At 41.4% G+C, this 57,671-nt stretch carries 57 protein-coding genes, 1 pseudogene and 1 riboswitch (2 of these 59 only partly in view); of the genes and pseudogenes, 45 read left to right on the top strand and 13 right to left on the bottom strand.

Annotated features, from left to right (window positions below):
• The 10 genes from paaC to paaX form a co-directional block, all read left to right on the top strand.
• Nucleotides 1-486 carry the 3' portion of a 1,2-phenylacetyl-CoA epoxidase subunit PaaC gene (paaC, locus tag ACFW35_RS15960; RefSeq protein ID WP_379847137.1) on the top strand. 321 nt of this gene lie to the left of the window's left edge, so the window shows 486 of its 807 coding nt (coding positions 322-807); its start codon lies off the left edge, out of view; it ends in the stop codon at nt 484-486.
• Nucleotides 487-512: 26 nt separating this feature from the next.
• Nucleotides 513-1,013, top strand: a complete 501-nt coding sequence (gene paaD / locus ACFW35_RS15955; RefSeq protein WP_379847135.1) for a 1,2-phenylacetyl-CoA epoxidase subunit PaaD — start codon at nt 513-515, stop codon at nt 1,011-1,013.
• Between the two features lie 41 nt (nt 1,014-1,054).
• A complete protein-coding gene (locus ACFW35_RS15950) occupies nt 1,055-1,360 on the top strand; it encodes an EthD family reductase (RefSeq protein WP_077363372.1) in 306 nt (101 codons plus the stop codon).
• Complete coding sequence (locus tag ACFW35_RS15945) at nt 1,353-2,129, top strand: enoyl-CoA hydratase/isomerase family protein (RefSeq protein ID WP_379847133.1); 777 nt, start codon at nt 1,353-1,355, stop codon at nt 2,127-2,129. The genes ACFW35_RS15950 and ACFW35_RS15945 overlap by 8 nt, the downstream gene beginning before the upstream one ends.
• A 10-nt stretch (nt 2,130-2,139) precedes the next feature.
• Nucleotides 2,140-2,910, top strand: coding sequence for an enoyl-CoA hydratase-related protein (locus tag ACFW35_RS15940; protein ID WP_379847132.1), 771 nt, complete (start codon nt 2,140-2,142; stop codon nt 2,908-2,910).
• Nucleotides 2,911-2,936: 26 nt separating this feature from the next.
• Nucleotides 2,937-4,445 carry an aldehyde dehydrogenase family protein gene (locus ACFW35_RS15935; protein WP_379847130.1) on the top strand — a complete coding sequence of 503 codons (1,509 nt, stop codon included), beginning with the start codon at nt 2,937-2,939 and terminating at the stop codon, nt 4,443-4,445.
• Between the two features lie 394 nt (nt 4,446-4,839).
• On the top strand, nt 4,840-5,712 hold the full coding sequence (locus tag ACFW35_RS15930; RefSeq protein WP_066286680.1) for a 3-hydroxyacyl-CoA dehydrogenase: 873 nt from the start codon (nt 4,840-4,842) through the stop codon (nt 5,710-5,712).
• Nucleotides 5,712-6,917, top strand: coding sequence for a thiolase family protein (locus ACFW35_RS15925; RefSeq protein WP_379847128.1), 1,206 nt, complete (start codon nt 5,712-5,714; stop codon nt 6,915-6,917). Before ACFW35_RS15930 ends, ACFW35_RS15925 begins: the two co-directional genes overlap by 1 nt.
• A gap of 12 nt (nt 6,918-6,929) precedes the next feature.
• Nucleotides 6,930-7,706, top strand: coding sequence for an enoyl-CoA hydratase-related protein (locus tag ACFW35_RS15920; protein WP_379847126.1), 777 nt, complete (start codon nt 6,930-6,932; stop codon nt 7,704-7,706).
• 68 nt (nt 7,707-7,774) lie between these two features.
• Nucleotides 7,775-8,668, top strand: a complete 894-nt coding sequence (gene paaX / locus ACFW35_RS15915) for a phenylacetic acid degradation operon negative regulatory protein PaaX (RefSeq protein ID WP_379847124.1) — start codon at nt 7,775-7,777, stop codon at nt 8,666-8,668.
• 257 nt (nt 8,669-8,925) lie between these two features.
• Here the strand turns inward: paaX and ACFW35_RS15910 are convergent, their stop codons facing one another.
• Nucleotides 8,926-9,441 carry a gamma carbonic anhydrase family protein gene (locus tag ACFW35_RS15910; protein WP_379847122.1) on the bottom strand — a complete coding sequence of 172 codons (516 nt, stop codon included), beginning with the start codon at nt 9,439-9,441 and terminating at the stop codon, nt 8,926-8,928.
• Nucleotides 9,442-9,508: 67 nt separating this feature from the next.
• Between ACFW35_RS15910 and ACFW35_RS15905 the strand changes: the two genes are divergently transcribed.
• From ACFW35_RS15905 to ACFW35_RS15890, 4 genes and pseudogenes are all read left to right on the top strand, one after another.
• Nucleotides 9,509-10,459 carry an NAD(P)H-dependent flavin oxidoreductase gene (locus tag ACFW35_RS15905; protein WP_379847120.1) on the top strand — a complete coding sequence of 317 codons (951 nt, stop codon included), beginning with the start codon at nt 9,509-9,511 and terminating at the stop codon, nt 10,457-10,459.
• A 37-nt stretch (nt 10,460-10,496) separates the two neighbouring features.
• Nucleotides 10,497-11,846 (top strand): sodium-dependent transporter, encoded by a 1,350-nt coding sequence (locus tag ACFW35_RS15900; RefSeq protein WP_379847118.1) that lies wholly within the window; start codon nt 10,497-10,499, stop codon nt 11,844-11,846.
• An 87-nt stretch (nt 11,847-11,933) separates the two neighbouring features.
• Nucleotides 11,934-12,653 carry an SDR family oxidoreductase gene (locus tag ACFW35_RS15895; protein ID WP_379832701.1) on the top strand — a complete coding sequence of 240 codons (720 nt, stop codon included), beginning with the start codon at nt 11,934-11,936 and terminating at the stop codon, nt 12,651-12,653.
• A gap of 139 nt (nt 12,654-12,792) precedes the next feature.
• Nucleotides 12,793-13,233 (top strand): annotated as a pseudogene (locus ACFW35_RS15890) (AhpC/TSA family protein); the annotation flags it as partial.
• A gap of 178 nt (nt 13,234-13,411) precedes the next feature.
• Here the strand turns inward: ACFW35_RS15890 and ACFW35_RS15885 are convergent.
• A complete protein-coding gene (locus ACFW35_RS15885) occupies nt 13,412-13,828 on the bottom strand; it encodes an HIT family protein (RefSeq protein ID WP_379847117.1) in 417 nt (138 codons plus the stop codon).
• A gap of 156 nt (nt 13,829-13,984) precedes the next feature.
• On the opposite strand from ACFW35_RS15885, the gene ACFW35_RS15880 reads away from it, so the two are divergent.
• The 12 genes from ACFW35_RS15880 (at nt 13,985) to ACFW35_RS15825 (ending at nt 25,319) form a co-directional block, all read left to right on the top strand.
• The gene (locus ACFW35_RS15880; RefSeq protein WP_379847115.1) at nt 13,985-14,380 is read left to right on the top strand and encodes a thioesterase family protein; all 396 of its coding nucleotides are present in this window, start codon (nt 13,985-13,987) and stop codon (nt 14,378-14,380) included.
• Nucleotides 14,381-14,474: 94 nt separating this feature from the next.
• Nucleotides 14,475-15,575, top strand: a complete 1,101-nt coding sequence (locus tag ACFW35_RS15875; protein WP_379847114.1) for a Leu/Phe/Val dehydrogenase — start codon at nt 14,475-14,477, stop codon at nt 15,573-15,575.
• Nucleotides 15,576-15,589: 14 nt separating this feature from the next.
• On the top strand, nt 15,590-16,654 hold the full coding sequence (gene pdhA / locus ACFW35_RS15870; protein ID WP_379847112.1) for a pyruvate dehydrogenase (acetyl-transferring) E1 component subunit alpha: 1,065 nt from the start codon (nt 15,590-15,592) through the stop codon (nt 16,652-16,654).
• Nucleotides 16,654-17,649 carry an alpha-ketoacid dehydrogenase subunit beta gene (locus ACFW35_RS15865; RefSeq protein ID WP_379832706.1) on the top strand — a complete coding sequence of 332 codons (996 nt, stop codon included), beginning with the start codon at nt 16,654-16,656 and terminating at the stop codon, nt 17,647-17,649. Before pdhA ends, ACFW35_RS15865 begins: the two co-directional genes overlap by 1 nt.
• A gap of 12 nt (nt 17,650-17,661) precedes the next feature.
• Nucleotides 17,662-18,939 carry a dihydrolipoamide acetyltransferase family protein gene (locus ACFW35_RS15860; protein WP_379847111.1) on the top strand — a complete coding sequence of 426 codons (1,278 nt, stop codon included), beginning with the start codon at nt 17,662-17,664 and terminating at the stop codon, nt 18,937-18,939.
• Entirely contained in the window at nt 18,940-20,373 is a 1,434-nt protein-coding gene (gene lpdA / locus ACFW35_RS15855) for a dihydrolipoyl dehydrogenase (protein WP_379847109.1), read from the top strand.
• 175 nt (nt 20,374-20,548) lie between these two features.
• The gene (locus ACFW35_RS15850; RefSeq protein ID WP_379847108.1) at nt 20,549-21,613 is read left to right on the top strand and encodes an undecaprenyldiphospho-muramoylpentapeptide beta-N-acetylglucosaminyltransferase; all 1,065 of its coding nucleotides are present in this window, start codon (nt 20,549-20,551) and stop codon (nt 21,611-21,613) included.
• A 99-nt stretch (nt 21,614-21,712) separates the two neighbouring features.
• Nucleotides 21,713-22,438, top strand: coding sequence for an AzlC family ABC transporter permease (locus tag ACFW35_RS15845; RefSeq protein ID WP_379847106.1), 726 nt, complete (start codon nt 21,713-21,715; stop codon nt 22,436-22,438).
• Nucleotides 22,431-22,736 carry an AzlD domain-containing protein gene (locus tag ACFW35_RS15840; protein WP_077363327.1) on the top strand — a complete coding sequence of 102 codons (306 nt, stop codon included), beginning with the start codon at nt 22,431-22,433 and terminating at the stop codon, nt 22,734-22,736. Before ACFW35_RS15845 ends, ACFW35_RS15840 begins: the two co-directional genes overlap by 8 nt.
• Nucleotides 22,737-22,831: 95 nt before the next feature.
• A complete protein-coding gene (locus ACFW35_RS15835; protein ID WP_379847105.1) occupies nt 22,832-22,966 on the top strand; it encodes a hypothetical protein in 135 nt (44 codons plus the stop codon).
• 417 nt (nt 22,967-23,383) lie between these two features.
• Nucleotides 23,384-24,244, top strand: coding sequence for a Cof-type HAD-IIB family hydrolase (locus ACFW35_RS15830; RefSeq protein ID WP_379847103.1), 861 nt, complete (start codon nt 23,384-23,386; stop codon nt 24,242-24,244).
• A gap of 229 nt (nt 24,245-24,473) precedes the next feature.
• Nucleotides 24,474-25,319, top strand: a complete 846-nt coding sequence (locus ACFW35_RS15825; protein ID WP_379847102.1) for a glycerophosphodiester phosphodiesterase — start codon at nt 24,474-24,476, stop codon at nt 25,317-25,319.
• A gap of 75 nt (nt 25,320-25,394) precedes the next feature.
• On the opposite strand, the gene ACFW35_RS15820 is transcribed toward ACFW35_RS15825, so the two are convergent.
• The 3 genes from ACFW35_RS15820 to ACFW35_RS15810 are packed head-to-tail and all read right to left on the bottom strand — an operon-like array spanning nt 25,395 to nt 27,715.
• The gene (locus ACFW35_RS15820; protein ID WP_379847100.1) at nt 25,395-26,453 is read right to left on the bottom strand and encodes an ABC-2 transporter permease; all 1,059 of its coding nucleotides are present in this window, start codon (nt 26,451-26,453) and stop codon (nt 25,395-25,397) included.
• Nucleotides 26,443-27,327 (bottom strand): ABC transporter ATP-binding protein, encoded by an 885-nt coding sequence (locus tag ACFW35_RS15815; RefSeq protein ID WP_379847099.1) that lies wholly within the window; start codon nt 27,325-27,327, stop codon nt 26,443-26,445. The genes ACFW35_RS15820 and ACFW35_RS15815 overlap by 11 nt, the downstream gene beginning before the upstream one ends.
• Entirely contained in the window at nt 27,311-27,715 is a 405-nt protein-coding gene (locus ACFW35_RS15810) for a GntR family transcriptional regulator (RefSeq protein ID WP_379832715.1), read from the bottom strand. Before ACFW35_RS15810 ends, ACFW35_RS15815 begins: the two co-directional genes overlap by 17 nt.
• A gap of 141 nt (nt 27,716-27,856) precedes the next feature.
• On the opposite strand from ACFW35_RS15810, the gene ACFW35_RS15805 reads away from it, so the two are divergent.
• A complete protein-coding gene (locus ACFW35_RS15805; protein WP_379847097.1) occupies nt 27,857-28,684 on the top strand; it encodes an HAD family hydrolase in 828 nt (275 codons plus the stop codon).
• A 77-nt stretch (nt 28,685-28,761) separates the two neighbouring features.
• Nucleotides 28,762-30,045: a M48 family metallopeptidase gene (locus ACFW35_RS15800; protein WP_379847096.1), complete on the top strand. Its 1,284-nt coding sequence runs from the start codon at nt 28,762-28,764 to the stop codon at nt 30,043-30,045.
• A gap of 140 nt (nt 30,046-30,185) precedes the next feature.
• Here the strand turns inward: ACFW35_RS15800 and motB are convergent, their stop codons facing one another.
• On the bottom strand, nt 30,186-30,959 hold the full coding sequence (gene motB, locus ACFW35_RS15795) for a flagellar motor protein MotB (protein WP_379847094.1): 774 nt from the start codon (nt 30,957-30,959) through the stop codon (nt 30,186-30,188).
• Complete coding sequence (gene motA, locus ACFW35_RS15790) at nt 30,952-31,737, bottom strand: flagellar motor stator protein MotA (protein WP_066286740.1); 786 nt, start codon at nt 31,735-31,737, stop codon at nt 30,952-30,954. The genes motB and motA overlap by 8 nt, the downstream gene beginning before the upstream one ends.
• A 228-nt stretch (nt 31,738-31,965) precedes the next feature.
• Between motA and ACFW35_RS15785 the strand changes: the two genes are divergently transcribed.
• Together ACFW35_RS15785 and ACFW35_RS15780 are read left to right on the top strand one after the other, a co-directional pair.
• On the top strand, nt 31,966-32,514 hold the full coding sequence (locus tag ACFW35_RS15785; protein ID WP_379847093.1) for a TlpA disulfide reductase family protein: 549 nt from the start codon (nt 31,966-31,968) through the stop codon (nt 32,512-32,514).
• A 243-nt stretch (nt 32,515-32,757) separates the two neighbouring features.
• Entirely contained in the window at nt 32,758-34,170 is a 1,413-nt protein-coding gene (locus ACFW35_RS15780; RefSeq protein WP_379847091.1) for an ATP-binding protein, read from the top strand.
• Nucleotides 34,171-34,212: 42 nt separating this feature from the next.
• On the opposite strand, the gene ACFW35_RS15775 is transcribed toward ACFW35_RS15780, so the two are convergent.
• Nucleotides 34,213-34,830 (bottom strand): CAP domain-containing protein, encoded by a 618-nt coding sequence (locus tag ACFW35_RS15775; protein ID WP_379847090.1) that lies wholly within the window; start codon nt 34,828-34,830, stop codon nt 34,213-34,215.
• A gap of 89 nt (nt 34,831-34,919) precedes the next feature.
• Nucleotides 34,920-35,459, bottom strand: a complete 540-nt coding sequence (locus tag ACFW35_RS15770; protein ID WP_379847088.1) for a histidine phosphatase family protein — start codon at nt 35,457-35,459, stop codon at nt 34,920-34,922.
• Nucleotides 35,460-35,873: 414 nt separating this feature from the next.
• On the opposite strand from ACFW35_RS15770, the gene ACFW35_RS15765 reads away from it, so the two are divergent.
• Nucleotides 35,874-36,512, top strand: coding sequence for a hypothetical protein (locus tag ACFW35_RS15765; RefSeq protein ID WP_379847087.1), 639 nt, complete (start codon nt 35,874-35,876; stop codon nt 36,510-36,512).
• A 230-nt stretch (nt 36,513-36,742) separates the two neighbouring features.
• Here the strand turns inward: ACFW35_RS15765 and ACFW35_RS15760 are convergent, their stop codons facing one another.
• The 3 genes from ACFW35_RS15760 to ACFW35_RS15750 are packed head-to-tail and all read right to left on the bottom strand — an operon-like array spanning nt 36,743 to nt 39,586.
• Nucleotides 36,743-37,732 (bottom strand): NAD-dependent epimerase/dehydratase family protein, encoded by a 990-nt coding sequence (locus tag ACFW35_RS15760; RefSeq protein WP_379847085.1) that lies wholly within the window; start codon nt 37,730-37,732, stop codon nt 36,743-36,745.
• 11 nt (nt 37,733-37,743) lie between these two features.
• Nucleotides 37,744-38,988, bottom strand: a complete 1,245-nt coding sequence (locus ACFW35_RS15755) for an MFS transporter (RefSeq protein WP_379847083.1) — start codon at nt 38,986-38,988, stop codon at nt 37,744-37,746.
• Nucleotide 38,989: 1 nt separating this feature from the next.
• Entirely contained in the window at nt 38,990-39,586 is a 597-nt protein-coding gene (locus ACFW35_RS15750) for an ArsR/SmtB family transcription factor (RefSeq protein ID WP_379847081.1), read from the bottom strand.
• A 172-nt stretch (nt 39,587-39,758) separates the two neighbouring features.
• Here ACFW35_RS15750 and ACFW35_RS15745 point away from each other — a divergent pair, with 172 nt between their 5' ends.
• From ACFW35_RS15745 to ACFW35_RS15715, 7 genes are all read left to right on the top strand, one after another.
• On the top strand, nt 39,759-40,226 hold the full coding sequence (locus ACFW35_RS15745; protein WP_379847079.1) for a MarR family winged helix-turn-helix transcriptional regulator: 468 nt from the start codon (nt 39,759-39,761) through the stop codon (nt 40,224-40,226).
• A 273-nt stretch (nt 40,227-40,499) separates the two neighbouring features.
• Nucleotides 40,500-41,654 carry a stage II sporulation protein P gene (gene spoIIP, locus ACFW35_RS15740; RefSeq protein WP_379847077.1) on the top strand — a complete coding sequence of 385 codons (1,155 nt, stop codon included), beginning with the start codon at nt 40,500-40,502 and terminating at the stop codon, nt 41,652-41,654.
• A gap of 428 nt (nt 41,655-42,082) precedes the next feature.
• Nucleotides 42,083-43,594: a cardiolipin synthase gene (gene cls / locus ACFW35_RS15735; protein ID WP_379832728.1), complete on the top strand. Its 1,512-nt coding sequence runs from the start codon at nt 42,083-42,085 to the stop codon at nt 43,592-43,594.
• 467 nt (nt 43,595-44,061) lie between these two features.
• On the top strand, nt 44,062-44,844 hold the full coding sequence (locus ACFW35_RS15730) for an undecaprenyl-diphosphate phosphatase (RefSeq protein WP_379832729.1): 783 nt from the start codon (nt 44,062-44,064) through the stop codon (nt 44,842-44,844).
• Between the two features lie 78 nt (nt 44,845-44,922).
• Nucleotides 44,923-45,080, top strand: a riboswitch (cyclic di-AMP (ydaO/yuaA leader).
• Between the two features lie 136 nt (nt 45,081-45,216).
• Nucleotides 45,217-45,873 carry a potassium channel family protein gene (locus tag ACFW35_RS15725; protein WP_379847075.1) on the top strand — a complete coding sequence of 219 codons (657 nt, stop codon included), beginning with the start codon at nt 45,217-45,219 and terminating at the stop codon, nt 45,871-45,873.
• Between the two features lie 3 nt (nt 45,874-45,876).
• Nucleotides 45,877-47,223: a TrkH family potassium uptake protein gene (locus ACFW35_RS15720; protein WP_379847073.1), complete on the top strand. Its 1,347-nt coding sequence runs from the start codon at nt 45,877-45,879 to the stop codon at nt 47,221-47,223.
• 133 nt (nt 47,224-47,356) lie between these two features.
• Nucleotides 47,357-48,475, top strand: a complete 1,119-nt coding sequence (locus ACFW35_RS15715; protein WP_379847071.1) for a GerAB/ArcD/ProY family transporter — start codon at nt 47,357-47,359, stop codon at nt 48,473-48,475.
• Nucleotides 48,476-48,483: 8 nt separating this feature from the next.
• Here the strand turns inward: ACFW35_RS15715 and ACFW35_RS15710 are convergent, their stop codons facing one another.
• On the bottom strand, nt 48,484-48,942 hold the full coding sequence (locus tag ACFW35_RS15710) for a hypothetical protein (RefSeq protein WP_379847069.1): 459 nt from the start codon (nt 48,940-48,942) through the stop codon (nt 48,484-48,486).
• A 424-nt stretch (nt 48,943-49,366) separates the two neighbouring features.
• Here ACFW35_RS15710 and hutP point away from each other — a divergent pair, with 424 nt between their 5' ends.
• The 7 genes from hutP to ACFW35_RS15675 form a co-directional block, all read left to right on the top strand.
• Entirely contained in the window at nt 49,367-49,801 is a 435-nt protein-coding gene (gene hutP, locus ACFW35_RS15705; protein WP_077363280.1) for a hut operon transcriptional regulator HutP, read from the top strand.
• 336 nt (nt 49,802-50,137) lie between these two features.
• Nucleotides 50,138-51,664, top strand: coding sequence for a histidine ammonia-lyase (gene hutH / locus ACFW35_RS15700; RefSeq protein WP_379847067.1), 1,527 nt, complete (start codon nt 50,138-50,140; stop codon nt 51,662-51,664).
• A 15-nt stretch (nt 51,665-51,679) separates the two neighbouring features.
• Nucleotides 51,680-53,341, top strand: a complete 1,662-nt coding sequence (gene hutU / locus ACFW35_RS15695) for a urocanate hydratase (protein ID WP_379847065.1) — start codon at nt 51,680-51,682, stop codon at nt 53,339-53,341.
• 159 nt (nt 53,342-53,500) lie between these two features.
• Complete coding sequence (hutI, locus tag ACFW35_RS15690) at nt 53,501-54,772, top strand: imidazolonepropionase (RefSeq protein ID WP_379847063.1); 1,272 nt, start codon at nt 53,501-53,503, stop codon at nt 54,770-54,772.
• Entirely contained in the window at nt 54,747-55,712 is a 966-nt protein-coding gene (hutG, locus tag ACFW35_RS15685) for a formimidoylglutamase (RefSeq protein ID WP_379847061.1), read from the top strand. Before hutI ends, hutG begins: the two co-directional genes overlap by 26 nt.
• 1 nt (nt 55,713) lies before the next feature.
• Entirely contained in the window at nt 55,714-55,974 is a 261-nt protein-coding gene (locus tag ACFW35_RS15680) for a helix-turn-helix domain-containing protein (protein ID WP_379847059.1), read from the top strand.
• A gap of 505 nt (nt 55,975-56,479) precedes the next feature.
• Nucleotides 56,480-57,671, top strand: partial view of a S8 family serine peptidase gene (locus ACFW35_RS15675; RefSeq protein ID WP_379847057.1) — the 5' portion only. It continues 497 nt past the right edge of the window; only the first 1,192 of its 1,689 coding nucleotides appear in the window; its start codon is at nt 56,480-56,482; its stop codon lies off the right edge, out of view.

Genomic DNA, 57,671 nt, shown 5'->3' with positions numbered 1-57,671 from the left:
GACTGGGCATTTGCTGTAGTCCGCAATTACTTTTATGCGGTGCATAAGCAGATTCGTTTAGATTCGCTTCGCCATTCTTCCTATGAGCCGCTGGCAGAGGCGGCAAGAAAAATTATGACGGAACAATATTATCACCTCATGCACTGGGAAGTTTGGTTTAAGCAGCTGATGACGAGCACGGACGAAGCAATCAAGCGCATGAACGAAGCGATCGAGAAGGTGTGGAAAGACTTTGGAGGGGTTCTGACACTTGGTCCTTCATACGCAGATATCGTCAAGGCGAACTTTATTGATGATGAAGCAGTCATGAAAAAGCGCTGGACAAACAAGATGGAAGCAGTGTTTAAAGAAGTGGGAGCAGTATATCCTGGCGAGCCTCGAATGGAAAGAGGCAACGGGAGAAACGGTGTTCACACAGATGATTTAAAACAAGCATTATCTACACTTTCAGAAGTGTATGCTACAAATCCTGCAACTGGCTGGTAAGACGATATTGAAAGGAGATGAACCACGTGTCCGAATTAAAAAACAGCATGACCGATATCGTTATGGACGCGCTTGGGGATGTTAAAGATCCTGAAATCGCCTCCGTCAGCATATTAGACCTTGGTATGATACACGAAGTAGAAGTGACAGATGGAAATGTGAAAGTTTCCGTACTGCCTACCTTTTCCGGGTGTCCTGCCTTGCACATCATCGAAAGAGATATCAAAAAAGCTTTAGAATCAGTAGAAGGAATTGAATCGGCAGAAGTGAATTTTGTATTTACACCCTCATGGACAACAGACCGAATCACACCAGAGGGACGTGAGAGATTAAAAGAATTCGGAATCTCTCCGCCGCCGGCAAACCATGTAATGGGTGAGCCATGGGAGATCGACTGTCCATATTGCGGGTCAACATATGTGACGATGGAAAATATTTTTGGTCCGACAGCATGCCGAAGCATCTTGTATTGCAAGTCTTGCAAAAACCCGTTTGAAGCAATGAAACCAGTTGCTGATATGGGATAGTCACAAAAAAATATGAGGTTAAAAATAGGGAGGAAACACACATGGTAAAATTAATCGCACTTTACAAAACACCGGAAAACATCGAACAATTCGACGAGCACTATTTTGGACATCATACAGAGATTACAAAAAAGATTCCTGGACTTCGCAAAATGGAAGTAACGAAGATTGTTGGTTCTCCAATGGGGAAAAGCGAGTACCATATTCTTTGTGAAATGTATTACGATGATCATGACGCACTAAAAGCAGCGATGAAGTCTGACGAAGGTAAAGCTTCTGGTAAAGACTTGATGAGCTTTGCAGCAGAACTTGTAACGCTCATGATCGGTGAGGAAATCAATGAGTAATTACGAAACAATTCTAACCTCAGTTGAAGATGGGATTGCCTTAATTCAATTAAACAGGCCGCGCGTTTTAAACGCGATCAACCGGCCGATGGTTACGGAGCTTTTAGATGCTTTTGAAGGATTTGACCGTAATGATGAGGTGAAAGCAATTGTTTTAACAGGTAACCAGCGTGCATTTGCTGCTGGTGCAGACATTGATGAAATGAAAGATGACGACAGCGTTTCTCTTGAACTATTAAATCAGTTCAAAGAATGGGACCGTCTTGCAACGATAAAGAAGCCGATTATCGGTGCTGTTAACGGCTATTGTTTCGGCGGGGGCTTCGAGCTTGCTCTATGTGCAGATATTCTTTTTGCAGCTGAAAACGCGCAGTTTGGATTCCCGGAGATCAAGCTTGGCGTAATGCCGGGTGCTGGAGGAACAGTTAAGCTTACTAAGCTGATGGGGCAGAAAAAAGCATTGGAATGGCTATGGCTTGGTGATCCGATGACAGCGGGCGAAGCTTTGCAATATGGTGTCATCAACCGTGTTATCGCACCAGAACTTGTTCTAGATGAAGCGAAAAAGTATGCGAGACTTGTAGCATCGAGAGCGCCATTATCGGTTCGTTTGATAAAAGAGACCGTCTATAAATCTATCGACTATTCGACATACGAAGGCATGCAGTTTGAACGAAAAAACTTTTACCTATTATTCTCATCACAGGATCAAAAAGAAGGCATGAAAGCTTTTGTTGAAAAACGTCCTGCAGAGTTTAAAGGGAAGTAGGGGGAAAACCATGTTTGAAACGATTAGCTACGAAACTAGAGGAAAGACGGCTTGGATTACACTGAACCGTCCGGATAAACTTAATGCTTTTACATCACTTATGCATAAGGAAATGGTCGCAGCGATCAAAGAGGCTAACAAAGACGGCGGTGTAAGAGCAGTTGTAATAACAGGTGCAGGCCGTGCTTTCTGTTCAGGTCAGGATCTTTCTGGTTCAACAGATACGGATTATGGTGAAGTGTTGCGTAAAGGATACAATCCTATGGTGCAGGCACTTGTATCGATGGAAAAGCCTGTGATCGCAGCGGTTAACGGTGTGGCGGCAGGTGCAGGTATGAGCCTGGCGTTGGCTTGTGACTTCCGCATCGCGAGCGAGAAAGCGAGTTTTATAGAAGCTTTCATTCACGTTGGCCTAGTTCCAGACTCAGGAAACCTTTATTTCTTGCCAAGACTTGTTGGACACGCTAAGGCGATGGAGTTGGCAGTGCTGGGGGAAAAAATCACAGCACAACAAGCAAAAGAATTTGGTCTTGTGACGAAAACGGTAAGCGAAGAGGAGTTTATGCTTGAAGTGGAAACGTTCGCGGAAAAATTAGCGAACATGCCGACAAAAGCAATCGGACTCATCAAACGCTATATGAATAAAAGCTGGGAAAGCGACCTTAATGAAGTTCTTGAGTATGAAGCCCAGGCACAGAAGATTGCTGGAGAGTCTGAAGATCATCAAGAAGGTCTTGCAGCATTTTTAGATAAGAGAAAACCGGCATTCACAGGAAAATAGACATCTTAGAAAAGGGAGTGGAGAGTATGAGTGCAGCAAAAACAGAAGTTAAAGCAGTAAAGCGTGATCAATACGATATGATCATTGGAGGTCAAAGTACGGCCGGATCGGAAGGGGAGTATTTTATTACGTACAACCCTGCGACTGGCGAACCGTTAGCTAAGGTGGCAAAAGCAACGAAAGCTGATGTAGACCGTGCTGTCATCGCTGCGAGAACCGCATTTGAAACAGGGAAATGGAAGCGCTCTCCTGTCAATAAGCGCTCTCGCACAATGAACAAAATCGCGAGCATCATGCGTTCCCGCTACAACGAACTTGTTGAGCTTGAAATTCTGAACAGCGGAAAATCGTTAAGCGCTGCACAAGGACAAGTGATGCAGGCAATCGAAGACTTCGAATTCTATGCAGGTGCAATCGTAAGCCATCGCGGTGCAGTGAACCCGATGCCAGGGCCGTTCATGAACTACACGTTAAAAGAGCCTCTTGGTGTTTGTGCACAGATCATTCCTTGGAACTATCCGATGATGATGGCTGCATGGAAGATTGCTCCGGCAATCGCAACAGGATGCTCTGTGATCTTAAAGCCTGCGAGCTTAACACCATTAACAGCAATCGTTATGACAGAGATCTGCCACGAAGCTGGAGTTCCTGAAGGTGTTGTAAACATCATCACTGGCGACGGTTCAACAGTTGGCGCTTATTTAGCTGAACATGATGATGTTGATAAAGTAGCCTTTACAGGTGAGACAGGAACGGGTAAAGATATCATGGCAAAAGCATCACAGACGCTTAAACGTGTGACGCTTGAGCTTGGCGGAAAATCCCCTAACCTCGTTTTTGAAGATACAGATATCGATGCTGCTGTAGATGGTTCATTGTTCGGTATTTTCTATAACACGGGTCAATCATGTGAAGCACGTTCTCGTCTTTACATTCAGGAAAGTGTTTATGAGGCATTTATGGAAAAGTTCGTTGAAAAAGCGAAAAGACTTGTTCTTGGAAATCCGCTTGATCAAGGAACGCATGTTGGTGCGATCATCTCTGAGCGCCAGCTTGAAGTAATCGACGGCTATGTGAAATCTGCTGAAGAAGAAGGAGCAACGATTGCTTTAGGTGGCGGACGTGCTAAAGTGGATGGTTTTGAAAATGGCCACTGGTACTTGCCGACGATCATTACGGATGTAAACGAAGACATGAAAGTGGTTAAGGAAGAAATCTTTGGACCTGTTGTCGTTGTATCCACATTTAAGGATGAAAAAGAAGCAGTTCGTTTAGCGAATAATACAGATTTCGGTCTGGCTGCTGCGATCTGGACTAAGGATCATGCAAAAGCAACACGTGTAGCTGGCATGATTCAGGCTGGAACGATCATGATCAACTCTCCGTTCTCAGCATTCCCAGGTACGCCGTTCGGGGGCTACAAGCAATCTGGATTCGGCCGCGAGCTTTGTATCGAAACGCTGGACCTTTATACAGAAACAAAGAGTGTCGTTTCCTATACAGGATCTCGTCCGTTGAATCCTTTTAATCTATAAAATCTAAAAAAAAGGCTTTCATGACCGATTGTCTGGGCGAGAGTTATAATTGCTTCCCATGAGCAGGTTGATTGGAGTGTAAGGTGCGAGACTCCTGCGTGCCAAATACCTGAATATACTTCTTGCAAGGCATGCGACGAGGAACATGCTTCGTTAGGATTTGCTTGTAGACGCAGGAGCACACAAACTTACTTGAAGGTGGAGACTCCTAAGGGCGCAAAGCGGCAGGAGGCTCACCGCACGCCCCGCGGAAAGCGAGTATCCTAAAACGGAAATCAACTACTTTCAAAGACTACAACGATTATGGAAACAGCCAAAACAAAAAGCGGGCATTCGTGCTCGCTTTTTACACACAAAAGTTAAACACTTGTTTAAAAGAAAGGCAGGAGATACCATGTTGCAAAATGCAGTAGTCATCGGATCTGGTGTAATGGGGAGAGGAATTGCTTACGTTTGTGCGGTTGGAGGATTTGATGTTCAGCTTGTTGATGTAAAGCAAGATCAGCTGGAAAACGCAAAAAAAGAAATCGATTCTATTTTTTCAAAAGCGGTATCTCGCGGAAAGCTATCACAAGAAGATGCAAGCGCAGCTCAAGGAAGACTTTCTTATACTGTGCATCTAACAGCAGCTGCCAGCGGTGCAGACATAGTAATTGAAGCTGTTCCAGAAAATATAGAGATCAAGCGTGCTGTTTTTGAAGAATTAGACCATTCGGCACCAAGTCATTGCGTGCTTGCTACAAATACGTCGACGATGAGCCCTACCGAAATTGGGTCATTTACAAAGCGTCCAGAAAAAGTAATTGCGATGCATTTCTTTAACCCTGTGCATAGAATGCCGCTTGTAGAAATCGTGCGCGGCCATGAAACGGATGACGAAACGGTTGAGCTTGCAAAAGAAGCTGCTGTAAAAATGGGCAAGGAAACGGTTACGGTAAACGAGTTTCCTGGTTTCGTAACGAGCCGTATCTCTGCCATGATCGGTAACGAAGCGTTTTACATGCTGCAAGAAGGTGTGGGTACACCTGAAGATATCGATAAAGCGATCAAGCTAGGACTGAACTTCCCGATGGGACCTTTCGAACTTGGTGACCTGGTAGGACTCGACACACGATTGAATAACTTAAACTATCTTCATAAAACATTAGGTGAAAAATACCGCCCTGCTCCCCTTCTTGTCAAGTATGTCAAAGCAGGAAGACTTGGACGTAAATCAGGCAAAGGGGTTTATGATTACACCAATGAAGGCAGCGGGGTGAAGAAGTAATGAAAGAGGTTGTTATTGTTGACGCTGTCCGAACACCGATCGGCCGCTATAAAGGTGCTCTAAAGTCAGTAAGACCGGACGATCTTGGTGCAGTCGTTATTTCAGCTCTATTAGAAAGAAACTCAGCATTGCCTCCATCGGACATTGAAGAAGTTATTTTTGGGAATGCAAACGGAGCTGGTGAAGACAATCGAAACGTAGCCCGTATGTCTGCGCTTTTGGCAGGACTGCCTGTTGAGGTTGGCGGAACAACGATCAATCGCCTTTGCGGCTCAGGAATGGATGCGGTAATCTATGCTGCGCGTGCCATCATGGCAGGTGAAGGCGATGTATTCATTGCTGGCGGAACAGAAAGCATGACGCGTGCACCTCTAGTTATGGGAAAGCCGGAAGTCGAATATCCGCGCGGCGATATGAAGATGTTTGATACGACGATCGGCTGGCGTTTTGTTAATCCGCTAATGCATGAAAAATTCGGAACAGATTCTATGCCTGAAACGGCTGAGAATGTAGCGAAGAAATATGACATCTCAAGAGAAGCACAAGATCAGTTCGCATTCAGTTCTCAGCAAAAAGCTAAAAAAGCGATGGAACAAGACCGATTTAAACAAGAGATTGTACCTGTAAGATTAGTTGACCGAAAAGGAAATGAAACATGGGTGACAGAAGATGAGCATCCTCGTCCAGAAACTTCACTGGAGAAGCTCGGGACACTTAAACCGTTGTTTAAAGACGGAACTGTGACGGCAGGAAACGCTTCAGGGGTAAATGATGGAGCATCCGCACTTTTATTAATGAGCCGTGAAAAAGCGGATGAGCTAGGGCTTAAGCCGTTAGCAAGGTATGTATCTTCAGGTGTGGCCGGTTTAGAGCCTGAGATCATGGGTGTTGGACCGATCGAGGCATCACGTAAAGCATTAAAACGTGCAGGCTTATCTGTGACTGATCTGGACTTGATAGAATTGAATGAGGCATTTGCTTCACAATCATTGGCATGCATGAATGAACTTGGACTGGATTCAGAAAAAGTAAACGTAAACGGCGGTGCCATTGCATTCGGTCATCCGCTTGGAGCAAGCGGTGCAAGGATTTTGACGACGCTGATCCATGAAATGAAAAAGCAAGGTTTGCGCTACGGTCTTGCGACAATGTGTATTGGTGTAGGGCAGGGAATCGCTTCTGTTGTTGAAGCCATTAATGAGTAGGAGGATTATCCGATGAGTGCCATTTTATATGAAGTAAAAGACCATGTTGCCTATGTAACATTGAACCGTCCTGAGGTATTGAACTGTTTTAACTATGCAACGCTAAAAGAACTAGAAGAGACAGTCGAAGACATTCATCACAACAATGACGTCCGTGTTGTTATTTTTACAGGAGCAGGAGAGAAAGCATTCAGTGCAGGTGCTGATTTAAAAGAGCGCCGTACACTGACAGAATCTGAAGTTCGACGCAACGTACGTAAGATCCGTGATGTGTTTTCTGCGGTAGAAGCTTTGCCTCAGCCTACAATCTGTGCGATCAACGGCCACGCGTTTGGCGGAGGATTTGAGCTTGCGCTAGCTTGTGATCTTCGCGTTTCTGTAAGAGAAGCTTCCATGGGGTTAACAGAACTTAGCTGGGCAATCATTCCTGGAGCAGGCGGAACGCAGCGCTTGCCAAGACTGATCGGTCAGGCAAAAGCGATGGAGCTAATTTTAACAGCAAAAAAGATGATGGCTGAAGAAGCGTTCTCGTATGGTATCTTAAACCAGGTAACATCCAGAGAAGAATTGATGGCTGTCTGTGATAACTATGCGTCGCTTATCATGAAGAATGGACCTGTTGCGGTACAGCAAGCAAAATATGCGATCAAATATGGAAGCGAAGTTGATCTTCAGACAGGCTTGGCTATCGAGGCTAAAGCGTATGAAGTGACGATTCCTACAAAAGACCGAATGGAAGCACTTGTTGCTTTTGGAGAAAAAAGACCACCTGTATTCAAAGGAGAGTAACTTGTTTTCGCTCATATTGTTCTGGTAGGATTGTACAGACAATTACAGGTACAAATGAGGTAAATACAATGCAAAACAGTTTAAACACACGTTCCATGATTTTTACCCTTTATGGGGATTATATCCGGCATTATGGAAGCGAAATATGGATTGGCAGTCTGATCCGTCTTTTAGAAGAGTTTGGCCATAATGAACAAGCGGTAAGGGCAGCTATTTCAAGAATGAACAAACAGGGATGGATCGCTGCCAGAAAGCAAGGAAACAAGAGTTATTATTACTTAACCGAACGCGGCAAAAAGCGTATGGATGAGGCTGCGAAAAGGATATTTAAAGTGCAGCAGGAACCATGGAACGGGGAATGGCTGATGTTCACCTACACCATTCCTGAAGAAAAAAGAAGCATTAGGGATGAACTTCGCAAAGAGCTTGTATGGAGCGGCTTCGGGCTCCTCGCAAACAGCTTTTGGATTTCGCCTCATCAGTCTTCTGAACAGGTTCAATTGATGATCGATAAATATCAGATCGAAGACTATGTTCATTCATTTACGGCCGTTTATAATGGTCCTAATGAGAATGAAAAGCTCGTTTCTGAGTGCTGGGATCTCAATGATATCAACACGAAATACAATGAGTTTATCGTGACTTATTCACAAAAATATGTGATCGATAAGAACAAGATCGAAAAAGGCGAAATGACGGACGGGGAATGCTTTGTTGAACGGACGAAGCTTGTTCATGAGTACCGCAAGTTCCTTTTTATCGATCCAGGTTTGCCTCAGGAACTGCTGCCGGCTGAATGGCTCGGTGATCATGCGGCATCTTTGTTCAGTGATTACTACCGAGCACTTGCCGGACCTGCAAGCCGTTTCTTTGAAAGCATCTATTCAGATGGGAATGCATTAAAGAAAAATTCAGCATTTGATGCGTTGAATCATCCGCTTATTCAGGAGAACCGGTCCTAGTAAATCATTTGCAAAAGAGTTTTTATTTTAATAGTTTTTAAAAGTCATCATTGATAAGTTGATTGGAGCGCAAGGTGCGAGACTCCTGCGGGATCAGTGGGACAGGTGAGACTCCTAAGGGTGCAAAGCGCCGAGGAGGCTCACCGCACACCCCGCGGAAAGCGAGTACCTGGAGCGGAAATCAACCACTTTCAATAGCAACAAAGTTTAACTAAAAAGCACTTTCGCATCTATGATCGAAAGTGCTTGCTAGTGGATTACTTTTTAAGTTCAGCGGCAAATTGCTTTCCTTTTTCGTAATACGTGTCAATGGTAAGCTGGATCAGTTTCAAGTCTTCATCGTTCAGTTCACGGATGACTTTGCCGGGTGAACCCATAACCATAACCCTCGGCGGAATTTTTTTGCCTGGGGGAATCAATGTGTTTGCACCTATAAAGGCTTGTTCACCGATTTCGACACCATCGAGGATTGTTGAGCCCATGCCGACGAGGGCACCTTTTTTTATCGTACAGCCATGGAGAATGACGTTATGCCCGATTGAAACTTCATCTTCAAGAATAAGCGGAAATCCTTCGTAGAGGTGAAGTGTACAGTTATCTTGAACGTTTGTTTTTTTACCGATTGAGATAGGACCTTCATCACCGCGAAGGACGCTGTTGAACCAGATGCTTGCCCCTTCACCGATTGTTACGTCTCCAATGACGCGGGCACCTGGAGCTATAAAAGCGCTTTCATGAACTTTTGGAGTTTTTCCGTTAAATGAGTATTTCATATGAGCCTCCCTGGATAATAGGTTGATAGGTTCAGTATAACAAAGGAACAAAAGGGAGGTGGAAAATTTGAATCCGGTTTGCGAAAAGTTAAACATAAAGTTTCCGATCATCCAAGGCGGAATGGGAAACGTTAGTAACGCAGAGCTTGCTTCAGCCATCTCAAACGCTGGGGGATTAGGTACGATCGGTGCGGGAACAATGCCGGCAGATGAGGTTGAAAAGCTGATTGTTGCAACAAAAGGGATGACAGACCGTCCATTTGCTGTTAATGTACCTTTAACCGTTGCATCAGACGTTAAAGCGATTCTTCAGCTTTTGATAAAACATAACGTAGAAGTCGTTTCCCTTTCAGCAGGTAACCCGGCACCATACATACCTAAATTAAAGGAACACGGAATAAAAGTGATTACGGTGATCGCTTCTGTCTATCATGCGAAAAAAGCAGAAGCTGCAGGCGCAGATTTGCTGGTCGCAGAAGGCTATGAAGCTGCTGGTTTGAATTCGCCGTTTGAAACGACAACGATGGTCTTGCTTCCGCAAGTTTGTCGAAGTGTCTCCATTCCTGTAATTGCAGCAGGGGGAATCGCTGATGGAAGCGGGTTAGCAGCAGCTTTTGCTCTTGGCGCACAAGGTGTACAAATGGGTACACGTTTTATCGCAACAAAAGAAGCTCCGTTTCATGAGATCTATAAAACATCTCTCCTGCAAGCCGATGATACGAAAACGATGATCGTCGGGCGTTCAATAGGGAAAATCCGAAGAATCTATGACACGCCTTATGCCCAAAAGCTGATTCAGCTTGAAAAAAATGGTGTAACACAAGAAGAATTTCTTGAGCTTACAACGGAAGACCTTCATATTTTAGGGGCAGTAAAAGGTGATTTGGAGAATGGCTTTATAAACAGCGGGCAGATTGCTGGTGCAATAACTAACATTCCAACAGTCAAGGAATTGCTTGAAACCATGATGCAAGAAGCGAAAGAAACAGTTAGTTTGTTAAACAATCGTTTAAAATAGGTTAGTTGTATTTGTTACCGAAGGGGAAGTTTAGATTATGAATCAGCAAGATCAGTGGACATCGAAGTTAGCCTTTATTTTAGCAGCAGCAGGATCCGCAATCGGACTCGGAGCGATTTGGAAGTTCCCTTATGTTGTTGGGACAAGCGGTGGAGGAGCGTTTTTCCTTATCTTTTTACTTTTTACTTTTTTAGTAGGATTTCCGCTACTTATGGCTGAATTTGTAATCGGCCGTGGAGCTCAGAAAGAAGCTGTCTCTGCTTATCGTATACTTGCGCCAGGATCAGCCTGGCCATGGCTTGGACGTATGGGTGTAGTAACAGCTTTTATTCTATTATCCTTCTACAGTGTAATCGGCGGATGGATCGTACTTTATCTAGGCAAGAGTTTTTCAGGTGATTTTTTCAAAAACGATTTTGGGGCAATGTTTGGAGAATCGATCTCAAGCCCCTGGCCTGTATTGATTTCTCAGTTCATCTTTATGATCATTACAATCTTTGTTGTTAGCCGAGGAATTAAAAACGGTATCGAAAAAGCAAACCAGATTATGATGCCTGCTCTATTCGTTTTGTTTGTTGTCTTGATTGTGCGTTCATTGACATTGGACAATGCGATGGAAGGTGTAAAATTCTTCTTGCTTCCTGACTTTTCAGAGATCGGCGGAGACGATATTCTTTTCGCGCTTGGCCAGTCATTCTTCTCTTTAAGTGTCGGTATTTCAGTAATGGTAACGTACAGCTCATATTTAGGTAAGAACGAAAGCTTAACGAAATCTGCTACAACAATTGTTTTGCTTAACGTATTAATTTCATTGCTTGCTGGATTGGCAATCTTCCCAGGAGTATTCTCGTTAGGACTTGAGCCTGCAGAAGGACCGGGATTATTGTTCGTAGTACTGCCGGCAGTGTTTGAACAGATCGTCTTTGGACAATTTTTCTTTATCATTTTCTTGGCTCTTTTCTTGTTCGCAACATTAACATCAGCGTTCTCTATGCTTGAAATCATTGTTGCATCGATCACAAAAGGTACTTTAACTAACCGTGCAAAATGGTCTTGGATCATCGGATTGCTTATCTTTGCTGCAGGTATTCCTTCAGCACTTTCAATGGGTGTACTGTCTGATGTGACTCTGTTCGGCAAGACGATCTTTGATCTATTAGACTACTTGGTTAGTAATATCTTGCTTCCGCTTGGTGCTCTATTTATCGCACTATTCGTTGGATACAGATATCCAAAGGATCTATTGCTTCAAGAGTTTAAAGCAGGGTCTTCCGTTACGGTTAAAGGATTCGCATTATGGCTGATGCTAGTCCGCTACATTGTACCGGTTATTATTTTCATTGTATTCCTTAACACGCTTGGCGTATTTGAAATGATCACAGGCTGATCTCATTGACGCAGACCATATTTGGTTCTGCGTCTTTTTTATGCTTATAATAGAGCAGAGTACTAAAGTGAAAGGATGATTTTTAAGATGCTACAAAATAAAGTTGCTGTTATTACAGGCGCTACCCGCGGATGCGGTAAGGCGATTGCAGAAAAATTAGGAACACTTGGTGCGAAATTAACGTTGGTCGGTTCATCAGAAGGTATATTTGAAACAGCAGAAGAGCTGAAAAATAGCGGTTATGACGTTCTTGCAGTGAAAGCTGACGTATCAAATGAAACGGATGTTGCGGATCTTTTTAAACAAACGTTTGATCACTTTGGACAAGTAGATATTTTGGTAAACAATGCAGGTGTTGGCCAGTTTAAGTTGGCTGAGGAGCACTCTTTAGCAGACTTTCAAAAAATGTTTGAAGTAAACGTTCAAGGTGTTTTCCTTTGCAGTACAGCGGTTGTTCCGCACATGAAAGAGCGCAAGGAAGGAACGATCATCACGATCTCTTCTGATGTAGGACGAAGAACGATTGCAAACGGTTCTGTATACACTGCTACAAAATATGCTGTACAAGGATTCTCTGGTTCGCTTGCTCAAGAGCTTCGTGAATTTGGTGTACGAGTAGGTACGGTAAATCCTGGTGCAATTGATACGTATTTTGCGGACAGTGAACCGGGTCTTGATTTTAAAGAAGACTGGCTGAAGGTGACAGACATCGCAGAAGCAGTTGCATATATGGCAAGTGCACCAAAGCATATGGTCGTTGATGAAATCATGCTTCATCCACTTTCTCAGGAATATCCAAACGTATAAAAAGGAGGCTGTTCCCATGGACTTGAATCAAAAATTGGTTTCAATTGATCGTTCCGAGGCTGTCGTTCTGCGTGATTTGTTTGGTGATGATAAGACATTCGTTGCTTTAGTCAGACATCTTGGCTGACCTTTCTGTCAGCATTTCCTTGCGCAGTTGCGCAGGTCATACGGTGAGTTTGAGGCATGTTCGGTAAAGGTAGTCATTGTATCACCAGCCGATCGTGAACAGATTAAAAAATTTTTAGAAGTTCATGGTCCATACCCTTTTAACATTTATGGGGATCCCCAACTGAATGTATATAGGGAGATGGGAAATCATCGGTTCACAACTTTGAAGAGCCTGGCGTATGTTGGCGCTGGAATTTTGAGCGGTAAAGCCAAGATAAGCGACATTATTCCGAAAGAAGAGAAGAAAAGAGAGCTTTTCTTTAGTGCAGTCAAGAATCAGGACGTAAACGTTCAAGGAAGTTCATGGCTGTTTGATCGAGATGGTGAAGTCTTGTGGAAGCACATGGATGATTCACCGAAAGATCATGCACGAGTGAAGGAGATTTTGAAGCAGGTTAGCGAAAACAAATAAGGTTTGAAACTGAAAGAACCCTGTCACATGAAAAGTGGCAGGGTCTTAGCTTATTTTAGGCAAATGACGAGCAATTTAAGATGCTAAAGTTCGCTTGAATGAGTAAATCACATAAAAACTCGTAACCATCACATAAAAACAAGCTTTATCACATATTTTACAAAATATGTAATTGGAGTTACTTCGCTTCAGCCTCGATCTTCCTGTTTGGCCGGCGGTTCGCTTCCGATTTAATCCATGCCCGGATTCCTTTACCTGCAAACGGCTCATCTGCAAAACGAGGAATGATATGAAAGTGGGCGTGAGGTATGCTCTGTCCGCCAGCGGGCTTAATGTTCCAGCCAGTACTGTAACCGTCAGGTCTGTACGTTTCATCCAGCAGTTTCTTCGCTTTATGCATCAAATCATATGTATCCATCCACTCTTTTTCGCTTAAATCAAACACGGTTTCAACATGAGCTTTTGGGATGACTAAGCCGGCACCTTCCAAAATATCCTGTGCTTTCGGACTTTGGATAAAATAACAGCTTTCATTCTCAAAGACTATTTTCTGTTCTGGAAAATTCATAGGATTGCAAAATAAGCATTCTTTCATGGGAAAACAAACACCTCCGCCTTTATTTTTGCATATTTTTCACATTTCTTACAAATGGAACAATTCGGGCGATTCATTGACCGCTTATCACACAAAATGATATGATAACGTTAAGAAAACGTTATATAAATTAGATGAAAGATATGAGGTGTATGCATGAAATCAGGCATGGAGGTTGGTCAAAAAGCCACCATTACAGCTACAGTGACACCCGATATGTTTGCTCAATTTGAAGGTAAGCTGGTTCATCCGGCATATTCAACGGTCAGCATGGTCTACCATATGGAATGGGCAGCAAGACAGATCATATTGCCATATCTTGAAGATCATGAAGAAGGTATTGGCGGAGGGGTAGCCGCAAAACATATGTCGCCGACACCTGAAGGCGCAGAACTAATTGTCACAGCTACATTACGCGAAATAAAAGGTAAAGCAATTATTTGCGATGTTACCGTTCATAATGGAAAATCACTTGCAGGTGAAGGTGAAGTTACTCAATATATCCTGCCAAGAGCAGCGATCTTACAAAAAATTGAAGAAATGAAAGTTTAATATTTTTTTGACTTATAATGAAAGCGCTTTCACTTTAAAGCAGCAAAGTAAAAAAGAATCAAAGCGAAATAGAGACACACTAGGGGGATTCAGCATGTTTGAAAAAATATCACAGCACGAGCAAGTCGTATTTTGTAATGATCCATCCACAGGTCTTAAGGCGATTATCGCAATACATAATACAACCCTTGGACCAGCTCTTGGCGGATGCAGAATGAGACCTTATTCATCTTTTGATGAGGCACTTGAGGATGTACTGCGCCTTTCAAAGGGCATGACGTACAAATGCGCAGGAGCAGATGTTGACTTTGGAGGCGGGAAGTCCGTTATTATAGGCGACCCTACAACAGAACGAACTCCAGAATTATTCCGTGCATTCGGCCAGTTCGTTGATTCATTAAACGGACGTTTTTATACGGGAACTGACATGGGAACGACGCCAGACGATTTTGTTCATGCGTTAAAAGAAACAAACTGCATCGTTGGTGTTCCTGAAGAATATGGCGGAAGCGGTGATTCTTCAGTACCTACAGCACAAGGCGTTATCTACGGTCTGCAAGCTACCATTCAAACCCTTGAAGGAACTGACGAACTCGCAGGGAAAACTTACTCCATCCAAGGCTTAGGAAAAGTTGGATTTAAAGTTGCAGAACAGTTATTGGCAGCTGGTGCACAAATTTACGTAACCGACATCAACGAAAAAGCTCTGAAGCAGATTCAAGAAAGAGCTGAACTGCTTCCAGGCAATGTTGAAGTGGTTGTAGGCAGTGACATCTATGGAGTAGACGCAGATATTTTTATTCCGTGCGCACTTGGCGGAATCATTCATGATGAGACGATTGAACAGCTTAAAGTTAAAGCGATTGTTGGAAGTGCGAACAACCAGCTTTTAGAGGATAAGCATGGCATATACCTCCAGCAAAAAGGAATTCTATATGGTCCTGACTATATCGTAAATGCAGGTGGACTGATCCAGGTTGCAGATGAACTTTACGGACCAAACAAAGCGCGTGTACTTACAAAGACAAGAGCGATCTATGACAGTCTGATCCAGATTTACAGCGAAAGCACGAAGAACAGCATTTCGACAATGGAAGCGGCTAACCGTTTTTGTGAAGAAAAATTAGCAGCCCGTTCAAAACGCAACAGCTTCTTTGCTCATAACAGAAGACCTAAATGGCAGGTTCGAAACTAAGGAGGGATTCATTCATGGAAAAGCTATTTCCGAAATTGCAGATCATTAATGAAAACGGGGAATGGAACGACGAAACATACCGAAGTGAAATAACGGGAGAACTTACAAAAGAACTTTATACAAAAATGCTTCGTTCCCGTCTGTTTGACCGTAAAGGTGTTAACCTGCAGCGTCAGGGACGAATTGGGACGTATGTGCCTTTTGAAGGACAGGAAGCTTCACAGATCGGCAGTGCACTGGCGATGGGGGAAGGCGACTGGATGTTCCCGACTTATCGTGATCATGCGGCGACGATGACATTTGGACACTCATTAAAAACACTTTTCCTTTATTGGAAAGGCCGTCAAGAAGGCTGTATCCCTCCTGAAGGAAAGAACATATTCCCGCCGGCAGTGCCGATCGCATCTCAGCTCTTGCATGCGACAGGTGCTGCATGGGCTGAAAAGCTTAAAGGAACGGATCGTGCTTCCATCGTTTATTTTGGAGACGGTGCAACATCAGAAGGAGATTTTCATGAAGGATTGAACTTTGCGAGCGTATTCAATGCTCCTGTTGTTTTCTTTAACCAAAACAACGGTTTCGCCATTTCAGTTCCAATCGAAAAACAAATGAAAAGTAAAACGATCGCTCAAAAAGCAGTCGCTTATGAGATCGAAGGCGTTCGTCTGGATGGCAACGATGTGTTTGCAGTCTACTTCCACACACGTACTGCGGTGGAACGAGCTAGAAAAGGCGAAGGCCCGACATTGATCGAGTCTGTTACTTGGCGTTATGGGGCGCATACGACAGCTGACGACCCTTCCAAATACAGAGACCAGAACGAGTCAGCGACAAGGCGTGAAAAGACAGATCCTATTCTTCGGCTTGAGCGCTTTATGAAAAATGAAAACATGTGGGATGAGAAGTGGGCTGAAGAGCTGCAGGAGTCTTTAACAGCTGAGATTGAAGCAGCAGTAAAAGAGATGGAAGAGGCTCCGGCACCACATTATAACGATGTATTTGATCATGTGTTTGCGGAGAAACCTTGGCCGATTGAAAGCCAAAAAGAAGCATATGCACATTCAAGAGGTGATCGCTAATGACAACGGCAGTTGATACGAAAAAATTAACGATGGTTCAAGCCGTGACAGACGGCATGCGCGTCATGATGAAAGAACATGAAAACGTAATCGTGTTAGGGGAAGACGTTGGGCAGAATGGCGGCGTATTCCGGGCAACTGACGGACTGGTTGCAGAGTTCGGCGAGAAAAGAGTAATCGATACACCGCTTGCAGAGTCTGGAATAATTGGTACTTCGATCGGTCTTGCGATGAACGGGTTTAAACCAATCGCTGAAATGCAGTTCTTAGGGTTCATCTATCCGGCTTTTAACCAGATCATGACACACGCTTCGAGAATTCGTGCAAGAACGCTTGGAGCTTTTACAGTGCCGATGGTTATTCGTGCGCCGTTTGGAGCAGGAGTGCGAGCACCTGAAATCCACTCTGATTCCGTTGAAGCACTTTTTACTGGAATGCCTGGAATGAAGGTTGTTGTTCCGTCTAATCCGTATGATGCAAAGGGAATGCTGATCTCTGCAATTGAAGATCCGGATCCGGTTCTATTCCTTGAGCCGATGCGATGCTACAGAAGCACAAAGATGGATGTGCCTGAAGGAAAGTACAATGTTCCTCTAGGAAAAGCTGCACGTCTGCAAGAGGGAAGCGATGTTTCGATCTTTGCATACGGTGCGATGATCGATGTTGTGACAAAAGCAGCTAAAGCGGCAGAGGAAAAAGGCATAAAGTGTGACGTGATCGACCTTCGCACACTTTATCCGCTTGATAAAGACATGATTGCAGAGAGTGTCCAGAAGACTGGCCGCGCTGTTATCGTACACGAAGCACCGGGAACTGGGGGACTAGGTGAGACGATCATGTCACTGATTAACGATACTTCATTCTTATACATGAAAGCACCTGTTGAGCGTGTGACTGGTTTTGATACACCAGTACCGATGTTCGCTCTTGAAGACCACTACCTGCCGAGTGCAGATCGTGTAGTTCAGGCAATCGAGAAAGTCACTCAATTTTAGGAGGTGGAACAAATGGTAGAAGTGAAACTGCATGATATTGGAGAAGGCATGCATGAAGGGGAAGTCATCCAATTTTTCGTAAAAGCGGGGGATACGGTTAAGATCGACCAGCCGCTTGTCGAAGTGCAAACGGATAAAGTGACCGCTGAACTTCCTTCACCTGCAGCCGGCACCATTAAGGACATCAAAGTAAAAGAAGGAGACGTTGTGACAGTAGGATCTGTTATATTAACGATCGAAGCGTCTTCATCAGAACCATCTGATAAAAAAGCAGAAGAACCTGCGAACGTTCAGGTACAGCCTGTAGTAGATAAGATCGTAGCTGCACCTAAGAATACAGTATTTGCAGGTGGAATCGCTACGCTTAACAAGCGTGTTCTCGCTGCGCCTTTTACAAGAAAGATCGCACGTGAAAACGGTGTTGATATCGAACAGATCCTCGGCACTGGACCTGGCGGACGCGTTACGGATCAGGACGTTTATAACTTTATTGAGAATGGTTCTGCCTCTCCAGTTAAGGAGAAAGCTGCAGACCATACTGCAGACGACAGTAAGACAGAAGCACCTTCATATACTTCAAAAGGTTCAGAGGAGATTCCGTTTAAAGGACGCAGAAAACAGATCGCGAAAAAGATGGTTCAATCTCTTGCGACAATTCCTCATGTTACGCACTTTGAAGAAATCGATGTAACAGCAGTAATGGATCTGAAGAAGCAGCTGAAAACGATGGACCCAGAGAATAAGCGTGGAATGAACGTTTCTGTTGCGGCATTTTTCGTAAAAGCGATTCAGATCGCTCTGAAGGACTTCCCGATTTTCAATGCGAAGCTTGATGAAGAAAAAGAAGTGATCCGACTTGAGAAGAACGTGAATATCGGAATCGCAACCGATTCTGATGAAGGCTTGATCGTACCGGTTATCTCACATGTGGAGCAGCGCAACGTAAGAGACATTGCAGTGGATATGAAAGATAAGATCACAAGAGCGAAAACAAACAAGCTAAAAGGATCAGATATGACTGGCGGAACATTTACGATTTCGAACGTTGGGCCACTCGGATCAATCGCGGCAACACCGATTATTAATCATCCGGAAGTTGCGCTGATGGCTTTTCATAAAACGAAGAAAACACCTGTTGTCGTTGGCAATGAAATCGTGATTCGTTCGATGATGAATGTATCTATGTCGTTTGACCACCGTGTAGCGGATGGCGCGACTGCTGTTATGTTCACGAACCGTGTAAAAGAACTCATCGAGAACCCTTACTTCATGACACTGGAGCTGATATAGATGGTTGTAGGTGATTTTGCAACAAAACGACAGCTGGTTATTATCGGAGGAGGACCTGGCGGGTATCATGCTGCGATCCGTGCGGCCCAGCTGGGACTCGAAGTAACACTGATTGAAAAAGAAAAGCTTGGAGGCGTTTGCCTTCATAAAGGGTGCATCCCTTCAAAAAGCTTAACTCAAACAGCGGCTAACTTTTCCGGGCTGTCTCATTATAAGCAAATGGGAATATCTATACCTGAAGCAAATTTCGAATATGAAACATTTACAAACTACTATTCTTCTGTTGTAACAGGACTGCAAAAAGGTGTTGAAGCACTTATTAAAGTTAATAAGATTGAGCACTTAACAGGTTCAGCTTCCTTTATGTCAGGTGAGAGAATCGGCATCGATTCAGGCCACCATTTTGAGATGTATGAATTTGAACATGCACTGATTGCGACGGGAAGCAATTCGTTATTGCCGAAACAGGCAAAATTATCAAACCGTGTAATGACGCCTCATACTTTATGGGAGTTGAAAGAGCTGCCAGCGAGTCTCGTTGTTTATGGTGAAGACTATTTTGCATTGGAAGCGGCAATGGCTTATAAACAGCTTGGCAGTGATGTTACATTGATTATTCCAGCTGATGGATTCAGCTTAGACAGCGGTATTGAAAAAGAACTGCTGCGAGTTTTAAAGAAAAATAAGATTAAAGTGTTCAAGAATCATCAGTGGGAAAGTGCAGAGGAAACGGCTGATACTGTTGCAGTGACATTGACAAAGGATGCAGAAGAAAAAGTTTCTATAGAAGCTTCTCATGTGCTTTTTGCAGCCGGTTATTCACCAAATGTTGAGGGACTTGGGCTCGAAGCAATCAATGTGGAACGTGATGAGAACGGATTTATCGCCGTAAATGAGCACAGCCAGACGAGTGTATCCAATATCTATGCTGCAGGTGATTGTACGATTGGCATGAAGCTCGCTTCAAAAGCAATCAAACAAGGGAAAACAGCAGCTGAACATATGTCAGGCCTACCTTCGGCGTTCAATTTGAGTTTAGTGCCTTATGTGGTGCATACAAATCCGCCGATCGCAACAGTCGGTTTGACGGAAGAACAAGCAAAGAGTGAAGGATATGAAGTTAAAACCGGTCAGTTCTCAATGAGCGGAAACGGATTTGCTTCTATTCTAGGTCAAAAAGAAGGTCTTGCGAAGATGGTAATCGACGCAAAGACAGATGTAATTCTCGGAATTCACATGATGGGTGCAGGTGCTGTTGATATGATTCAAGCAGGTACTTACGCACTAGAGATGGTTGCGCGTGAGGAGGATCTAGCTTATCCGGTCTATGCACATCCAGCTTTAAATGAAGCGTGGCTTGAGGCTATTGAAAGTGTGAGCGGAAAAGCGATTCATGTTCCGCCAGCACGGAAAAAAGAGAAAAGTACAGTCTAAGAAAAGCGGTCTATTGGCCGCTTTTTTATATATTGTTTCGAAAGATATTAAACAGCTGTTTTAAAGTAAAGAAACATACAGCTGCTATTTTCTTTTTTTAGCAACATATATTAAAATGGCGATAAGATTAAATCCGTTGCAGTGTGCGGATAGACAAAGAAGTGAGGAATGCAGTTTGAAGAAACTAGTTTTAACCGGCGGTGGTTCTGCTGGACACGTAACTCCGCATTTAGCATTAATACCTAAATTAGAAAAAATGGGATGGGACCTTCACTATATCGGTTCTGTTGATGGAATAGAGAAAAGTTTAATAGACGAAGGAACGAATGTACCTTATTATGGTATTTCCAGCGGTAAATTAAGGCGTTATTTTGATTTGAAAAATATAAAAGATCCGTTTAAAGTGGCCGCAGGTGTGGCCCAGGCTTATTTGAAACTTGGTAAAATCAAGCCTGATGCAGTATTTTCTAAAGGAGGATTTGTGGCAGTGCCTGTAGTTATTGCGGCATGGCTGCGAAAGATTCCTGTATACATTCATGAATCGGATATTACGCCAGGACTTGCTAACAAGATCTCATCTAAATTTGCTTCTAAAATTTTTGTGACATTTGATGAAGCTAAAAAGCATTTTGCTTCAGGGCAAGCCATCGTAACTGGTTCACCTATCCGTGATGAGCTGCTGCAAGGATCAAGTGAGAAAGGTCTATCTTTATTAGGATTTAGAAGCCACTTGCCAGTGTTAACGATCATGGGAGGAAGCTTAGGTGCCCGCAAAATTAATGAAGCTGTAAGAGAGTCTCTCCCTGAGCTGCTCCGTTCTTATCAGATTGTTCATATATGCGGAAAAGGAAACTTGGATCAGAATCTAAATCATACAGAAGGATACCGCCAGTTTGAGTACATTCAAAAAGAATTGCCGGATGTAGTGGCGGCAACAGACTTTGTGATTTCACGTGCAGGTTCTAACAGTATTTTTGAATGGCTGACACTTAAAATTCCGATGCTGTTAATTCCTTTGACAAGAGCCGCGAGCCGCGGTGACCAGATTTTGAATGCACAATCCTTTGAGAAACAAGGGTTTTGCCACGTGCTGTACGAAGAAGATTTAACAAAAGAAACGCTTCTGCAGTCTTTAAAACAGCTTAAAGTTGATAAAGAAAACATGCAGCAAAACATGGAGAGCTTCAAAGCCTCTGATAGTGTAGACCTTATTTTGCGAACAATCACTGGCGGTAAATAAATTGTTTGAGAATTGAAGGGGGTCCGTCCCCGGGACAGACCCCTTTCAATTTATACACAATTCCTGCACAAATCACACACGAATATGGAGATGAAGACAATGCTGCCTAATCCGGCAATTTCTAGCAAGCAAACCCATGGTCTTTGGAAAAAAGGTATTCAAGCTGGACTGCCAATCGCAATTGGCTATATGCCTGTTGCTTTTACATTCGGTTTGCTTGCCAAAGCAGCCGGTTTAAGCCTTTTTGAAACGGTTGGCATGAGTATTATTGTATTTGCTGGTGCTTCACAATATATCGCTTTATCTATGATCGCTGCCGCAAGCGGGGCTGCTGAACTTATTCTAACGACTTTTATTATGAACATCCGTCATTTACTGATGAGTGCTTCCCTGAAAGAGCGTGCCGAAGATGAGCCAAAATGGCTTAAAGCCATTTATGCTTTTTTTATTACCGACGAAACCTTTTCAGTAGCCGCAACTTCTCAAGAAAAAAAGATAACGGGAAGCTATTTATTAGGTCTTGGTATAGCAGCATATAGCTCCTGGGTAGTTTTTTCAGGTGCAGGGTTTGTGATGGGCTCGGGATTGCCCGAATCACTTCAGGCCAGCATGGGTATTGCACTTTATGCAATGTTTATCGCATTGCTTGTACCTGCAGCTAAAAAAAGCCTAAAAGTCATTGCTCTTGCAGGAACAGCTGCAGTCCTGAACTCTTTATTTTCATTTATCCCTTTTCTTAGCGGCGGGTGGGGAATAATTTTATCTACATTGATCGCAGCCGTTTCAATTGAGTTTTTTGTGAAGGGGGATGGGAGAAATGAATGATAATCTGATTTGGGTTATTATTGGAATGGGCCTTGTTACGTACATTCCAAGAATGCTTCCACTCGTCATGTTTCACACAAATAACTTGCATCCAAGAGTACAGGGGATATTGAAAAATGTTCCGTTTGCTATCTTGGGAGCGCTCATATTCCCAGGTGTGCTGACGATTAATCCGGATTCTGTGTTGTATGGTGTCATAGGAGCAGCAGCTGCTTTTATTGCAGCATGGCTAAACCTTAATGTTATTATCGTTGTGTTAGCCTCGATTTTAGTTTTATACGGTTATACCTTTTTGTAGACAATTGTCATAATTTTACTTTATGAATAATTAACCAAATTAATTGATTTTTAGAAATCAGTGGGCGTATAATTACAAGTAAAAGGAGGAGATTAATGATGCCTCATTTAATTCGATTTGTACTTATAGGTTTATTTTCTATCTCAGCTCTTTCTGTATTATCATTTCAAGCCGTTGAAATTTTCCACGCTGTAACGGATATGGTACAATCATTTATCTACAAAGATTAATACTAAGAATGTTTTTAAAAGAGAGCTTCTAAAGCTCTTTTTTTTATTTTTTTGCTGCTATCGCAAACTTTGTTGCTCTTGTAAGAAGTTGATTTCCGTTCCAGGTTGCTTCGCTTTCCGCGGGGCGTACGGTGAGCCCCCTCGCCGCTTTGCGCCTTTGAGTGGTCTCACCTGACCGCTCGTCCCGCAGGACAAGGAAGGCTACGACAGCGATGCATCGCACGAAGAAAATTGATTTTCATTTTCGAGGATCTCGAACCTTCCACTCCAACCAACTTGTCAGTGAAGGGAATGAACAAAATACTTAAAAGCAATTAACTTTTAGAAAGCCAATTTTTTAAAACACTTAAGTTGATTTGAATTATTTCACTTATGGGTAAACTTACTAATGGACTAAGCAATAAAGGATGATTTTTAATGAAGCTGATCGCAATCGATATGGATGGAACACTTGTTAATAAACAGTTAAAAGTAACAAAAGAGAACAGTGAGGTCATTTCACAAGCGGTAAAAGATGGTCATCATGTTGTGATCGCAACAGGGCGTTCTTATGATGAAGCAAGACATACATTAGAAGACGCAGAATTGCATCTGCCTCTTATCTGTGTGAATGGAGCAGAAATCAGGTCTGCTGAATGGGAGATTCTTTCTTCAACACCTCTAGAGTTCTCACAATATGAAGAAATCAAAAGTATTCTAGATAAAGAGGACATCTATTACGAACTGTATACAAGTAAGGGAACGTATACGGATAATCGTGAAAAAGCCTATGAGGTTATGAAAGATATTGTTATTACTTCAAATCCTGAAGCAACGGATGATGACGTTCAAAAGGCAGCTTTACGCCGTTTTCGTTTAGGACTTGTAAGTGTAGTAGGAGATTTTGAAAAACTTTTAGATCAAAAGGATATAGAGGTCTATAAGTTTCTTGCTTTTTCAAGTGATAACGATAAATTGCAGCGTGCGTTTCAGCATCTGCAAGCGGTTGATGATCTAGCAGTCAGTTCGTCAGCTGATAATAACTTGGAGATTACAAATAGTGAAGCACAAAAAGGTGTAGCTCTAAAAAGATTTGCAGAAATAAATGGAATCCCTTTGGAAAATACGATGGCAATCGGTGATAACTACAATGATGTTTCGATGCTCGAAATTGCAGGATTTCCTGTCGCGATGGGAAATGCGGTGGACGAGATAAAAGATATGGCTGCTTTCGTAACAAAAGAGAATGACGAAAGCGGAGTAGCGTTTGCTATTCAAAGATTTTTAGAAAAAAAATAATATAACTTTTACAGAAGCTGGTTCGAAAATGTCGAGCTGGCTTTTTTATTTATGCTGTTTTCGAAAACTTTGTAGCTCTTGAAAGGAGTTAATTTCCGTTCCAGGATTAGAGAAGAGCCCTTATTAATAATTTCTTTACATCGGATTTACGCAGGTGTAAACAATTCTTCAAACTCCCTTGTTAATGTGAGAGAGTACTTCACTGACAACAAAGGGAGAGTGTAATATCATGTTCAAAGCGACTATCGGGGCTCTTGCGTTAAGCCTTACAGTTATGGGATCAGGATTTACAGCAGATGCAGCTGAAAAAGAGAAAGAAATATTAAATGTAGCACATCGAGGTGCTTCTGGTTATGCACCGGAACACACTTTAATTGCATACAAAATGGGTGAACAAATGCATGGGGACTACATAGAGGTAGATCTTCAGATGACAAAAGACGGTGAGCTTATCGCCATGCATGATGAAACACTTGACCGTACTACGAATGGAACAGGACAGGTTAAAGATTACACGCTTGAAGAAATTAAAGAACTTGATGCAGGCAGCTGGTTCAATGAGAAATATCCGGAAAAAGCAAACCCTGAGTATGAGGGTCTTAAAGTGCCGACGTTAGAAGAAGTGTTCCAAACATTCGGAAAGAATGCGAATTATTATATCGAAACAAAGTCGCCTGAGGTCTATCCTGGGATGGAAGAAAAACTCGCAGAGATGGTGGATGAATACGGAATTAATAAAGATACATTACTTGTGCAGTCATTCAGCTCTGCAAGTTTATTGAAAATGAACGAGATTGACCCCTCTATAAAACTAGTACAGCTAATGTGGTATACATCACCAGCTGCCATTTCTGATGCTGAAGTTCAAGCTATTAAACAGTATGCAGTCGGTATCGGACCAAACAGTGCTATGATCGACAAGGAGTATGTTCAGAAAACCGTTCAAAACGGACTGGAAATACATCCTTATACAGTAAATGAAAAAGAAGAAATGCAGAAGCTGATCGACTGGGGCGTAACCGGAATGTTCACAAACTTCCCAGACCTGTTGAATGAAGTGAAAAAAGGACGATAAACAAAAGCAGCTGGCATATATGTCAGCTGCTTTTTTCAGTTTCAACAAAAAGAGCTGAAGTAATCCGCTCTAAACTTATTTGCTTAACCCCAGTCTAATATTCATGATTTTTCTTAATACAAAGTAACTTAAGACTGCGCCAATGGCTGCGGAAAAATAATAGCCAAGTAATGAAGGCTGATCATAAGATCCGAAGATGCCGCCGCCCGCCATGCCGAATGCAAGTGCAAAGCAAACTACTACTCCTACACTGAAGAATCCTTTACCTTTCTCAAAAACCAGTAATCTGCCATTATTCTCGTTCTTCGTACGGCTAAAAAACAAGATTCCAAGAGGGAACGTAACCGCAAAATAAAGAAGAGGTGAAAGCAATACTAGATAATCTGGCATTCTGGTGTAATCCATTACCGAGCCATCAATTTCTGTAACAACATCAGTATAATAAGCGAATTCGAAAATTGGAACAGGCAGTGTAGCTATTGAAATAAAATCTCCGAACGAGTTAAATCTGCCGTTTACATCATACATCATATCTAATTCAATCCCGTGATACATCAGAAATGTTCCGATCAAAGAGAAGAAACCGATTGGGAAGAAAAGGAATATCAAACTTAAAATAAACTGAGATACAATGCTGCCAGCGATAGTTCCAAAAAATAAACTGAAAGTAAATATGGCAATAGAAAACGGTATAACGAGCGCCATAAAATGGAGCAAAAATGACGCATCTGCAATTACATGTAAAATCGTGAAGCGTATAATAAGCATACATAACAATAGGTTAATTAACAGTCCTGTTGTAATATGTACAACACCAAACATCCATTTTGAAAGAAAAATATCTTTTCGTTTAAAAGGAAGTGAGAATGTAAGATCTGTAGAATGAGTGGTTCGCTCCTGTCCTAACAGCAATGAGGCGAATCCAACAAGAATAAGTGTCAAAAACAAAGCGATTTCAACACCATGAAAAGTAAAGTTTAATTGTGTATCATTAAATTTCTCTGCTTGTGTTTGAAGACTTTGTGCTCTTCCGAAAAAAGAGAATGGTAGAAAAAAGAATAAAGATAGGTAAACTGCCCAAACAGCTGGAGCTGCAAGCTTTTGGTTTCTCATCCATAATGCTTTATGAAACATTTGATTCCCCTCCAAGCGATGAGATAAATATATCTTCAAGTGTCATCGGAAGCTCTTCTAACAATAAAGGCTGCTCTTGCTGCATCTTTTCAATCGTCGCCTCGATATTGCCTTTGATCATTAGCGTATACACTCTACCGGTTTGAGAAAGAATAGTTACGTTGTTTAAGTTTGCAATTTTCTCAGGTAGAGAGTGTTTGTAAACGGCTTGAACTTTCCTAAAGGATGATTTAGCGTCTTCGATTGAAGTGGTAGACTCAATCTGACCATCCTTCATCATAATGAGCACGTCAGCAATCTTTTCAACTTCCTCAAGGTGATGAGTGGAAATAAGAACACTTAATTGACGTTCACTTACTTCTTCAATAATAAATTGAAGAATATTTCGTTTTACGATCGGATCCAATCCGTTTGTCGGTTCATCCAAAATAAAAAAATCAGCTTTTGTTGAGAATGAAAGAATCATAAGAAATAAAGCTTTCATGCCTTTGGAATAGGTTCTAAGCTTTCTGTTTTTTGGGAGCTTAAAACGATCCATTAATGAGTAAAAATACATAACGTCAAAGTCTTCATAGATTGCATCATACAGTTTCACAATCTCTTTAACGTTGTAAGTTTTTAAGATTTCAGTAGAATCAGGAACATAAGTAAGCTTTTGCTTAACTCCAGGCTGCTGGTGGATATCTATATCATTAAATGATACTTCGCCTTCGTCTGGGTCGAGAATTCCCGCAAGTGTTCTGAGCAAAGTAGACTTACCAACTCCGTTACGGCCGACAATGCCTGCAATCATACCTGGCTCAAGAGTAATATTGACATGTTCTAAAACCTGGCGTCCATCTATCTTTTTACTAACATTAATCATTTTTAACATGGTCGTTATTCCCTCCAAGCTCTTCAGAAAACTTTTTTATCCATAGTGCCAACGTTTGCTGGTCGATTCCTAAATACGAAGCATCAATGACAAGCTGTTTGATCTGCTGCTTCATTTCGGCAATCTTCTGCTCATCGGCTCTGGGGGTTATGGAAGCAGAAACGAAAGTCCCTTTTCCCCGCAGGGTCTCGATGATGCCTTGCCGCTCCAGTTCTTGGTACGCTTTACTTACTGTGTTTGGATTTATCAATAATGTTCCTGATAGTTCTCTTACCGAAGGCAACTTATCTTCGGGCTGCAGGATCTCCTTCAAAATCAGCTCTTTAATTTGATGGACGACTTGCTCCCATATTGGTGTATTGCTTCGGGGATCTAAATTTAAAATCATATTATCCCACCTTTAAATACTATGTGTGTATTACTCTATATAGTACACTTATAACATACAGGATTAGTAAATTCCTGTCAATGTACTTTTCTTTACTTTTTATAATGCAGAAATCTACAATAATTGCAGGAGGTGTTCAGCATGAAACACTTGATTGATGAAGCAAAGCTGCTGATTTTTGATCTAGACGGAACTCTTTATGAAGACACAGATCATTTTGATTATTATTGCAGGCTGATGCAGCAGCGAGTTGCTGAAGATAAGAGACAGGCTTTCTGGGATACATATGAAAAAATGAAAAAAGGGACACACCCTGTTGGGATTGGGAAGGTATATGATATTAAAAACGATGCGAGTGTAACTGTTGATCCTATGACTCTTCAGGTAACAAAGGTCACTTCATTTGATGGGGAAGACTGGCCGGCAGAAAGAATAAAACAGGAATATGCTGGTGAACTCGTATATGATTTTGAACGCTTGATTGCAATTGGTGACGGCTGGTGGCTCCCATATGCGACAGCTATGCATTTTGGATTGAAGCAAAGTGATACGTGGGAATGTTATAACGCTACGAAAGAATATATGGTTACAGATCAGTTTAATTTAACAAAAACACCTGGGCTGAGAGACGGCTTGATTCGTTTAAAAGAGGAAAAGAAGCTGGTCCTGCTCACGAACAGTGAAAGAGAAGATGTGAAAAGATTGCTTTACGAGCTTGAGCTAGACGGAATATTTCATTCTCTTTTTACAGAAGGTCACAAGCCTTTAAAAACAAAAGAAAAGATGCAAACCATCCTGGACGAATTTGGTGTGCAGCCGCATGAGGCCGTATCAATCGGTGATAATTTTATTAATGAAATTGCACCGGCCCTGTTAATGGGATTAAAAGCAATCTACATACAGCCTAACCGTATAGAAGTTGAACACGAAAATCTTACAATTATTCCTACCTTGACGAACGCTTTATAAAAAATTATCTCATGACTTGTTCTAAATTGGACAAATCCCCTTACAATTAATAGTAGGTATAAAAGGGGGCATGTGTTTTGAAAAAATCCATGTGGTTTATGCTGGGCTTTGGCATATACTGTTCATTGATGTGGTACTACTTGTTTCACGGAGCCGATTCGGCACTGCCTGTAGACCTTAAGGGATCTGCGGCAGACCCGGCAATGTTTATGACGGACAGAGAGCTGGAGTTGAGTACTGACTTCTCAAGGATAAAGGACTTTTTGTACTTTATTTCTGTACCGCTCGAATGGATGATTTACTTATTTGTTCTAGGTTTTGGACTGTCAAAATGGTTTCGAAAAGCATCAAGCGGACTAACAAAATTTTCGATCGTTCATACGGCGGTCTATGTATTGCTTCTGTCGTTTGCAAGCTGGGTGTTAACATTCCCGCTCCGCTATTACAGCTTTACAGTATCAAAAAGCTATAACATATCTGTCCAATCCTTTCACAGCTGGATGAGAGATGGTCTTGTGGATTTCTGGATCAGCTGGGCACTGACAACGCTTATGGTTGGAGTCATGTATTTGCTGATCAAAAAATATGAAAAGAAATGGTGGCTGTTTGCATGGCTGCTCTCCATTCCTTTTACGGTGTTTTTATACTTTATTCAGCCTGTCGTAATTGATCCATTGTACAACAAGTTCTATCCTCTGCAGGATGAAGCTTTAAAAGAAAAAATCCTTAACATTGCGGACAAAGCGGATATACCGGCTGAAAATGTGTATGAAGTGAATATGTCTGAAAAGACGAACGCCTTAAACGCGTATGTTAACGGAATCGGTTCTAACTTGAGAATTGTCTTATGGGATACTACGTTAAATAAATTAAGTGATAACCAAGTGTTGTTTGTCATGGCTCATGAGATCGGACATTATGTGATGAATCACCTGTATTGGAATCTGATTTCTTCGATTGTTCTATCTTTCTTGGGCTTGTGGCTTGGTAATATCATCTATCGCAAGTGGATTGAGAAATACGGTGAGTCGTGGGGTGTTAAAGGAGTGGGGGACCTCGCCGCTCTTCCTGCTTTGCTTCTGATATTTTCGCTCCTTAGCTTTGCGGTATCTCCAGTGGAAAATGCTGTTTCCAGAAAAGCAGAACGGGATGCTGATCAGTACGCGATTCAGATGACAAAGAATCCTAAAGCAGCAGTAGGCGCTTTTCAGCAGCTGGCAACTGTATCTTTAAGTGAGGTGAATCCGCCTAAAATTGTGAAGTGGTTCTTATATGGCCATCCAACAATGCTTGAGCGTATCCACTTTTTAGATAGCTATAATACAGGCAAAACATTGGATAAGGAGCAATTACCTTATTAATATTAAAAAAAGCTGGCCGTAAGTGGTAGATATCCACCTTCACGGACCAGCTGTTTCGTGTTTACGAGCGTTTCTCGAGATTTATGAGCGCTTCTTGAGATTTATGAGCGAAACTCCGGTCTACAGAGAAACCCTCAGTTTTATTTCACTGCCTGTAAGCTTACATTCGGAAGAATCAAAACTTCTACACGGCGGTTCTTCGCTCTGCCTTCAGCTGTTTTATTATCAGCTTTTGGCCGGTATTCTCCATATCCGCTTGCACTTACTTGTTTTGGTTTTAACGCGGGATTCTCTAGAAGAACTCGCATAAAGTTAATTCCGCGGAATGCACTGAGCTCCCAGTTGGATTGGAAATTAGCTGTACTGATCGGCACATTGTCAGTATGTCCTGCAATTACAATATTGCGCGGAGGGTTCGTAACAAGGAGATCAGAAAGCTTCTTGCCGATCTCTCTGGACCCAGGCTTAACTGTTGCACTTCCGGAATCGAACAGGGCATTATCTAAAATGGTGATCAAGAGGCCGTTTTCGGTTAGCTGTGTTTGAAGGCTTGTTGTAAGATTGTTAGCCTGAATGAATGCATTGATTCTTTTTTCCAAGTTTTCTAGAGCTTCAAGTTCTTTCTTAGCATCCTCTAGACGTTCTTTTTCTTCCTTCGATATGATTTCTTTTGCAGCATCAGGAATCGGCGTTGAATCTGGAGTAGGGATTGGCGCCTGTTCCTCCATTACACCCGCTCCGCTTGTAAATTCATTTCGGAACGCACTTGCCATCTGCTTAAACTTTTGGGCATCAATCTCACTCATTGCAAATAGAACAATAAATAGAGCTAAAAGCAATGTAAGCATGTCAGCATAGGGTATGAGCCATGACTCGTCTACATGATCTTCGTGATGCTTTTTCTTTTTAGCCAACTGTACCACCCGCTTTGTATTGGTCGCGTTCACTAGTCGGAATATATGTTAAAAGCTTTTCTTCTAATATTTTTGGTGATGTTCCATCTTGAATAGAAAGCAATCCTTCAATCATAATTTCTTTAATCATGACTTCTTTCTTTGATTTGCGTTTTAATTTATTGGCGAATGGATGCCAAAGTACATAACCGGTAAAGATCCCGAACAATGTTGCGATGAATGCTGCCGAAATCGCAGAACCCAGTGCAACGATGTCTGCCATATTGCTTAATGCAGCAACAAGCCCAACAACAGCTCCCAATACACCAAGAGTAGGAGCATAAGTACCAGCTTGCGTGAAAATTGTAGCATTAGAAGCATGGCGTTCTTCCATTGTTTCTAAGTCTTTTAATAGCACGTCTTTAATAAATTCAGGAGGCTGTCCGTCAACGATCATCTTGATCCCTTGCTGTAAAAATGGATCATCTACTTCTTCTGCTTTAGGTTCAAGGGCAAGAAGACCTTCTTTTCTGGCGATTGTAGCCCATTCGATAAAGATCGTTACAAGATCCTTCATATCAATGAGTTTTTGTTCTTGAAAAAGCACTTTAAACAATGCTGGTATCTTTTTTATTTCACTCATAGGAAATGCGATTAGAATGGCTGCAGCAGTACCAGCAAAAATAATTAACAGTGCTGCAGGGTTGAGTAAAGAAACCGGACTGACACCTTTTAATACCATTCCGACTCCGATTGCAATAATTCCAAGAATAACCCCTATTAAACTCGAGCGATCCATAAGATGTTCCCCACTTTATCTTTTATTTCTGTAGCTAATTTCGTGTATGCTTAGATATTCTTTTATATCGGAAAGATAAGGGGAAACTTAATGATAAATGATGGAAAAACACACTTAGGGGAATAAATTTTAAACAGCTGTTTAACAAAGCGGCACCAGCAAAAGACAATAGAAGGCTGTTTTTGATATGATGAAAGTTGATAAACAAAAGTGAAAAGAGGGATTCATTTGAAACTCAAGCCGGTTATTCTCACACTTATATTTGCAGGATTAATTGGACTTGCATTATATACATCACAAAAAGAAAGTGAAGAAGCAAAAAAACAAATACCAGCTGAACAAAATACCGGTTTGAAACCAGGAAGTATGGCGCCTGATTTTACACTTAATACCCTTGAGGGAAAACAAATCTCCCTTAAAGAATATAGGGGGAAAAAAGTAATATTAAATTTCTGGGCAACATGGTGTCCGCCATGCCGTGAAGAGATGCCTGAAATGCAGAAGTTTTATCAAGATTATAAACAGAAGGATGTCGAGATCCTTGCAGTTAACTTAGAATACTCTGAAACAAAACCTGATAAAATCAGGGATTTTGTAAAAGAATATGAACTTGCTTTTCCAATCCCGCTCGATGAAAAAAATACAACTGGAAAACAGTTCAGAGCGGTCTCGATACCAACTAGCTACTTTATTGATGAAGAAGGAACCATCACGAAGATGCATATAGGACCTATGGACTATAAGTTTGTGGAAGATGAAATACAGAAAATGAATTAAAAAGAGTTATTTGTAAAACCTTTGTGGATTTTTGACAGAGGTTTTTTTATTTTAATTAATAAAGTTTCAATGCGAAAAGTAATCCAAAAGACCTGTATCCTCATTTTTAAAAAATGGGAAAGTTGACCAATAGGGAAGATTTTCTTTTTGTCGAATTAAGGTATTAGGGAACTTATTGAATGTCAGAATTATTAATTGTGCTAAATACCCGTATCAGATTATGTAAGCGAAGGGGACTGCTTAATGAACAAGCAATATGAGGAAATTGATATAAAACGTATTGCAAAATTTCACAGTACACTTTTACATTGTCCCATCCATCTATTTGGACTAAAAAGAGAGAACAAAGGTGATTATATTTTTACTCATTCTTCTGGAGGGATGTATGATGCTCTTGGGGTTTCCGATAGACCAGCACCTGGGACAAAGCTTTATGAACTGCATTCAAAAGAACTAGTATCAAGCTGGACGCCTCAAATAGAAAAAGCTTTCTCCGGAGAAACGCAGACAGCAGATATAGAAGTAGCAACTCATACAGTCCGCACAACTTTGTATCCTGTTTCAGGTGAGAATCAAGTTATTGGCACTTCTTACATGGTGTCTTTAAAAGACCAGTCTGAGAATATTCGTGATAATAAATTTAAACAATTGTTTAACCATGCACTTGAGGCCATTATTTTATGCCGTTCAAATATGGAAATCGCAGAAATAAACGAAAGAGCCTGTGAGTTATTGGAACTATCCAGAGAAGACTTGATAGGAAAGAATGCCGAGACCTTTTTTATGAAAAATGGCAGAGATGTTATTCATAAAAAATGGAGAGAGGTTATGCACGGCAAAAAAATCTCAGGGGAGTTTCGATATAGAACGCCTGAAGGTTATCTAAAAGAAATTGAATATTCTTGTGAAAAAGATATGGTCGATTTTTTGCATGTAACGATTCTTAAAGATGTTACAGATCAAAAATTAACGGAACAAAAGCTCTTGAAAGCAGAAACGCTGAATGTTGTGGGAGAACTCGCGGCAGGAGTGGCACATGAGATACGAAATCCTCTCACTTCATTGAAGGGATTTGTTCAGCTGATTCAAAATCAAACAAATGACTTCAATCAATATTTATCCATTATTTTGTCTGAAGTTGACCGGATTGAACATATTATTAAAGAGTTTCTTGTATTATCAAAAAGTAATACCCAGAACTTTGAAAAGACAAGTATTGAAGCGATTATTAAGGATACTGTTGATTTATTGAACACACAGGCAATCATGAAAAATATTGAGATCCTAACAAGCTTTGAGGATGAAATTCCGTATGTGTTTTGTGACCCTATGCAATTAAAGCAAGTCTTTATAAATTTTATCAAAAATGCGATTGAGGCTTCTTCAATAGGGAATAAGATAGATGTGAAGATGAAGTTATGTCCGCATTCAGATTATATTCAGATACAAATATGTGATTACGGATGCGGTATGGAAGAATCGATTTTAAAAAAGATCGGAAAACCTTTTTTCACAACTAAGGATGAAGGAACAGGGCTGGGTTTAATGGTCAGTAATAACATTATTAAACATCATAACGGCAAGCTTGATGTACAGAGCGAAAAAGGGATTGGAACAAAATTTATTATCTCTTTGCCCATAAATCAGCAAAATTAAAAAGCTTTCCCGGATCGGGAAAGCTTTTTTTATAAGTGTATATTACCCTTTGAATAATTGAACAAACATTTTACCGTATTGTCCACCGTCAACTACACCGATACCAACGTTTGTGTAGTCAGATTTTAAGATGTTTTCACGGTGACCTTGAGAGTTCATTAAGCTAGTGTGAGCACCGTCAACAGAAGAGTTTCCTGCTAGGTTTTCGCCAGCTGTCTTATATTCCACACCAAACTGCTTCAACATATCAAATGGAGAACCATAAGTAGGTGAGTTGTGATCGAAATAGTTGTTGTCGATCATGTCTTTTGCTTTAACACGAGCTACTTTTGTTAATTCTGGGTCAGCTTTTAATGCTGGTAAACCTTGCTTTTCACGTTCTTGGTTTACAAGATTAAGCATTTGCTGCTCATCTGCAGTAAGTTCTGCACTTGTTTCAGCTTTTGGTGCCGCCTCAGCTGGAGCTTTTGTTTGCTCTTGCTGTGGAGCTGGAGCTTGTTGTTGTGGTGCTGGTGCCGGAGCAGCTTGCATTTGTTGCTGCTGTTGTGGCTGATTATTATTTAAAGAAGCAAATGGGCATGTAGATGCCGCTTCTGAGATTCCTGCGTTTGCACCGAATAGGGAAGCGCCCAATACTGATGCTACTACTAATTTTTTCATAAGATGTTTCCCCTCCTAATAAATTATCTTACGTGTACATGTTTCGGGACTTTTGTAGGAGGGTTGGGGGTCTGGAATTATGTACCAGTTTAAACGACCCACAAGTTGGTTACATCATTATTTTGAATATCAATCATGAATACATCAGGGTTTTTTAAGAGCTCCCATTCTTTAAATCCAAAGGACGGCTCGTAGTGGTTAATTAATAAACTCATTAAGTTTCCATGCGTTACAAGCAATACAGAATTATGGCCAGCATCCTTTAGTTCTTGTATGAGAGACTGAACTCTCTGTTTTGCCTCGAATGTAGACTCTCCGCCAGGAAATTTTAAATGCTCATCATTATATGTACGTTTTAAATGAAATCTCCAATCCCAATCTGGATCTGTTTGAGTAGAAAGTATTCGCTCGGCCAACCGTTCATCTGTTTTAATTTCGGTATGAGTTAATTCGGCGTATGGTTTTATGGTATCTACAGCTCTCTTGAAAGGACTCGATATTACACAGTCGAATTGATATCCTTTAAGAAAACGTGCAAGTTCCTTTGATTGCTGCAAGCCTTCTTCCGTTAATGGCGCTTCAACTTCTTGTCCTGTTGCCTTACAATGTCTAACAGCTATAATTTTCATTAGATATCCTCACTTATATAGATGTTGTTTTTTTGGGGGCTGTTTGGCAATCTTTGTCGCTCTTGTAAATGGTTGATTTCCGCTGCAGGATGAAAAAAGCCACAATCTTTTGGATAGGCTCATTTCAACATTTTTTTGTTGAGTAGGCTTCTTTGACTAGTTGATGGTAGAGCAAGATGCGAGACTCCTACGGGATAAGCGGGACAGGTGAGACTCCTAATGGCGCAAAGCGCGAGGTGGCTCACCGCACGCCCCGTGGAAAGCGAGCATCCTGGAGCGGAAATCAACATCTATAAAGGGCAACATTGATTACAGAAAACAGCCTTTGGATAAGACCCTTATTTTTTCATTCGAGACGTTAAACCTGATTCCTTCCCGAATACTATAAATGGTGAAAGACGAAGGGAGATTGTTATGTATCCTGAATTAAATCATTTTAAACAAATGAAAAACGAATACGATGCTGATATCGCTCGAGCACAAGAGAAGTGGCAGCAGCTGAATAAACAAAAAGAATGGGCTTCTACTGAATATGAAGACTTATTGAATAAGTACGGTGCAAGAAATACAAAAGTTACGATGGAACATTTAACAGAAGCAAAAAACAGTTATCTGGCAGCAATGGAGAAAGAACGTGCTGCTATGGAGCATCTTGATGAGTTAAAAGAAAATAGAGATGACAGGCTTTCAGAATACATAAAAACGGTGTACACATCTCGAGATCGAGAGCTTAATGCTTCGAAAAGCAGCATGGAGAAAAAAATTGATCAATTAGAGCGGTTGAAGGCAGAGTACTTAATGATGGTTCAGCAGATTCAAGAAATTCATGCCTATCGAATTTCAGTTGAAAAGGAAACAAATGAGGCAATTAATAGCTATCATCAATCTTATGAACCAAAGGAAATTCTGCCGCTATATCCACCACTGGCACGTTTGGAGATTCCTTTATCAGATATTCAGTATGTATTTCAAAAAGGAGAGCTTCCCGGTCATTTAAATAAATACCTCCAATTCAACGAAACACATTCTTCATTTTCAATAAAAAAGCCATAATCCTCATTGAGGATTATGGAAAGAAAACCGAACGCATGATGAAGAAATGGGGGTAGGGAATTGCTCTGCTGACCTCTTGCCAGCAGGAGAGATTTGTATCTCACAATCCTACTATATGACCTTTAGAGATAAATGGTATGGACAAGTGCCATGGGCATTCATGTATTTTTTACTTCTTTTAAAAAATGCCGGCTCATTTAGGAAGTAATCCTCATGTGCCAGCTTATTTTTTATTTAACTTTTTCTTTCCACTTCTGCAGTAAGGCTGCTTCTTTATCAGGGTGTAAACCAGCTTTCCATTGATCCGATTCTAAATCTCTTGATTGTGACCAGGTAGCCGTATCCTGAATGGTTTCTTCTATTGAACGGAAAACGAGTCCTTTATTTATGGCTTTCGAGTCATCAGCATAATCAAGTCCACGATATTCTTCACTTGCGATCCAAAGCGGCATCTCAACCCACTCACCGACTTTTTCTTCTAATAAAAAAGATTCTGGAACAGGTACAATGTTTGCACCGTTTTGATTTGTAATACATTTTTGAACGAAATTATTGAAATTATAACTATCGCCAACCGCTTGATATACACCATTTTCCTGATTTTCTGCCATACGTACGATCCAATCCGCTAAATCCCGTGCATCAATAAATCGGATAGTTGGATCAATCATTTCCGGTACAAGAATTTCTCCGCCACGCGCACCCCTATGAGGCCAATAGGTAAAGCGGTCGGTATAATCATGAGGACCAACGATTAATCCTGGACGAATGATCAATGCCTGTTCACCAAATACCTTTTGGACTTCTTTTTCGCAAGCAGCTTTCAGTGCACCATAGTTTTCACCCATTTCAGTTGTGTCGGGATCTTTTAGGACAGCTGTTTTAGCTTCTTCGGTTAAATAACGGACAGATTGATCTGCATATACGGATACAGATGACACAAAAATATAAGAAGATACATTGTTATGAAGAGCTTCTGCTGTTTTCCTTACTTGTCTCGGAAAATACCCGCAAGTATCTAGTACTACGTCCCAGCTTTTGTTTTCTAACAGGGAAAGATCTTGTTCACGGTCACCGATTAATTCTTCAACCCCTTGAAAAATGCCGGGAGCAGCTGTTTTACCTCTATGAAACAAAGTGACCTCATGTTTATTTTTTAAAAAAGATTCTGCCAAGTGCCTTCCTAAAAAACGTGTGCCGCCAATGATTAATACTTTCATTTCTACACCGCCTATTCCATTTTTCTTAATGCAGGAAGTTTCCACATGATTAAAAGGTTAACAATAATTAAAGAAAGTGCTCCGCCAGCCATAATGTTATCAATTGTAAATCCATATGAGATCAGCATGGATGTAGCAGCTAGAGATAAGGGAGCAAGCCCCATACTTGCCATCGTTAAAAGTCCCATCAAGCGTCCGAGCAGCTTTTTATCTACAGAAGATTGAACCGCTGAGATAAGAGGAATGTTGGTCGCAGGGAAGGTAACCCCGATAAAAAAGATCGCCATCATACAAACGTAAAGTGAAGAACTTTGACTAAACCAGTAAAAGAAAATATTCATTGTGAATAAAGAAACGGTTACCATCAATCCGCGTCTTTTTTTGATATTCAGAATACCGATAATAACTGAACTGATTAGCATCCCTGCAGCCATAGAGCCTTCAATAAAACTAAAATCAAGTGCGCTGCCGTCGAGAATATTTTTAACGAAAATAGGAAGCCCCATCATTAACGGACCTACAACAAAAACGTTAAGAAAGATTGTGCTTAAAAACAAAGCTTTTAGAAAAGAGGATTGTTTTACAACATCGATTCCTTCCTTAATGGACTGCCACATTCCTGGCTTTTTTGTTCCTGAACTTTCAGAAGCAGGAATATTCAATAAATAGGCAAGTATCGCTGAGATCAGTAACATAACTGCTGGTACACCAAACGAAAGCATATAGCCCCCGCTTGAGGCAACAAGCAATCCGCCAATCATTGGTCCAAGTATAAGTGAGCTCTGCTGTGTCGTTTGGACAACAGAATTAGCACGTGTCAGCTGTGAGTTGTCTACGACATTTGGCAGCAGAGAGCCATTTGCAGGCCATACGAAAGCATCCAATACACCGAAAAGAAAACCGAAAATGATAAAGGATACAAGTGATAGATGACCTGTTGCAAGCATGACGAGCAGACTGCATAGCACAATCGTTCTTAGGAAATTCGCTGCGTATAAAATCTTTGTCCTGCTGATCCTGTCTGCTAAAACACCTCCAATCGCCATGAATAAAATACGAGGTACGTTTGCAGCTATAAAAACGATGCCTAACGATGCTTCTTTATCAAGTGTTTTAACTACGTACCAGCTTTGTGAAAATTGAAAAATAGCAATAGAGAAAGAAGAGCAAATGGTTATTGCCCAAATAAACAAAAAGGAACGCTGTTTAAATAGTGATTCTAATTTTGGTTCAGCTAATGCAGTGGCTTGTGCCATCTCAATCAATCTCCTCTTCCGGGTAAGGTGTATCTTTTAATGGAAACGAAAGCATGAAGTAGTGGTACATTTCACCTTCTTCCTGTTCATTCTTTTTAAATTCCGATATTAGCTCTGAAATTTCTTTTGCTTTTTCATGAAGCTGTTTCACTTGATCGGGTGAGAGTTTTACGTGTCTATAGCCAAATTTAAGCGGGGAATCTGTGTATGCAAGAACTTCTGGATCAAGCTTTCTAATCATGGATTTCGTTTTGTCCAAGGAAACGAGAATATTCTCCTTTAATGCATCAGAAAGTTCATCTTTTACAGCGTAACGCTGATCAGGCAGGATTTCCGTAATTGAAAAAGATTGAGCGACAGGTCTGTAGAACTTTTGTATAATTCCATTCTTTTCTTCGGTTCTTTCCACAATTAATAAGCCAACGCGTTCCATCTCTTTCAGATGATAGTGAATCTTTGGAGCAGGGACTTCCAGGATGTCTGCAAGCATTTTACCGGTCTTTGCCTCGTCAAGTATCTCCCAAAGAATTTTAATGCGCAGGGGGTCGCTGATTACCTTTAATTGTTCGATCTCACGGATGTGATATATTTCTTGCATGTTTAACACTCCTAAAACGTTCAAATATATTTGAATGTATCATAATGTAATAATATGCCAAACGTCAATTGTTTTGCACATTATTTGTAAAAAATAGTTCAAATGTTATGAAAATTTTTGTATAATCTTAGTATAATGTTCGCATTACAACTAGAGGCTGGAGGTTCACAGTATGGGGGAAAAGGATCTGAAATTCTATGTGGAGAGGTTAGAAAGAGTACATTACATTGTTTCAAAGCGACTGCACCCGGAAATTGCGATTGAAAAAGAATTAACAAAAACACAATTTGTTCTTTTGAAAACATTATGTGTAAGAAATAAGTGGACAGTTTCAAAATTAGCCGAATATATGGGTGTTAAGCCAAGTGCAATCACAGTGGGGGCAGACCGATTGTACAAGCGTGGTTTTGTAAGCCGCTACCGAAGTGAACTAGACCGTCGAATTGTATATCTTGAAATCACAGACGAAGGACATGAGATTTTGAGAGAAGCTGAAAATGAGAGAGTGAACTCTATCAGTGACTACCTTGATCATTTGTCATCAGAAGAACTACGAATTTTTATAGATATTTATGAAAAGCTTGCAAGTGGTACACAGCCAAACGCAGAAGAATATGTGCTTTCCTCGAAAACCAGCTGATCATGGCTGGTTTTTTTGTAGATTGATAAGCGGCGAATCTCTTCGTCAGTTTTGTTTCTCCGGTACTCATTTATCTAGAATAAACTCCGTGTCCTCGAAACTTCACTTCCTCGACCTTCTTTCTTCTAAATCTACAAATGGAATAGATGTAGATTGATAAGCGGCGAATCTCTTCTTCATTTTTCTCTATTATTTTTTCATAGATTTAATTCTATTTGAATTTTTCCTTGCATAGGATGTGATAGAAACGAATTAAGAAGTGGAGGACGACAAATGTTTACCCCGCAATTAAATATGAAACGTTTACCGCTTTTATTAGCAGGAGCCATGCTTTTTATTGTCATTGCCACTAGTTTCATCACATCCTTTGAGCACAAGTACAGGCTGAGCTCATCCACCATGCATAAGTGGTTAACCGAGTTTTCAGGGGAAGCACTCGTATATTTTATAGGCTGGGAAAATCGATATTTTACACAGGAACTGCCGAAAGAGAGTGAACCTCCAGCCTTGTCCAGTATCTTGCTGGAGCTCACAACAAGTATTAAGCCTGGTGATATTAGAAGCTTGCTTGGAAACGAGCTGCCTGGGTTTGCACTTTATGATTCAACTATTTTCGTAGCTGGTGAAGGGACAGACTACACAAATATCGGGTATGAATCACCTCCGCCGATGGAATTGCTATTAAGCGGAGAGGATGCAGAGGTTCAGGATATAGAAAGACTTGAGGATCCTGAACCTTCCGAACCTCAAAACCCGCCAAGTCAGACAACTGATGGAAATAAAGTGGCTTACATTTATCATTCTCATAGCTGGGAGTCTTTCTTGCCGCATCTAAAAGGAGTAACAAACCCTGATCACGCCATCCACTCAAAGGTAAACATCACGATGGTAGGCAAAAAGCTTGGCGAAGAGCTTGAAGCTAGAGGAATCGGTTCATCTGTTGATATGACGAATATGACCGAGTTCTTACGAAAGAACAATGCTGATTATCGAAAAAGTTATCCGATGTCGAGAACGTTAGTGGAAAGTGCGATGGCAAGCAACGACAGTTTGGAATTAATCTTTGATCTGCATCGGGATTCATCCCGTAGAAAAACAACCACTACAACGATTGATGGAAAATCTTATGCGAAAGTCTTATTCGTTATTGGAAAAGGAAATCCACACTTTGAAAAGAACCAAGCTATGGCACAAGAAATCCATAATATCTTAAATGAGAAATACCCGGGCATAAGCAGAGCTGTAATCGGAAAAAACAAATCTGAAGGAACCAATGGTGTTTATAACCAGGATCTTTCGGAAAAAGCATTGCTGATTGAATTCGGCGGTGTCGATAACAACATGGATGAGCTTTACAGAAGTGCAGAGGCAGTTGCCGAAGCTGTTGCTGAGTATTATTGGAAACAAAAAGATGTGAAAGCTGAATAAACTTGCAGGCTCTAGAGGGTGTTGAATTCTCTGGAGTCTTTTTATGTGGCGGGTATTTGAGCGAGAGGACTTGTCTATGAATGTCGACTCGTGGATACATGGCTAAATCTCGTGGATTGGAGCCTGAAATTTTTGGATTGAAGGGCATAACTCGTGGATAAACCTTTTAAATTTGTGGATTCACCCTGCAACATGTGTCATAATACCCAGTCAGATATAATTTAGGAACAGTTTCGTCCCTTCGAAACTGAACAAAATTTGTGTTAGAAGTCCTTAGAGTTCGTTAGAGGAAGATTTATTGGTCATAACAGGCATGAATTCTGCAAATCCTAATTAAAAATGGTATAAAAAGAGAGAAACGCTTGTTTTAATTACCAGTGGACGGGAATAAAAAGAGAAAGAGAAGAATGTGAAAAAGGAGCTATTGCATGAAGCGGATGAAACGAATCTGGGAATTTTTCCTTACTGTACTATTACTTATCTGTTTATACATCGTGTTCTTTGCAGAAGGATATGTCATCATTAAAACGGTATTCGGGCTCCTGTATATTGCGGTGATTTTGTATACGATCTATTCGTTAATGCTGGAAAACAGAACCGCACAGCACACACTCTTATGGATTTACGTACTTATATTATTTCCTTTTATCGGATATATGTTTTATCTGTATTCAGGACAGCTTTATCTAAAAGGACATCTGTTCAAGTCTAAACGTAAAAATGATCGTGATGAATGGATCAGGGTTTCCAAACAAGATGAGAAACCTGATTTCAGTGATTTGAAAAGACATCAGCAATGCTTTGCAACGCATGCGCATCACATCACATTAACAAAAATTAATCGTCATACCGGGACTAAGATCCTGAAGAACGGGCAAGAAACTTTTCCTGAAATTATTAGAAGACTTCAAGAGGCGAAAGAGTACATACACATTCAATACTATATCTTTCGCTCTGACCGTCTCGGGAAGGATATCATCGATCTTTTAATCAAAAAAGCAAATGAAGGTGTTAAAGTAAGATTCCTGTTTGATGGAGTAGGCAGTTTATCTCTTCAGCAATATGATATTGACCGTATGAAAAAAGCAGGTATTCTTGTGGAAGCCTTCTTGCCGGTAAGGTACGGATTTTTTAACCAGAAGCTTAACTTTAGAAATCACAGAAAAATTATCGTGATTGACGGCAAGGTTGGATTTGTTGGTGGGTTAAACGTAGGAGTTGAGTATTTAGGAGAAGACCCTGATATCGGATTTTGGCGCGATACTCACATGGTGATGGAAGGGGAAGCCGTTCAAGTTCTGCACGCGATATTCCTTATGGACTGGGAATATGTATGTGGAGAAGATTTATTGGAAGATTCGCATCTAACGGAAGCCTATCCTTCAGATGGGGATGGGATCGTACATGTTGTTGCGAGTGGTCCAGATACCCAGCTGGGAATCATGAGTGATTTGTATTATTCATTGATCTCTTGTGCGGAAAAATCTATTTGGATCGCCACACCGTATTTTGTTCCGAATGAAGCCATCCGGACTGCATTAAGAGTCGCTGCCAAAAAAGGAGTACAGGTCCGATTGATGGTTCCGGAGATCAACGACGGATTTTTAACTCAATATGCAACTCGCTCTTACTTCCCTGAGCTGCTCCGTTCAGGTATAGAGATCTATTCGTATCAAAAAGGGTTTTTGCATCAGAAAGTTATCATCATTGACGGGGATACCGCATCCATTGGAACAGCGAATATGGATATGAGAAGCTTCCATCTGAATTTCGAAGTAAACGTATTTTTGCTTAACACAAAGTCAGTTAACGACCTCGTTGAACAATATGAAGAAGACATAGAAGAATCAACAAAGGTCCGTCCTGTAGAATTTTATAAAAGAGGGTTATGGGAAAGAACGAAAGAATCATTCTCCCGCCTTTTCTCAGGTGTTCTTTAATAAGAATTCTGAGGAAGAGATTCGCCGCTTAAAGAGTATTCTTGGGAATGGTTATGTGTAAACACATCGTTGACAAGTTGATTGGAGCGTAAGGTGCGAGACTCCTCGAAAATGAAAAATCACATTTTCTTAGTGCGATGTAACGCTGTCGAAACCTTCCTTGTCCTGCGGGACCAGCGTGCCAACCACCTTAGTATACTTCTCGCAAGGCATGGGACGAGGAAGCAAGCTTCAACAGAATAAGCTTGCAGACGCAGGAGCACAGATACTTCCTTATGAGATCCCGCAGGCGCTATGCGCCGAGGAGGCTCACCGCACGCCCCGCGGAAAGCGAGCATCCTGGAGCGGAAATCAACTTCGTCTAGCATCAGAATTTACGAAAACAGTTATATCAAAAAACATAGAATAGAAAGTCCTCCTTGAGAATAGGGTTGTACGAGAGACCATCTATTGAGGGGGATTTTTTTATGGACTGGCTTGAAGCCCTTATATTAGGTATTGTACAAGGATTAACAGAATTCTTGCCGGTAAGTTCAACTGGACATCTGCTGCTGGGAAGGCAGATCTTCAACCTGGAAGAAGCGGGACTATTTCTCGACAGCATGCTTCATATCGGTACATTGCTTGCTGTTATGACGGTTTATTGGAAAGATATTCTACAAGTAATAAAAAAACCATTTAGCAAAACAGGAATATTACTTATTGTCGGTACCATTCCAACGGCTATTATTGGACTTGCTTTTAAAGACTTCTTCGAAGAAATTTCAAAAACCGGTGTAACGGTTGGATGGGAGTTCTTAGTAACAGGGCTGTTGCTTTGGTGGGCAGATTCTTTTAAACGAAACGGATATAAAGGAATAGAGGAGATAACGATCCGGGATGCTCTTGTAATCGGTACCTTTCAGGGTGCGGCTATTCTGCCTGCGGTTTCGCGCTCTGGTTTAACAATAGCTGCTGCCCTGTTTTGTAAGATAGATAAAAAAGCTGCAGCTTATTTTTCTTTTCTTTTATCGATTCCTTCAATCGCTGGCGGAGTGGTTCTGCAGTCTAAAGATCTTTTTACATCAACAGCACCTTCCATAGCATATTCATCTTTGATTATCGGTACAATTGCCTCCGCTTTATTCGGATATATTGCTGTGAAATGGATGATCAAATTATTGCAAACCGGTACTTTAAAAGGCTTTGCAATCTATGTATGGCTGATCGGTTTAATCGTTCTTGGATTGCAATTTTCAGGAAAAATGTAAAGTATTTGTTAACACGTGAAAAATGGATTGACAATTAAAAGACGGAGGATTACAGTATATGTAATTCAAAATTTAGCAGGCTTTAGATCGCTGAATTTACAGTCAATTTCTTTAATTATAGGAGACTGTGAAACGGGGGAACCATTCTTTTGGGGTGAATTTTGCAAGCAAGCAAAAAGGGATACTCCATTCCCTAATCCGACAGCTAACCCCGTAAGCGTCATGTCACTGGAGAGGTCAAATTGGTGAAAAACCGGACCCGCTTTTTTGTGTGGTCTTTTTTTTGTTTTTTACAGCTTTTTGAGAACCTCTTAACCAGCAAGGCTAGAAGCAACGAAGGAAAACTTCATGGATTTTAAGGGGAGAATTTAAATGAAAAAACAGTTTGCAGTTATAGGATTAGGTCGTTTTGGGGGCAGCATATGCCGGGAGTTTGCCAAAATGGGCTATGATGTACTCGCGATCGATAATGATATGGAAAAGGTCAATGAATTTGCGACGATTGCAACTCAGGCCGTTCAAGCTAATGCAACAGATGAAAAGGTAATGAAATCGCTTGGGATCAGAAATTTTAACCATGTTATCGTCTCGATTGGTGAAGATATTCAATCAAGTATTTTAACAACTCTTTTATTAAAAGAATCAGGTGTAAATAAGGTTTGGGTTAAAGCTCAAAATGATTATCACCATAAAGTATTGGAAAAGCTAGGAGCAGACCGAATTATTCATCCAGAACGCGATATGGCTCTTCGTGTTGCTCAGCTTATCTCTTCAGAAAAAATTATCGACTTTATTGAACTGTCGCATGAACACAGTATTGTAGAAATTGGTGTTACAGATAAATTAGTGAATAAAACACTGACAGATCTAGACGTTCGAGCTCGTTTTGGATGTAATATCGTTGCGATTAAGCGCGGTGATGACATTCTAGTCTCTCCGATTGCAGATGTTACTCTTCAATATGGAGATGTCCTCGTAGTAATTGGACGCAATGAAGACTTGAACCGCTTTGAGGATGAGGGAGTGTAATTAGTGGCACTGCATGTCAATAAATCCAGGTTGCATAATCCGATAAAATTGAACCCTCCTCAATTTTTAGCATCGCTTTTTTTGTTTTTGATCATATTAGGCGCTTGTTTATTAAAACTGCCCATAGCCCACGAGGAATCATTGCGCTGGATTGATGCGTTATTTATAGCAACTTCTGCGGCTACTGTAACCGGGCTGGCTTCAGTCGACCCGGGTTCTACGTTTACTCTATTCGGAGAAATTGTCATTTTATTTTTAATACAGGTTGGCGGACTTGGTGTGATGTCCTTTGCATCTCTCGTTGTAATCATGATGGGGAGAAAGATCTCCGTGAAACAAAGGGTTTTGATGCAAGAAGCGCTAAACCAGCCCTCAATCGGCGGAGTTATAAGGCTCGTTCGTAACTTATTCGTCTTTTCGATCAGTATTCAAATCATCGCCATATTCTTTTTGTCATTAAGATGGGTACCTGAGATGGGGTTTGGGAAAGGGATATATTACAGCGTATTCCACGTCATCTCTGCCTACAATAATGCAGGCTTTGCTCTATGGTCTGATGGATTGATGGGTTATGTCGGTGATCCGATGGTTAACATTGTAATCTCTCTGCTTTTTATTACAGGGGGAATCGGGTTCACCGTTCTAGTAGACCTCTGGGTCAGCCGGAAATGGAAAGATCTTTCGCTTCATTCAAAAGTAATGATTATTTCAACATTTGCTATCAATATTGTGGCCATTTTGTTAGTTTATTTATTTGAATTTAATAACCCAAAAACATTAGGCGTGTTATCGGGAGCTGAAAAGCTTTGGGCAGCATATTTTCAGGGAGTATCTCCTAGAACAGCAGGATTTAACTCGATCGATATGACGGCGATTAATCCGGATACGTCCCTTTTAATGATCCTATTGATGTTTGTCGGTGCAGGAAGCACTTCAACAGGCGGGGGTATCAAACTTACAACATTCGTAGTCATTCTCTTTACGGTTGCAGCGTTCTTAAAAGGAAAAGAAGATACGGTTGTCATGAAACGAACCATCCGCAATGCAGTTGTTTATCGTGCCTTAGCGATTACGACCATTTCGATTTTATTTATCTTTGCAGCATTGTTCGTAGTAACGTACGTGCAAAAAGGCGATCCCTTTATGATAATACTGTTTGAAGTGATTTCCGCATTCGGGACAGTTGGACTAAGTATGGGATTAACACCCGATCTGACGATTATCGGCAAAATTGTAATTTGTATCGTGATGGTCTTTGGTAAACTTGGTCCCCTGACATTAGCGTTTAGTCTTGCTAAACAAACAAGAGAAAATATTCGATATCCAGATGGTGAAGTATTCACGGGATAATAAATAAGCTAACTCGAAAAGGCGGCTATAGCCTTTAAGAGTTAGCTTTTTTTGGCTAAAAATGGGATAAGCAGCGTTCTGTTGGGAATGCTAAAACAAGATTTAATGAGTGTTCAAGAAGGGGTGAGCTGAAATGCAAAAAATTAAAGAAATATTTCTTGTTTCTCCCTTTCTTGTCTTCTTTCTCGTGCATTCAGAACAAATAGGGGTAGGAGTACTAGGCTATCAGCGGGTCATTGCAAAATACGCAGGTTATGATTCTTGGATCTCTGTTATCATCGCGGCTATTTTCGTTCATATTCTGATCTGGATGATCTATTATGTGCTGGATAATGGCGGGGGAGATATCGTCACGATACACAAAACATTGTTTGGCGGAATGCTGGGGAACATCTTTAACATAGCTCTAGTTCTCTATTTTCTTTTATGGTCGATAACGGTTTTAAGAACATATATTGAGGTTGTACAAGTATGGATGTTTCCAACACTTAAAACATGGACAATAGCTGTTGTATTTCTTCTCTTAACTTATTATGTGGTTTCTGCAGGATTCCGTACGGTTGCTGGCGTTTGTTTCTTAGGTGTTGTTATTCCTTTGGGACTTATATTCCTTTTAATTTATCCGCTTGAATACACCCACTTTTCTAATTTGCTGCCATTGTTTGATGAGAGGCTGAAAGACTATTTAACGGCCACAAAAAATATGATGCTGAGTTATCTTGGGTTTGAAACATTGCTGGTTTTCTATCCTTTTATAAAGAATGCGAAAAAATCACAAAAGTTTGCGCACCATGCGAATATTTTTTCCTTTATGATGTATCTTTTAGTAACACTGTTTTCTTTTGCCTTTTTCAGTCAGGAGCAGCTTGCTCGAAATATTTGGGCAACACTCTCAATGGTTAAAATTGTACAAGTATCCTTCGTAGAACGTTTTGATTTTGTTTTCGTTTCCATGTGGTGTCTCGTAATTTTGCCGAATATAACCCTTGCTATATGGTGTTCCAGCCGTGTTGCGAAATTGATGCTGAACATCAGGCAGCATGTTGCACTAATCATCTTATTAGGTATAGTCCTTTTAGCTTGTATCTTCCTAGATACGCGTTTTAAGATAAACATGCTCAACAATTATACGAACATCATTGGATTTTATCTTGCAATCAGCTATATACCTTTCCTATTCGTAATGACCTTTATTAAGAAAAAAATTAAAAAGAAAAGGACGAATAACGGTCAAACGTCATCGTCCACTTAATTGTTATTTTATGCCTGTAAAAGAAGTGTCAGCCTGTCTTTATGCTTTTCTCGCTGCAGGCTGTCTGAAGTATTATGCCAATCCTGAAGTGTTTCATTAATCAGCTGTTTAACCATATGTTTTGTCCAGACTACATAAGCACCATACGTATCACCTTTAAAGAAGCTTTTGAGCATATTGTTTTCAGGACCGAAAAAGAAGCCTAGCTGATCATGAATTAATGTAGATTCATCAATGGAAAAAGGTATGATTTTATCTGAGAGTGTGTATTGATATGAATTGTTTTCTTTTTTGATAAAAGAGATGCTGTAAAGCTGTCTTTCCGGGAGAAAACCCTTTGTTGTCGGCAATAGCAATAAAGGGTTATGTTCTTTGTCATAAGCAATAAAAAAATCATTTACATCTTCTTCAAAATGTGGAGTTCTTAACATTGAAGCAAGCGTAATCTCTTTTTGTACGTCTAACATTTCGCAGCCCTCATTCCGTTTATTTTCTTACAAACAGTCTTGCCGCTAGATTGCTAGATTATACTCATTTTATTTGGTTGGTTTCGTAAAAACTTTGTTGTAATTAGAGATGGTTGATTTCCGCTCCAGGTTGAGGGGCTTTGAGCGTAAAAGGAAGATTTTGAGCGAAACTAAAGGCAGTTTGAGCCCAGCGAGAAAATCTTGAGCGTAACTCGACGTTTTTGAGCGAAACCTCAATGAGTCGGAGCGTACGTGTAATAAATATAAGAACACGTACCGTAAAAATGGCATCTGAAAAAAACAAGAGCCTTTTATTTCTTTATTGTACTGCTGTGATAAGTTGTTGAAAGGGAATTGACGGACAAAATGTAAACGCATACACTAGAGATAGTTAATAGTCGCGAGCAGAAAGAGTGTATAAAATATGGCATTATCTAATGAAAAACTTATCGGAAAAATGGCGATTTTAGGTGTGCTGGATGAGAGCTATCTATCTGAGATTGAAAAACAGGGCTGGAAGTATTGCGTAGGCAAAGCCGGTTCTATGGACTCTCAGAAGGTAGTAGCAGCAATCGAGACAGCGGCCAAAAATGAAAAGGTTATTCAGAGCGGTATTTATAGGGAAACTCATTCTCTTTATCATGCCATTATGGAAGCCTTTCATGGTGTGACAAGAGGTCAGGTTCAGCTGGGAACGGTTCTTCGGACAGTAGGTCTGCGTTTTATCGTTGTCCGTGGAAACCCTTATGAGAAGAAAGAAGAAGGCGACTGGATTGCAGTCGCGCTATATGGAACGATCGGTGCGCCAGTAAAAGGGCTCGAGCATGAAGCGATCGGACTTGGAATCAATCATATTTAAAAACTGCCCATAGTTATTAGTGATGAGGGGGCGTATTCGAAAGAGTTTCTTTCGGATGCGCTCTTTTTTGTTTATCAGGGATTAAATTTTAAAAGGCTGTTTGCGTAAACTTTGTTGCTGATTGAAAGTGGTTGATTTCCGTTTCAGATGCTCGCTTTCCGGGGGGCGTGCGGTGAGCCACCTCGGCGCTTTGCGCCCTTAGGTGTCTCACCTGTCACACTGATCCCCCAGGAGTCTCGCATCTTTCACTCCAATCAACTTCAACGAAGGGTGCCTACGAGAGAAATCCAAAGCAACAATTTTTCAGAAATGAGTCTAAGAAAAAGAGGGATGAAGATGGTTACTTTAACTGGAAATACGCTTTCTATGGAAGAGATAAAGCGGATTCTGCATGACAATGAACCGGTAGAAGCGTGTCCGTTAAGCATGAAAAAGGTGGCTGACAGCCGTAAAGCCGTAGAAGAAATTGTGGCTTCAGGCAAGGTTGTATACGGCATCACCACAGGGTTTGGAAAGTTCAGCGATGTATTCATTTCAAGGGACGATGTGGAGACCTTGCAGTTAAATCTGATTCGAAGCCATGCATGCGGAATTGGTGAACCGTTTCCTGAGACCACCAGCAGACTGATGCTTATTTTAAGAGCAAATGCGCTATTAAAAGGTTTGTCTGGAATCCGCCCGGTTGTTATTGAAAGATTGCTAGACCTCGTTTCACATGGTGTTCATCCCGTTGTACCTCAGCAAGGTTCATTAGGGGCAAGCGGTGATCTCGCTCCGTTATCTCATTTGGCTCTTGTTTTAGTCGGTGAAGGTGAGGCTTATTACAAGGGAGAACGCTTGACGGGACAAGATGCACTTAAGAGAGCTGGAATCGAACCTGTTGTTCTTACTGCGAAGGAAGGACTTGCGCTGATCAATGGTACACAGGCGATGACTGCTCAAGGGATAGCAGCCTATATAGAAGCTGAAAGAATCGGATTGATGGCCGATGCGATCGCTTCATTAACGACTGAGAGTTTAAGAGGAATTACGGATGCTTTTGATGAAGATGTTCATATTGCAAGAGGATACAAAGAGCAGGTTGAGGTAGCCGAGAGACTTCGAAACTACTTAGAGGACAGCCAGCTCACGACCAAGCAGGGAGAAATCAGAGTGCAGGATGCTTATTCGTTACGCTGTATTCCTCAAGTTCATGGCGCTTCGTGGCAAGTGCTAGGCTATGTAAAAGAAAAGCTTGAGATCGAGATGAACGCTGCAACGGACAATCCGCTAATCTTTGATGATGGGAACAAGATCATTTCTGGCGGAAACTTTCATGGACAGCCGATTGCATTTGCGATGGACTTCTTGAAGCTTGCCGCAGCAGAGTGGGCTAATATTTCAGAACGCCGCATCGAACGGATGGTCAACCCTCAATTGAATGATCTGCCTGGGTTTTTAAGTCCGAACCCTGGTCTTGAGTCTGGTGCCATGATTATGCAATATGCGGCAGCATCTCTCGTGTCTGAGAACAAGACACTGGCTCACCCGGCGAGTGTGGATTCCATTCCGTCATCAGCCAATCAGGAAGATCACGTGAGCATGGGTACGATTGCTTCAAGACATGCGGCTCAGATTATCACAAATGCAAGACGAGTACTTGCTGTTGAATTAATCTGTGCAATGCAGGCTGCTGATTTCAGAGGTCCTGAAAAACTCGCTCCAAAAACAAAGAAAGTATATGAACATGGCAGAAAAGTGTGTCCGACGATTCAATGTGACCGTATGTTCCATCGTGATATGGAAGCAGTAGCATCCTGGATCTTAGATGGTTCATGGAATGACATTTTAATAGGAACTAAAATTCAAAAACTAGCACATTAAGGGGAGGTTTTTTACATGTCAAACGTAAAACATTCAATTTCAGCTGCAAGAGGAACTAAATTATCTGCAAAGGGCTGGGTGCAGGAAGCTGCCATCCGTATGCTTATGAACAATTTGGATGCACAAGTGGCAGAGAATCCGGATGAGCTAGTCGTTTATGGAGGAATCGGAAAGGCTGCGCGCAACTGGGATTCTTATCATAAGATCGTTGAAACATTAGAAAGACTTGAGAATGATGAAACACTTCTCGTACAGTCAGGAAAGCCTGTCGCTGTTTTTAAATCACATACAGATGCTCCGCGTGTACTGCTTGCAAACTCTAACCTTGTTCCTGCATGGGCAAATTGGGAGACGTTCCGTGATCTCGAAAAAAGAGGTCTCATGATGTATGGCCAGATGACAGCCGGAAGCTGGATCTATATCGGCACACAAGGAATTCTGCAAGGAACATATGAAACTTTTGCAGAAGCAGCCCGCAAGCATTTTAATGGTTCGTTAAAAGGAACGATTACGCTTACAGCAGGACTTGGCGGTATGGGCGGTGCTCAGCCTCTAGCTGTAACGATGAACGATGGCGTAGTAATAGCAATCGATGTAGACGAAACAAGAATTCAGCGCCGACTTGATACAAGATACTTAGATAAAAAGACAGACAGCTTAGATGAAGCTTTAGCAATAGCAAAGGAATATGCGGCAAAAGGAGAGCCATTATCAATCGGACTCTTAGGTAATGCGGCTGAACTTTTACCGAAAATGATCGAGATGGGCGAAATCCCTGACCTAGTAACAGACCAGACATCTGCACATGATCCTCTGCATGGTTACTTGCCAATGGGTCTTTCCATAGAAGAAGGGGCAGAACTGCGTAAACGAAATCCTGAGCAGTATATCGAAAAGTCAAAGCACTCGATGGCCGTTCACGTTCAGGCAATGCTGGAAATGCAAAAGAAAGATGCTGTAGTTTTTGATTATGGCAACAACATCAGACAAGTAGCCTTCGATGAAGGTGTAAAGAACGCATTTGATTTCCCTGGCTTCGTTCCAGCATTTATCCGTCCGCTCTTCTGCGAAGGTAAAGGTCCGTTCCGCTGGGTAGCTTTGTCTGGTGATCCTGAAGATATCAGAAAAACAGATGAAGTTATCTTAAGAGAATTCAGTGACAATGAGCATCTTTGCAAATGGATCAAGATGGCTCAGGAAAAAGTACAGTTCCAAGGACTTCCTTCCCGCATCTGCTGGTTAGGATACGGAGAGCGTGCGAAGTTCGGAAAAATCATTAATCAGATGGTGGCTAACGGTGAGTTGTCAGCACCGATCGTTATCGGACGTGACCATCTGGATTGCGGTTCTGTAGCTTCACCGAATCGTGAGACTGAGGGAATGATGGACGGCAGTGATGCAGTTGCAGACTGGCCGATCCTAAACGCGATGATCAATGCTGTTAACGGTGCAAGCTGGGTTTCTGTCCACCATGGCGGAGGCGTAGGAATGGGCTACTCTCTTCATGCAGGAATGGTAGTTGTTGCAGACGGGACAGAAGAAGCAGCACGCAGATTAGAGCGCGTATTAACGAGCGATCCTGGAATGGGAATCGTCAGACATGCTGATGCTGGCTATGATCTTGCGATTAAAACAGCGAATGAAAAAGGCGTTGACCTGCCGATGATCAATAAATAAGGCTCTTTTCTTTTGATTGTGAACACCCCGGTTAAGTTGATTGTAGCGCAAGGTGCGCCACTCCTGCGGGAGCACCGCACGCCCCGCGGAAAGCGAGCATCCTGGAGCGGCAATCGACCCCTTCAAATAATTAATCAGAACTAAAAAGGAGTGTGAAGAATGCTTGATACATTAATTTTTGCTTCACAAATTGTCGTTCCAGTTGGAGAAGGCAGAGCACTTCGCGGAACGGAAATGAATGAGCTCAAAGTAATTGATAATGGAACTGTCGGAATAAAGGATGGCAAGATTGCTTTTGTTGGAACTCGTGAAGAAGCGGCTGATCTAAAAGCGAACGAAACGATAGATGCTAAAGGAAAATTATTATCACCTGGCTTGGTTGATCCCCATACACATTTAGTGTTTGGGGGATCGCGTGAGCATGAGCTCGCGCTGAAACAACAGGGTGTTCCTTATCTGGAAATCCTGGCACAAGGCGGAGGAATTCTTTCCACTGTAAGAGCAACAAGGGAAACGACTGAAGAAGCACTTTTTGAAAAAGCGATGTTTCATTTAAACAGATGTTTAACTTATGGTGTTACGACAATGGAAGCGAAAAGCGGCTACGGCCTTGATAAAGAAACAGAATTGAAGCAGCTTCGCGTAGCCAAAAAGGTGAATGAATCACATCCGATGGATCTCGTTTCTACCTTTTTGGGAGCGCATGCTATTCCGGAAAATTATAAAGGAAGACCGGATGCCTTTTTAGAAGAAATGCTATCTATGCTGAGTGTTATCTCGAAAGAAGGTCTGGCTGAATTTGTAGATATCTTCTGTGAGACAGGTGTCTTTTCGGTTGAGCAGTCCAGAACATTTTTACAAAAAGCAAAAACAGCCGGGTTTGGCGTGAAGATACATGCTGACGAAATCGATCCGCTTGGCGGAACAGAAATGGCTTGTGAGATCGGCGCTGTTTCAGCTGATCACCTTGTTGGAGCAAGCAAGGAAGGCGTCCGTATGCTAGGTGAATCAGAAACGATTGCTGTTCTGTTGCCTGGAACAACGTTTTATTTAGGAAAAGATCACTATGCACCTGCTAGAGAGATGATTTCGAGCGGAGCAGCAGTTGCTCTTTCAACAGACTTCAATCCTGGCAGTTCGCCAACTGAGAATATTCAATTCATTATGAATTTAGCAGCTCTAAAGCTGAAGTTGACACCAGAAGAAATCTGGAACGCAGTAACGGTTAACGCCGCTTATGCGATCGGGCGCGGTAATGTTGCCGGGAGTTTGATAGAAGGCAGAAATGCGGATCTTGTGCTTTGGGATGTCCCGAATTACAAATATGTTCCTTATCATTATGGTGTAAACCACGTAAATAGAGTTTGGAAAAACGGTGTATTGGTGGCTGGAAAGGCGGATTCACATGCAAACTATACCCTTTCTTCGTAAAACAGGTGAAGCGCCGTTTACTGACCGAGGAATTAAGAAGGCAGGACAGCTTCTGAAGCCATGGACAGGTGAGGGTGTGAAAGGGGTAGCGATCACAGGCGCACCTCTTTCAAAAACATCTATATCCCACTCTGGCGCGTTTATGGCACCGCAAACGATCAGACAGATGATGCACTCTTTTTCGACCTATAGCATTGAGCAGGAAACTGACATGTGGGATGGAGTTATCACCGATTTTGGTGACATTGAGATGCATGTAACGGATTTGATTCTATCCCAAAACCGCATTTATTCTGCGTTAAAAGAAATTCAAAGTCAGCACAATGAGGCATTGATTATCACATTGGGTGGCGATCATTCTGTTTCTGCAGGCGCAATTAAAGCCTTTCAGGAAACAAGGGGTCGTGTAGGAATCATCCAGTTTGATGCGCATTTTGATCTAAGAAATACTGAGGATGGCGGTCCATCAAACGGAACTCCGTTCCGCCAGCTTATCGAAAATGGAGTGATAAGCGGTGATCAGCTTGTGCAGCTGGGTATTCGGGATTTCTCAAACGGAAAGCTTTATCATGATTATGCAAAGGATCATGGTGTAACTGTCTATACGATGGGAGATATCAAACGTGAAGGGCTCCACACCTTGCTTAAAAAATCAGTTGAACAGTTAAAACAGACAACAGATAACATATACATTTCTTTGGACATGGATGTACTGGATCAGGCATTTGCCCCAGGCTGTCCAGCGATTGGACCAGGCGGTTTAGACAGCGATTCATTAATTGAAGGCATTCAATGGCTTGGTGAGAATCCTTCTGTAAAAGGAATGGATATTGTCGAGATCGATCCGACTCTCGATTTTCGAAATATGACAAGCCGGCTGGCTGCTTATATCATCATGCAATTTTCGCTTTTTTATTCAAAACGAGAAGGAGGGAAATAAAATGAGTGAGTTTGGAAGATTCATTGAAAACTCCAGAAAGCAAAAAGGCTTAAGCAAGTCTGAGCTTGCCAGGAGATTAAGCATCACGCCTCAGTATATGGCAGATATTGAAAAGGGAAGAATGATTCCATCTGAAGAGAAGATCGAGAAACTAGTGACAGCTTTGGAGCTGAACGAAAAAGAGGCGTTTAAACTAGCTGATAAACTTCCTTTGCGTGTGCTTGCAGAAGCAAAACAAGAATACTACAGACATGGATCATAGAATAGCATTTATCTGAAGCCTGCTTGGTTGCAGGCTTTTTTTATTTGTCTCAGAGTTTATTGTCCTCTCCTTAAGGACATGAATTTCCACATTATGTATAAATATGTGATTATAGAGTTTTTTATATGATGAACACCGATTTTTATATGATTATTTAAGATTTTTATGTAAAGTGTAAATTTTGTATTTCTTCAGAGGAATTACTCTGCTAGGAACTCCTCGATATGATAATAAAACTAGTGAAATCCTACTATAAAGAGAATCCACGTGTATATGATCAAAACAGTAGTACATTTACAGTAGATTTTTTCACCTTTATAAGTGAATCATATCTACTAAAAGAAATTTTGTATTCCCAAAAGACTAAAAAACTAGCTCCAAAGTCTGTGGAAGAAAATAAATCATCTACCTTATCCTCATTCATCCGAATTCTGTTTAATATGGAAGTAATCACCAAGAAATGACGAAATTTTCAGACTACATATTAAGCAGGAGGTTATTTAGGGTGAATAAAAAGAAATTTGTGACAACAACACTTTTAGCAACATCGATCATGCTGACACCGTTTTCGGTAATGGCGGAAAGTCCAAAGCAGGTAACGGATCAAAAGATAACTGAGGCACTTGTAAACTTAAATAAAAACAAACTTTTCGATAACCTGGAAAGTAAACTTCAGCAGCTTTCAGATGAAGAGAAGGTGCCGGTAATTATTCAATTCAACGAGGATTTTGCCGGCGGAAAAGCCTTTGAAAAACTCGCCTCAAAAGTTGGGGCCTTCAAAAAGTCCTTTGAGTACAAAGTAATCAATGGATTGGCAGCTACGATGACAAAGAAGCAGATCATGCTGCTGGAGCATCTTCCGTTTGTAAAACAAGTAGAATATGATGCACCGATACAAATGAACTTGGAGACAGCGAACAGCTGGTTCGGAACGGCAAAAGCCCGTGCCGATTATGGTGTGACTGGTGATCAAGATGGTAATGAGCGCTCATATTCAAAAGCCGATAGTGTTGTAGCAGTTATTGATACGGGTATTGATGCTGCACACGTTGATCTGGATGGGGGAAAAGTGATCGGGTGGAAAGACCTTGTGAACAATCGTACAACACCTTATGATGACCAAGGACATGGAACGCATTGTGCCAGTATTGTTGCGGGTGAAGGAGATTCAAATCCTGCTCATAAAGGTGTTGCACCGGGAGCTGCTCTAGTTGGTGTTAAAGTGCTGGACAGTCAGGGGTCAGGCAGTATGAGTACCGTTACAGCGGGAATCGACTGGGCCGTGCAAAATAAAGATACGTACGGCATTGAAGTTCTTTCATTAAGTCTTGGGACTTCAGGAAGCTCAAACGGACAAGACGCTACATCTGTTGCGGTAAATAACGCATCAGCAGCTGGACTTGCTGTTGCCGTTGCAGCAGGAAACTCAGGGCCATCGGCTTCAACAATCGGCTCTCCGGGAGCAGCTGAAAAAGCTATCACAGTTGGTGCAGGTGCTGATCTAAACGAAGGCGGCTTCAATATCACATACTTCTCATCTCGCGGCCCAACAGCTGACGGCAGAATGAAGCCGGATATTTTTGCACCAGGCTATAATATCACAGCAGCAAAAGCAAATTCAGGAAATCAATATGTAACATACAGCGGCACGAGTATGGCTACACCATTTACAGCAGGAACTATTGCACTTATGCATG

The sequence above is a fragment of the Fictibacillus sp. NPDC058756 genome (genome assembly GCF_042746035.1).
Lineage (GTDB): Bacteria > Bacillota > Bacilli > Bacillales > Fictibacillaceae > Fictibacillus.
The sequence above is the reverse complement of the archived record's forward strand: the minus strand, read 5'-3'. Positions and strand labels throughout refer to the sequence as shown.

Bases quoted from the DNA above. Each gene is read 5' to 3' on its own strand.
- ACFW35_RS15940 (WP_379847132.1), top strand. From the start codon at position 2,140: ATGTTTGAAACGATTAGCTACGAAACTAGAGGAAAGACGGCTTGGATT.
- ACFW35_RS15730 (WP_379832729.1), top strand. From the start codon at position 44,062: ATGGACTGGCTTGAAGCCCTTATATTAGGTATTGTACAAGGATTAACA.
- ACFW35_RS15825 (WP_379847102.1), top strand. From the start codon at position 24,474: ATGTTCAAAGCGACTATCGGGGCTCTTGCGTTAAGCCTTACAGTTATG.
- hutU (WP_379847065.1), top strand. From the start codon at position 51,680: ATGTCAAACGTAAAACATTCAATTTCAGCTGCAAGAGGAACTAAATTA.
- ACFW35_RS15765 (WP_379847087.1), top strand. From the start codon at position 35,874: ATGTATCCTGAATTAAATCATTTTAAACAAATGAAAAACGAATACGAT.
- ACFW35_RS15810 (WP_379832715.1), bottom strand. From the start codon at position 27,715: ATGATTTTAAATTTAGATCCCCGAAGCAATACACCAATATGGGAGCAA.
- ACFW35_RS15775 (WP_379847090.1), bottom strand. From the start codon at position 34,830: ATGAAAAAATTAGTAGTAGCATCAGTATTGGGCGCTTCCCTATTCGGT.
- hutH (WP_379847067.1), top strand. From the start codon at position 50,138: ATGGTTACTTTAACTGGAAATACGCTTTCTATGGAAGAGATAAAGCGG.
- ACFW35_RS15895 (WP_379832701.1), top strand. From the start codon at position 11,934: ATGCTACAAAATAAAGTTGCTGTTATTACAGGCGCTACCCGCGGATGC.
- ACFW35_RS15710 (WP_379847069.1), bottom strand. From the start codon at position 48,942: ATGTTAGACGTACAAAAAGAGATTACGCTTGCTTCAATGTTAAGAACT.
- hutI (WP_379847063.1), top strand. From the start codon at position 53,501: ATGCTTGATACATTAATTTTTGCTTCACAAATTGTCGTTCCAGTTGGA.
- ACFW35_RS15885 (WP_379847117.1), bottom strand. From the start codon at position 13,828: ATGAAAGAATGCTTATTTTGCAATCCTATGAATTTTCCAGAACAGAAA.
- ACFW35_RS15880 (WP_379847115.1), top strand. From the start codon at position 13,985: ATGAAATCAGGCATGGAGGTTGGTCAAAAAGCCACCATTACAGCTACA.
- ACFW35_RS15750 (WP_379847081.1), bottom strand. From the start codon at position 39,586: ATGCAAGAAATATATCACATCCGTGAGATCGAACAATTAAAGGTAATC.
- ACFW35_RS15820 (WP_379847100.1), bottom strand. From the start codon at position 26,453: ATGTTTCATAAAGCATTATGGATGAGAAACCAAAAGCTTGCAGCTCCA.
- ACFW35_RS15930 (WP_066286680.1), top strand. From the start codon at position 4,840: ATGTTGCAAAATGCAGTAGTCATCGGATCTGGTGTAATGGGGAGAGGA.
- ACFW35_RS15805 (WP_379847097.1), top strand. From the start codon at position 27,857: ATGAAACACTTGATTGATGAAGCAAAGCTGCTGATTTTTGATCTAGAC.
- ACFW35_RS15845 (WP_379847106.1), top strand. From the start codon at position 21,713: ATGCTGCCTAATCCGGCAATTTCTAGCAAGCAAACCCATGGTCTTTGG.
- ACFW35_RS15910 (WP_379847122.1), bottom strand. From the start codon at position 9,441: ATGAAATACTCATTTAACGGAAAAACTCCAAAAGTTCATGAAAGCGCT.
- ACFW35_RS15715 (WP_379847071.1), top strand. From the start codon at position 47,357: ATGCAAAAAATTAAAGAAATATTTCTTGTTTCTCCCTTTCTTGTCTTC.
- ACFW35_RS15860 (WP_379847111.1), top strand. From the start codon at position 17,662: ATGGTAGAAGTGAAACTGCATGATATTGGAGAAGGCATGCATGAAGGG.
- ACFW35_RS15900 (WP_379847118.1), top strand. From the start codon at position 10,497: ATGAATCAGCAAGATCAGTGGACATCGAAGTTAGCCTTTATTTTAGCA.
- ACFW35_RS15680 (WP_379847059.1), top strand. From the start codon at position 55,714: ATGAGTGAGTTTGGAAGATTCATTGAAAACTCCAGAAAGCAAAAAGGC.
- ACFW35_RS15925 (WP_379847128.1), top strand. From the start codon at position 5,712: ATGAAAGAGGTTGTTATTGTTGACGCTGTCCGAACACCGATCGGCCGC.
- ACFW35_RS15920 (WP_379847126.1), top strand. From the start codon at position 6,930: ATGAGTGCCATTTTATATGAAGTAAAAGACCATGTTGCCTATGTAACA.
- spoIIP (WP_379847077.1), top strand. From the start codon at position 40,500: ATGTTTACCCCGCAATTAAATATGAAACGTTTACCGCTTTTATTAGCA.
- ACFW35_RS15815 (WP_379847099.1), bottom strand. From the start codon at position 27,327: ATGTTAAAAATGATTAATGTTAGTAAAAAGATAGATGGACGCCAGGTT.
- ACFW35_RS15830 (WP_379847103.1), top strand. From the start codon at position 23,384: ATGAAGCTGATCGCAATCGATATGGATGGAACACTTGTTAATAAACAG.
- ACFW35_RS15865 (WP_379832706.1), top strand. From the start codon at position 16,654: ATGACAACGGCAGTTGATACGAAAAAATTAACGATGGTTCAAGCCGTG.
- ACFW35_RS15725 (WP_379847075.1), top strand. From the start codon at position 45,217: ATGAAAAAACAGTTTGCAGTTATAGGATTAGGTCGTTTTGGGGGCAGC.
- motA (WP_066286740.1), bottom strand. From the start codon at position 31,737: ATGGATCGCTCGAGTTTAATAGGGGTTATTCTTGGAATTATTGCAATC.
- ACFW35_RS15950 (WP_077363372.1), top strand. From the start codon at position 1,055: ATGGTAAAATTAATCGCACTTTACAAAACACCGGAAAACATCGAACAA.
- hutP (WP_077363280.1), top strand. From the start codon at position 49,367: ATGGCATTATCTAATGAAAAACTTATCGGAAAAATGGCGATTTTAGGT.
- ACFW35_RS15935 (WP_379847130.1), top strand. From the start codon at position 2,937: ATGAGTGCAGCAAAAACAGAAGTTAAAGCAGTAAAGCGTGATCAATAC.
- ACFW35_RS15875 (WP_379847114.1), top strand. From the start codon at position 14,475: ATGTTTGAAAAAATATCACAGCACGAGCAAGTCGTATTTTGTAATGAT.
- hutG (WP_379847061.1), top strand. From the start codon at position 54,747: ATGCAAACTATACCCTTTCTTCGTAAAACAGGTGAAGCGCCGTTTACT.
- ACFW35_RS15780 (WP_379847091.1), top strand. From the start codon at position 32,758: ATGAACAAGCAATATGAGGAAATTGATATAAAACGTATTGCAAAATTT.
- pdhA (WP_379847112.1), top strand. From the start codon at position 15,590: ATGGAAAAGCTATTTCCGAAATTGCAGATCATTAATGAAAACGGGGAA.
- paaX (WP_379847124.1), top strand. From the start codon at position 7,775: ATGCAAAACAGTTTAAACACACGTTCCATGATTTTTACCCTTTATGGG.
- ACFW35_RS15770 (WP_379847088.1), bottom strand. From the start codon at position 35,459: ATGAAAATTATAGCTGTTAGACATTGTAAGGCAACAGGACAAGAAGTT.
- cls (WP_379832728.1), top strand. From the start codon at position 42,083: ATGAAGCGGATGAAACGAATCTGGGAATTTTTCCTTACTGTACTATTA.
- ACFW35_RS15835 (WP_379847105.1), top strand. From the start codon at position 22,832: ATGATGCCTCATTTAATTCGATTTGTACTTATAGGTTTATTTTCTATC.
- ACFW35_RS15945 (WP_379847133.1), top strand. From the start codon at position 1,353: ATGAGTAATTACGAAACAATTCTAACCTCAGTTGAAGATGGGATTGCC.
- ACFW35_RS15760 (WP_379847085.1), bottom strand. From the start codon at position 37,732: ATGAAAGTATTAATCATTGGCGGCACACGTTTTTTAGGAAGGCACTTG.
- ACFW35_RS15840 (WP_077363327.1), top strand. From the start codon at position 22,431: ATGAATGATAATCTGATTTGGGTTATTATTGGAATGGGCCTTGTTACG.
- ACFW35_RS15755 (WP_379847083.1), bottom strand. From the start codon at position 38,988: ATGGCACAAGCCACTGCATTAGCTGAACCAAAATTAGAATCACTATTT.
- lpdA (WP_379847109.1), top strand. From the start codon at position 18,940: ATGGTTGTAGGTGATTTTGCAACAAAACGACAGCTGGTTATTATCGGA.
- ACFW35_RS15745 (WP_379847079.1), top strand. From the start codon at position 39,759: ATGGGGGAAAAGGATCTGAAATTCTATGTGGAGAGGTTAGAAAGAGTA.